General features: G+C 51.0%; 47 protein-coding genes and 1 pseudogene (1 of these 48 running past the window's edge). 30 read left to right on the plus strand and 18 right to left on the minus strand.

Features of this window, described 5'->3' with window-relative positions; genetic code table 11:
* From AC2FNE_RS00005 to AC2FNE_RS00035, 7 genes are all read left to right on the plus strand, one after another.
* Positions 1-208 (plus strand): DUF1330 domain-containing protein (locus AC2FNE_RS00005; protein WP_496804531.1); only part of this gene is annotated, 208 nt, incomplete at its 5' end.
* Positions 205-1,539 (plus strand): trimethylamine monooxygenase, encoded by a 1,335-nt coding sequence (locus AC2FNE_RS00010; protein ID WP_496804532.1) that lies wholly within the window; start codon positions 205-207, stop codon positions 1,537-1,539. The genes AC2FNE_RS00005 and AC2FNE_RS00010, both read left to right, overlap by 4 nt.
* A 67-nt stretch (positions 1,540-1,606) precedes the next feature.
* Positions 1,607-2,560: an ABC transporter substrate-binding protein gene (locus AC2FNE_RS00015; protein WP_170604262.1), complete on the plus strand. Its 954-nt coding sequence runs from the start codon at positions 1,607-1,609 to the stop codon at positions 2,558-2,560.
* 75 nt (positions 2,561-2,635) lie between these two features.
* Entirely contained in the window at positions 2,636-3,655 is a 1,020-nt protein-coding gene (locus AC2FNE_RS00020) for a quaternary amine ABC transporter ATP-binding protein (RefSeq protein WP_170476517.1), read from the plus strand.
* Positions 3,655-5,640 carry an ABC transporter permease gene (locus AC2FNE_RS00025; RefSeq protein ID WP_496804533.1) on the plus strand — a complete coding sequence of 662 codons (1,986 nt, stop codon included), beginning with the start codon at positions 3,655-3,657 and terminating at the stop codon, positions 5,638-5,640. The genes AC2FNE_RS00020 and AC2FNE_RS00025 overlap by 1 nt, the downstream gene beginning before the upstream one ends.
* A 4-nt stretch (positions 5,641-5,644) precedes the next feature.
* A complete protein-coding gene (locus tag AC2FNE_RS00030) occupies positions 5,645-8,017 on the plus strand; it encodes a trimethylamine N-oxide demethylase (protein WP_496804534.1) in 2,373 nt (790 codons plus the stop codon).
* Positions 8,014-9,327: an NAD(P)/FAD-dependent oxidoreductase gene (locus tag AC2FNE_RS00035; RefSeq protein ID WP_496804535.1), complete on the plus strand. Its 1,314-nt coding sequence runs from the start codon at positions 8,014-8,016 to the stop codon at positions 9,325-9,327. Before AC2FNE_RS00030 ends, AC2FNE_RS00035 begins: the two co-directional genes overlap by 4 nt.
* Here AC2FNE_RS00035 and AC2FNE_RS00040 read toward each other — a convergent pair.
* The 5 genes from AC2FNE_RS00040 to AC2FNE_RS00060 all read right to left on the minus strand — a co-directional run bounded on the left by AC2FNE_RS00040 (position 9,324) and on the right by AC2FNE_RS00060 (position 13,742).
* Entirely contained in the window at positions 9,324-10,490 is a 1,167-nt protein-coding gene (locus tag AC2FNE_RS00040) for a cytochrome P450 (RefSeq protein WP_496804536.1), read from the minus strand. The two genes, AC2FNE_RS00035 and AC2FNE_RS00040, sit on opposite strands and share 4 nt — an antisense overlap.
* 60 nt (positions 10,491-10,550) lie before the next feature.
* Positions 10,551-10,718, minus strand: coding sequence for a hypothetical protein (locus tag AC2FNE_RS00045; protein WP_170476507.1), 168 nt, complete (start codon positions 10,716-10,718; stop codon positions 10,551-10,553).
* 24 nt (positions 10,719-10,742) lie between these two features.
* Entirely contained in the window at positions 10,743-12,119 is a 1,377-nt protein-coding gene (locus AC2FNE_RS00050; RefSeq protein ID WP_496804537.1) for an ammonium transporter, read from the minus strand.
* Positions 12,120-12,488: 369 nt separating this feature from the next.
* On the minus strand, positions 12,489-12,956 hold the full coding sequence (locus AC2FNE_RS00055) for a transglycosylase SLT domain-containing protein (RefSeq protein ID WP_496804538.1): 468 nt from the start codon (positions 12,954-12,956) through the stop codon (positions 12,489-12,491).
* A gap of 294 nt (positions 12,957-13,250) precedes the next feature.
* The gene (locus AC2FNE_RS00060; protein ID WP_170604250.1) at positions 13,251-13,742 is read right to left on the minus strand and encodes a hypothetical protein; all 492 of its coding nucleotides are present in this window, start codon (positions 13,740-13,742) and stop codon (positions 13,251-13,253) included.
* A gap of 547 nt (positions 13,743-14,289) precedes the next feature.
* Here AC2FNE_RS00060 and AC2FNE_RS00065 point away from each other — a divergent pair.
* Positions 14,290-16,179, plus strand: a complete 1,890-nt coding sequence (locus AC2FNE_RS00065) for an SLC13 family permease (RefSeq protein WP_170476500.1) — start codon at positions 14,290-14,292, stop codon at positions 16,177-16,179.
* Positions 16,180-16,307: 128 nt separating this feature from the next.
* On the opposite strand, the gene AC2FNE_RS00070 is transcribed toward AC2FNE_RS00065, so the two are convergent.
* Positions 16,308-18,218 carry a DUF3604 domain-containing protein gene (locus AC2FNE_RS00070; protein WP_496804539.1) on the minus strand — a complete coding sequence of 637 codons (1,911 nt, stop codon included), beginning with the start codon at positions 18,216-18,218 and terminating at the stop codon, positions 16,308-16,310.
* Positions 18,219-18,467: 249 nt separating this feature from the next.
* On the opposite strand from AC2FNE_RS00070, the gene AC2FNE_RS00075 reads away from it, so the two are divergent.
* Together AC2FNE_RS00075 and AC2FNE_RS00080 are read left to right on the plus strand one after the other, a co-directional pair.
* Positions 18,468-19,754: an aspartate aminotransferase family protein gene (locus AC2FNE_RS00075; RefSeq protein WP_170604354.1), complete on the plus strand. Its 1,287-nt coding sequence runs from the start codon at positions 18,468-18,470 to the stop codon at positions 19,752-19,754.
* The gene (locus AC2FNE_RS00080) at positions 19,751-20,692 is read left to right on the plus strand and encodes a phosphotransferase enzyme family protein (RefSeq protein ID WP_496804540.1); all 942 of its coding nucleotides are present in this window, start codon (positions 19,751-19,753) and stop codon (positions 20,690-20,692) included. Before AC2FNE_RS00075 ends, AC2FNE_RS00080 begins: the two co-directional genes overlap by 4 nt.
* 722 nt (positions 20,693-21,414) lie before the next feature.
* Here AC2FNE_RS00080 and AC2FNE_RS00085 read toward each other — a convergent pair.
* Entirely contained in the window at positions 21,415-22,041 is a 627-nt protein-coding gene (locus AC2FNE_RS00085; protein ID WP_496804541.1) for a hypothetical protein, read from the minus strand.
* A gap of 635 nt (positions 22,042-22,676) precedes the next feature.
* On the opposite strand from AC2FNE_RS00085, the gene AC2FNE_RS00090 reads away from it, so the two are divergent.
* The 5 genes from AC2FNE_RS00090 (at position 22,677) to AC2FNE_RS00110 (ending at position 27,609) form a co-directional block, all read left to right on the plus strand.
* A complete protein-coding gene (locus AC2FNE_RS00090; RefSeq protein WP_496804542.1) occupies positions 22,677-23,483 on the plus strand; it encodes an amidohydrolase family protein in 807 nt (268 codons plus the stop codon).
* Positions 23,480-23,857: a FixH family protein gene (locus AC2FNE_RS00095; protein WP_170476493.1), complete on the plus strand. Its 378-nt coding sequence runs from the start codon at positions 23,480-23,482 to the stop codon at positions 23,855-23,857. Before AC2FNE_RS00090 ends, AC2FNE_RS00095 begins: the two co-directional genes overlap by 4 nt.
* A complete protein-coding gene (locus AC2FNE_RS00100) occupies positions 23,854-24,978 on the plus strand; it encodes a cytochrome-c peroxidase (protein WP_496804543.1) in 1,125 nt (374 codons plus the stop codon). Before AC2FNE_RS00095 ends, AC2FNE_RS00100 begins: the two co-directional genes overlap by 4 nt.
* A gap of 237 nt (positions 24,979-25,215) precedes the next feature.
* Positions 25,216-27,090, plus strand: a complete 1,875-nt coding sequence (locus AC2FNE_RS00105; protein WP_496804544.1) for a DUF3604 domain-containing protein — start codon at positions 25,216-25,218, stop codon at positions 27,088-27,090.
* Between the two features lie 198 nt (positions 27,091-27,288).
* Positions 27,289-27,609: a hypothetical protein gene (locus tag AC2FNE_RS00110; RefSeq protein WP_170476490.1), complete on the plus strand. Its 321-nt coding sequence runs from the start codon at positions 27,289-27,291 to the stop codon at positions 27,607-27,609.
* Between the two features lie 51 nt (positions 27,610-27,660).
* Here AC2FNE_RS00110 and AC2FNE_RS00115 read toward each other — a convergent pair whose 3' ends face one another.
* On the minus strand, positions 27,661-28,509 hold the full coding sequence (locus AC2FNE_RS00115) for a LysR family transcriptional regulator (RefSeq protein ID WP_170476489.1): 849 nt from the start codon (positions 28,507-28,509) through the stop codon (positions 27,661-27,663).
* An 86-nt stretch (positions 28,510-28,595) separates the two neighbouring features.
* Here AC2FNE_RS00115 and AC2FNE_RS00120 point away from each other — a divergent pair, with 86 nt between their 5' ends.
* On the plus strand, positions 28,596-29,063 hold the full coding sequence (locus tag AC2FNE_RS00120) for a c-type cytochrome (protein WP_254442453.1): 468 nt from the start codon (positions 28,596-28,598) through the stop codon (positions 29,061-29,063).
* Between the two features lie 10 nt (positions 29,064-29,073).
* The gene (locus AC2FNE_RS00125) at positions 29,074-29,961 is read left to right on the plus strand and encodes a c-type cytochrome (protein ID WP_496804545.1); all 888 of its coding nucleotides are present in this window, start codon (positions 29,074-29,076) and stop codon (positions 29,959-29,961) included.
* Positions 29,962-30,236: 275 nt separating this feature from the next.
* On the opposite strand, the gene AC2FNE_RS00130 is transcribed toward AC2FNE_RS00125, so the two are convergent.
* Positions 30,237-31,778: a phospholipase D family protein gene (locus AC2FNE_RS00130; protein WP_496804546.1), complete on the minus strand. Its 1,542-nt coding sequence runs from the start codon at positions 31,776-31,778 to the stop codon at positions 30,237-30,239.
* Between the two features lie 996 nt (positions 31,779-32,774).
* Between AC2FNE_RS00130 and AC2FNE_RS00135 the strand changes: the two genes are divergently transcribed.
* Positions 32,775-33,062, plus strand: coding sequence for a hypothetical protein (locus tag AC2FNE_RS00135; protein WP_170604232.1), 288 nt, complete (start codon positions 32,775-32,777; stop codon positions 33,060-33,062).
* Between the two features lie 6 nt (positions 33,063-33,068).
* A complete protein-coding gene (locus AC2FNE_RS00140; RefSeq protein WP_170610364.1) occupies positions 33,069-33,530 on the plus strand; it encodes a hypothetical protein in 462 nt (153 codons plus the stop codon).
* Positions 33,531-33,736: 206 nt separating this feature from the next.
* On the opposite strand, the gene AC2FNE_RS00145 is transcribed toward AC2FNE_RS00140, so the two are convergent.
* From AC2FNE_RS00145 to AC2FNE_RS00175, 7 genes are all read right to left on the minus strand, one after another.
* On the minus strand, positions 33,737-35,470 hold the full coding sequence (locus tag AC2FNE_RS00145; protein ID WP_437436810.1) for a SulP family inorganic anion transporter: 1,734 nt from the start codon (positions 35,468-35,470) through the stop codon (positions 33,737-33,739).
* 6 nt (positions 35,471-35,476) lie between these two features.
* The gene (locus AC2FNE_RS00150; protein WP_170604228.1) at positions 35,477-35,815 is read right to left on the minus strand and encodes a protein tyrosine phosphatase family protein; all 339 of its coding nucleotides are present in this window, start codon (positions 35,813-35,815) and stop codon (positions 35,477-35,479) included.
* Between the two features lie 21 nt (positions 35,816-35,836).
* Positions 35,837-36,718, minus strand: a complete 882-nt coding sequence (locus AC2FNE_RS00155; protein ID WP_496804547.1) for an MBL fold metallo-hydrolase — start codon at positions 36,716-36,718, stop codon at positions 35,837-35,839.
* Between the two features lie 35 nt (positions 36,719-36,753).
* The gene (locus AC2FNE_RS00160) at positions 36,754-37,182 is read right to left on the minus strand and encodes a DUF6691 family protein (RefSeq protein WP_170604224.1); all 429 of its coding nucleotides are present in this window, start codon (positions 37,180-37,182) and stop codon (positions 36,754-36,756) included.
* A gap of 4 nt (positions 37,183-37,186) precedes the next feature.
* Positions 37,187-37,618, minus strand: a complete 432-nt coding sequence (locus tag AC2FNE_RS00165; RefSeq protein WP_170476475.1) for a YeeE/YedE family protein — start codon at positions 37,616-37,618, stop codon at positions 37,187-37,189.
* Positions 37,619-37,702: 84 nt separating this feature from the next.
* On the minus strand, positions 37,703-38,374 hold the full coding sequence (locus AC2FNE_RS00170) for a Crp/Fnr family transcriptional regulator (protein ID WP_496804548.1): 672 nt from the start codon (positions 38,372-38,374) through the stop codon (positions 37,703-37,705).
* 27 nt (positions 38,375-38,401) lie between these two features.
* A complete protein-coding gene (locus AC2FNE_RS00175; protein WP_496804549.1) occupies positions 38,402-38,626 on the minus strand; it encodes a hypothetical protein in 225 nt (74 codons plus the stop codon).
* 384 nt (positions 38,627-39,010) lie between these two features.
* On the opposite strand from AC2FNE_RS00175, the gene AC2FNE_RS00180 reads away from it, so the two are divergent.
* From AC2FNE_RS00180 to AC2FNE_RS00195, 4 genes are all read left to right on the plus strand, one after another.
* The gene (locus tag AC2FNE_RS00180; protein ID WP_496804550.1) at positions 39,011-39,418 is read left to right on the plus strand and encodes a DUF6629 family protein; all 408 of its coding nucleotides are present in this window, start codon (positions 39,011-39,013) and stop codon (positions 39,416-39,418) included.
* 480 nt (positions 39,419-39,898) lie between these two features.
* Positions 39,899-41,080 (plus strand): adenylate/guanylate cyclase domain-containing protein, encoded by a 1,182-nt coding sequence (locus AC2FNE_RS00185; RefSeq protein WP_170604217.1) that lies wholly within the window; start codon positions 39,899-39,901, stop codon positions 41,078-41,080.
* Positions 41,081-41,185: 105 nt separating this feature from the next.
* A complete protein-coding gene (locus tag AC2FNE_RS00190) occupies positions 41,186-42,100 on the plus strand; it encodes a DMT family transporter (protein WP_170604345.1) in 915 nt (304 codons plus the stop codon).
* Between the two features lie 263 nt (positions 42,101-42,363).
* Positions 42,364-43,092 (plus strand): SDR family NAD(P)-dependent oxidoreductase, encoded by a 729-nt coding sequence (locus AC2FNE_RS00195; RefSeq protein ID WP_170604215.1) that lies wholly within the window; start codon positions 42,364-42,366, stop codon positions 43,090-43,092.
* Positions 43,093-43,129: 37 nt separating this feature from the next.
* Here the strand turns inward: AC2FNE_RS00195 and AC2FNE_RS00200 are convergent, their stop codons facing one another.
* Positions 43,130-43,885 carry an N-acyl homoserine lactonase family protein gene (locus tag AC2FNE_RS00200; RefSeq protein ID WP_170476462.1) on the minus strand — a complete coding sequence of 252 codons (756 nt, stop codon included), beginning with the start codon at positions 43,883-43,885 and terminating at the stop codon, positions 43,130-43,132.
* Between the two features lie 42 nt (positions 43,886-43,927).
* Between AC2FNE_RS00200 and AC2FNE_RS00205 the strand changes: the two genes are divergently transcribed.
* Complete coding sequence (locus AC2FNE_RS00205; protein ID WP_496804551.1) at positions 43,928-45,049, plus strand: pyridoxal phosphate-dependent aminotransferase; 1,122 nt, start codon at positions 43,928-43,930, stop codon at positions 45,047-45,049.
* Between the two features lie 196 nt (positions 45,050-45,245).
* Here AC2FNE_RS00205 and AC2FNE_RS00210 read toward each other — a convergent pair.
* A pseudogene (locus AC2FNE_RS00210) lies at positions 45,246-47,159 on the minus strand (DUF3604 domain-containing protein).
* Positions 47,160-47,690: 531 nt separating this feature from the next.
* On the opposite strand from AC2FNE_RS00210, the gene AC2FNE_RS00215 reads away from it, so the two are divergent.
* The 6 genes from AC2FNE_RS00215 to cpaB all read left to right on the plus strand — a co-directional run.
* A complete protein-coding gene (locus AC2FNE_RS00215; protein WP_496804552.1) occupies positions 47,691-53,012 on the plus strand; it encodes a GAF domain-containing protein in 5,322 nt (1,773 codons plus the stop codon).
* Positions 53,009-53,341, plus strand: a complete 333-nt coding sequence (locus tag AC2FNE_RS00220) for an Hpt domain-containing protein (protein WP_170604209.1) — start codon at positions 53,009-53,011, stop codon at positions 53,339-53,341. Before AC2FNE_RS00215 ends, AC2FNE_RS00220 begins: the two co-directional genes overlap by 4 nt.
* A complete protein-coding gene (locus AC2FNE_RS00225; protein ID WP_170476455.1) occupies positions 53,334-54,365 on the plus strand; it encodes a response regulator in 1,032 nt (343 codons plus the stop codon). The genes AC2FNE_RS00220 and AC2FNE_RS00225 overlap by 8 nt, the downstream gene beginning before the upstream one ends.
* A gap of 438 nt (positions 54,366-54,803) precedes the next feature.
* Positions 54,804-56,060: a guanitoxin biosynthesis MBL fold metallo-hydrolase GntH gene (gene gntH, locus AC2FNE_RS00230; protein WP_496804553.1), complete on the plus strand. Its 1,257-nt coding sequence runs from the start codon at positions 54,804-54,806 to the stop codon at positions 56,058-56,060.
* Positions 56,061-56,573: 513 nt separating this feature from the next.
* Positions 56,574-56,744 carry a Flp family type IVb pilin gene (locus tag AC2FNE_RS00235; RefSeq protein ID WP_170476451.1) on the plus strand — a complete coding sequence of 57 codons (171 nt, stop codon included), beginning with the start codon at positions 56,574-56,576 and terminating at the stop codon, positions 56,742-56,744.
* Positions 56,745-56,887: 143 nt separating this feature from the next.
* A protein-coding gene (cpaB, locus tag AC2FNE_RS00240; protein WP_170476450.1) for a Flp pilus assembly protein CpaB crosses the window boundary here: on the plus strand, positions 56,888-57,671 show its 5' portion. It continues 29 nt past the right edge of the window; only the first 784 of its 813 coding nucleotides appear in the window; it begins with the start codon at positions 56,888-56,890; its stop codon lies beyond the right edge, outside the window.

A 57,671-nucleotide genomic window follows, 5' to 3' on the forward strand; every position in this document is an offset into this window, starting at 1 on the left:
AAAAAAATTCGGTGGTGAATTTTTGGTCCGTGGCGGTCGCAGTGAAAGCTACGAAGGCACGCCGCCCGGCGATAGGCACGTCGTAATCCGTTTTCCCAGCTATCAAGCAGCAAAGGACTGGTACCATTCAGAGGACTACGAGGAAGCAAAGGCTCTTCGGATGTCCGCATCAAGCAGTGTTCAGACAATTGTCGAGGGGATAGAATGACAAAACGCATCTGTATTATCGGAGCAGGTCCGTCAGGGCTTGCACAATTGCGTGCTTTTCAATCGGCGGCCGAAAAAGGCGCGGAAATTCCAGAGATTTTTTGTTATGAAAAGCAGGCAGATTGGGGTGGGCTTTGGCGATATACCTGGCGCACCGGACTGGATGAACACAGCAACCCCTGTCATGGTTCAATGTACCGGTACCTGTGGTCAAATGGACCGAAAGAAGGGCTGGAATTCGCTGACTACACCTTTGAGGAACACTTTGGAAAACCCATTGCATCCTATCCGCCGCGGGCTGTTCTTTTCGATTACATCGAAGGCCGAGTTAACAAAGCAGATGTTCGGAAGTACATAAAATTCAATACCGTAGTACGGGACGTCCGCGCGGTCGACAATGGGTTTGAGGTTACTGTTCGTGATGCAGAGACCGATACCGAAGACCGCAGCGTCTTTGATCATGTGATTGTAGCTTCTGGGCACTTCAGTTTTCCGAATGTCCCCTATTATCCAGGTTTCGAATCCTACAAGGGCCGCATCTTGCACGCGCATGACTTCAGGGATGCGGTGGAGTTTAAAGACAAGGATATATTGATCCTTGGCACGTCGTATTCGGCAGAAGACATCGGATCGCAGTGTTGGAAATACGGGTGCAACTCGGTAACCGTTGCCCACCGGACCGCGCCAATGGGATACAACTGGCCCGACAACTGGAAAGAGGTTCCAAAACTAGAGAAAGTGGAAGGCAAAACGGCCCACTTTATTGATGGGACTTCCCGTGAAGTTGACGCGATCATATTGTGCACCGGATATAAACACCATTTCCCGTTTCTGCCCGATGACCTGCGGTTGAAGACAGCCAATCGGTTGGCTGCAAACGACCTTTATAAAGGTGTTGTATACACGGGGAACCCGGACCTCTTTTATCTGGGGATGCAAGATCAGTGGTACACATTCAATATGTTTGACGCGCAGGCCTGGTGGGTGCGCGATGTGATTTTGGACCGCATTGCATTACCGGATGCCGAAGTAATGGAGGCGGATTGGCAAAAGCGGCAGGCCGACGAAGATGCTCTGGAAGATGACTATGCCTGCATAGCCTATCAGGGCGCTTATACCGGTGAACTGATCGACGAAACTGACTATCCGTCATTTGATATCGAAGCAGCTAATCAAGCCTTCTACGAATGGAAGAAGCACAAGAAGAAAGGGATAATGGAATTCCGGGACCACGGCTATACTAGCCCAATGACCGGCACAAAAGCGCCCCCACATCACACCGCGTGGAAGGATGCGCTGGACGACAGTCTTGAGGATTACCTGAAGACTTGAACTGGGCGAACGAACCCTCGCCTGGAAAGGCGTAGAGGCTTCGCCAAAAGCAACTGGGAGAATGAAGATGAAAAAACTGACTTTATTAGCCTCTGCAAGCGCCGTCGCAGTTATGGGTGTCGCCGCCAATGCGGCTGACAGCGATGATCCGATCGTGATCCCGATCCACAACTGGTCAAGCCAGATTGTGATGTCGAACGTGGTCGGCCAGATGTTTGAGGAAATGGATCTGAATGTCGAATACGTCACCACTGACAGCCAAGCCGTATACGAGTCGGTTCGTCTGGGCGATGTCGCGTTGGAGCTGGAAGTATGGGAAGGCGCATTCGGTGCTTCCTTCCGTGAGGCGTTGTCCAAGGGCGGGCTGCACGATGCTGGCGACCACGACGCGGTAACCCGCGAAGATTGGTGGTATCCAATGTGGACCAAAGATGCTTGTCCTGGTCTGCCGGACTGGAAAGCGTTGAACGACTGCGCTGCTGTATTTGCAACAGCTGAGACGGGCGACAAAGGTCGGTATTTGGACGGTCCGGTGGACTGGCTGAAACACGGGCAGGAGCGCGTCGAGGCGCTGGGCATGGATTTTGTTGTTGTGAACGCGGGTTCTGCCGCGGCTCTCTGGGCTGAAATCGGTGCGGCAGAGGCTGAAAAGAAACCGGTCGTTGTATTCAACTGGACGCCTAACTTTGCCGAAGCAGTGTGGCCGGGCGAGTTTGTCGAGTTTCCTGCATGGGAGGATGGGTGTGACACCGATCCGTCGGTTGGACCTAACCCAGATGCTCTTTACGACTGCGGCAACCCCGCGACCGGCTACCTGAAAAAGGCTGCCTGGGATGGTATGAAAGACAAGTGGCCAACAGCTTATTGCGTTTTGACGAAGATTTCTTTCACTAATCCTCAGATCGCTGAAATGGCTAAACTGGTAGACACAGACGAGTTGGAGCCAGAGGATGCAGCGGTTGAATGGCTGTCTGCAAATCGTGGAATCGTCGATCCCTGGATTAATGAGTGCTCAGGCTGATCCTTGCGTGATTTGACAAACATGCCCGTCCCGCGAGACCATGCGGGGCGGGTGACCTGATGACAGGGGATTGGCATGGCTCCGGTAATTTCGGCCAGAAGTGTTTGGAAGCTTTTCGGTGCGCATCCGGAAAAGTACCTGCGTACGATGCCGGAAAATCACAGCTTCGATGACATTCGTGCTGATGGATATATCGCTGGGGTAAAGGATGTATCTGTAGATGTGAGTCAAGGCGAGATGCTTGTCATCATGGGCCTCTCTGGTTCGGGAAAATCAACGCTTGTTAGGTGTTTTTCCAGGTTACACGACATTACCAGCGGAACCATCGAAGTCGATGGTCAGGATATCATGTCTTTGGCAGAAAAAGATCTGATAGAACTGCGCCGTTCAAAGATGGGGATGGTGTTTCAGTCGTTCGGTCTGCTGCCGCATCGTACAGTTTTGGAAAATGTCGCGTTCCCATTGGAGATGCGTGGACAGGACAAATACACAAGACGCGAGCGGGCGCTGGAAGTTGTGCGTTTAGTCGGACTTGAAGGACGGGAAGACTATTTCCCCCGGGAACTTTCAGGAGGACAGCAGCAACGCGTAGGTATAGCGCGATCACTCGCGATCGAGCCGGACATCTGGTTTCTGGACGAGCCATTCTCGGCGTTAGATCCGCTTATTCGCCGTGAAATGCAGGATGAGTTCCTGAGGCTGCAAGAGATGCTGGGTAAGACGATTGTCTTTATCACACATGACTTTGACGAAGCGCTTCGGCTGGCGGACCGCATTGCAATCATGAAAGATGGCGCTATCGAACAATGCGATACGCCGGATGCGATAGTTATGAGCCCGGCGACCGAGTATGTCAGGAAGTTCACGGAAGATATCGACAAGGCCCGCGTTGTTCATGCGCGCGGCTTATCAAGACCTGTCAACGGCATGACGCTGGAAGGAAATGCCGTGGACGCAAAAGCGACGATTCAGGATCTGGCCCGGCAACTGGTGAATGAAACACGCGAAGCAATTCCTGTCGCTGATAAGTCCGGAAAAGTGATCGGTGTCATGCATAGATCCGAAGCTCTCGATCTGCTGTTAGGGGCTGGCTGATGGCCGTAACCCACGCCTCCGACGTCGGCGGGCGCGCCCACGCCGGTGTTGGCAGGAATCCGGTCTTGCTAACTCTGGTCGGAACAGCGGTCGTTCTTATGGTGGCGCATGCGTTTGGTGTACTCCCACCTTGGTTGCAACGAATACCAGAGACGATGATCCCGCCAACTGCCGAAGCCCTTGATGCGGTATTCGCATTTGTTCAGAATGACTTGGGCCTTATCTATGTCACTAGGTTTATCGCAGAGGGACCACTTGAGTTTTTCTTGGATGCGACCGCAAACTTGCTTTATGGCAAGCGCCGTTGGCCGATGCTGGGACCTATCCCTTGGACAGCGATCGCGGGTGCAGCGGCAGTGCTTGGTTATTACCTTGGCGGTTGGAGGCTCGCCGTTCTCGCAGGCGGCACATTTGTCTGGACCGCCCTGATCGGACAGTGGGACATCGCGATGCAAACGATGTCAGTGCTGGTTGTCGCTGCACCGATTGCGTTTTTGATTGGTCTTCTTTTGGGTATAGCTGCCTGGAAATACGTCCGGGTAGACACAGTGATCAAACCGATCCTGAGCGTGCTGCAAACGCTTCCATTTTTCACTTATCTGCTGCCGGCTGTAATTTTCTTCAAAGTTGGGCCGACGGCAGGTGCGGTAGCAACGATCATTTACGCCATGCCGCCCATGATACTGATGACGACACTTGGTCTTAAGAAAGTAAGCCCAGAAGTTGTCGAGGCGGGTAAGATGTCAGGGTGTACCCGTTGGCAAATGCTGACACGCGTCTATTTGCCAGCTGCACGGACCGAAATTTTGGTCGGTGTTAACCAGGTGATTATGCTTTGCCTTGCTATGGTCGTTCTTACAGCCTTCATTGGGATGCCCGGGCTTGGCGCAAAGCTGCTAGCTATGATGGGCAGCTTCAAGCTAGGCCGTTCTTTCGAGATAGGCGTGACTATAGTTTTGTTCGCAATTATGCTGGACCGACTGTCAAAAGCGTGGGTTGTCAAACAACCAATACACTTTGAGAAAGGCACGCCTTGGTGGAAGCAACACGCATATCTTTTGATCGGCCTGGCAGTTTTTTCGTTTTTTTGTATTGTTGCGCAATTCGTTGATGTCTTTGCGGAAATTGGTCGACGGCAGTCTTTCTCAAAAGGCAAAGAGATTGACGTTGCCATTAAAAGTTTTCTGGCGATTGATGCCGTGAATGCGGTGACAGAATGGTTGCGATGGTTTCTTAACGTCAAAGTTCTGATACCGTTCAGGAATTCACTTCTGTGGATTCCAACACCCGCATTTATCTTGCTGGTCACGGCACTGGCGTATTGGCTGGGCGGCAAGCGGCCCGCAATCTATGCTTTTGTTTTCTTTACATTAGTCGCCTTTTCAGGTTGGTGGGACCGATCAGTTATCACGCTCTATACAGTCATTTCCGCCGTAATAATATCGATGCTTGTGGGCATTCCGCTTGGTATTTTCGCTGCTCGTTCAGCGAAATGGTCGAACCGTATTCTGCTGGCCTGCGATACGGCGCAAACATTTCCGAGCTTCATCTATCTCATTCCGGCCATTATGTTGTTTGGCGTGAATGATGTTGCCGTCGTTTTTGCAATTGTGATTTTCACAACCGTTCCATTGACGCGTTATACGATCGAGGGACTTCGCACTGTACCCCCGGAAATCACCGAGGCAGCCGACATGTCAGGGGCAACGCGCAGACAAAAGTTGTGGTCAGTACAGTTGCCGATGGCGTTGCCGACTATGGCTGTAGGATTTAACCAAGCAATTATGTTCGCCTTCTTTATGGTGATCATCGCGGCGTTTATTGGCACCCAGGATCTCGGCCAGGAATTGCAGAGGACGCTTGCGGGGACAGAGCTTGGCAAGAACATTGTACTGGGTCTAAACGTGGCATTAATGGCCCTGACATTTGATCTTGCGGTTATGGCCTGGGCCGAAAAACGCAAAAAGATGTTGGGGCTCGGATGATGATATGAACAAACCTGAGTTTATCGAGCATCCCTGGGAAAGGCGGGGGATAGTTTCTCCTGGCCTACCGATCTTGCCACACGGTGTCGAACGTCATCCGGTGCCCGGAGGTGGGTCACGAGCTATTCCGGTTTTTCGCGGGGATGAGATCAGTGTTGTCGACAAAGAAGGCTTACAGCAAGGTGAACTCGTGTTTTTCGCACCCGACCGAACTTCGGATGCGACAATGCTTGGGGCAATCGGTAAAGGGCGGCCCACCGCAACAATCGAAACCTTGGCAAACAGTTCACGATCAGGCGCTAAAGTATTGAAAGCACTGTCTGCATCGGGTTTCTCGATTGAAACTGGCGATGCTATCGGCGTTTTTTCCGAAGGATCCAAGCCGGGTGATACGACAAACTTTACAGCGGAATGCGATGGTTTGTTGATTTGCGCCGCTCCGGGCAAACCGATGAGCCCAGAAAAACAGAACGCACCTACTGAGCTTGTTCTATATATCCGGCGGGCCGACCCAAAACAGGCCAAAGGCGTATTGGGTCCACCCGAACCACTCGCCGACCCGCTGCAAGATCTCAATATTCAGCCGGGGAACGCAACGGCCTATGAGGTCAAAAAGGGTCAGTATATTCAAATACTTGATGTAAAAGGAAGGGAGTGCTCGGATTTTCAGGCGTTCTCGCTGCGCGCACTCGACGACGGCCTCGAGCGCGAGATCGATCCGACGACAACCCGCAGCTTGATGGGAAGCCTATATCCGAACCCGGGCATCTTTTCTAAGTATTGGTCAGTTGATCACGAACCGCTTGTTGAGATCGTGCAAGACACCTGCAGCCGGCATGACACCTTCGGTCTGGCGTGTACCGCCCGCTACTATGAAGACCTCGGCTATCCGGGGCATATCAACTGCTCGGACAACATGAATGCGGATTTGGCAAAGTTCAACGTTCGACCCCGCGGCGGCTGGCCGGCAATAAACTTCTTTTTCAATACAATGCTTGATGACACCAACGCCATCGGGATGGACGATCCATGGTCGCGCCCCGGCGACTATGTGTTGCTGCGCGCATTGTCTGATTTGGTTTGTGTAAGCACGGCGTGCCCTTGTGATGTCGATCCAGCAAATGGATGGAACCCGACGGATATCCAGGTCCGCACATATAAGGCAACCGAGGATTTCAAGAGATCCGTTGGTTATAGAAAGTCTGCGGAGGCGGATGTGGAAGAGACAAAGAAAACCGCGTTTCATGATTGCTTTGCGCGCCACACAGAAGACTTCGTCGAGTATAATGGCTATTGGTTAGCGAATACCTTTCCCAAGCTTGGGAGTATAGCGGAGTACTGGGCCGTACGCGAAAAGGCAGCGGTAATGGATTTGTCGCCGCTGCGGAAATACGAAGTAACAGGCCCAGATGCCGAAGAGCTGATGCAGGCCTGTGTTACGCGTAACGTCAAGAAAATCAGCGTCGGACAGGTGAGCTATACCGCCATGTGCTACGAGCATGGTGGAATGATTGACGATGGCACAATTTATCGGTTGGGGGACAACAATTTTCGTTGGATAGGGGGCAATGACACAAGCGGTCTATGGCTCAAAGAGCAAGCCGTTGAGCGAGGTTTAAATGCATGGGTGCGGCCGTCTACAGACCAGCTCCATAACATTGCAGTCCAAGGGCGCCATTCAAAGGATATCCTGAGGAAAATTTTTTGGACGCCGCCAACCCAACCGTCCGTTGAGGAGTTGCCCTGGTTTCGAATGACTATTGCCCGCATCGGCGATTACGCGGGAACGGCGGTTGTGATTTCGCGAACCGGTTATTCGGGCGAGTTGGGGTACGAGATATTCTGCCACCCAAAGGATGCGGTCGAAGTATTCGACGCAGTTTGGGATGCTGGTCAGGAATATGGCATAGCGCCTTTGGGCCTTGCCGCGTTGGACATGATGCGGATCGAAGCCGGATTGATTTTCGCAGGCAGCGAATTTGACGACACAACAGACCCGTTCGAGGCCGGTATTGGCTTTACTGTGCCATTAAAGACAAAAGAAGACGATTTTATTGGCCGAGCCGCATTGGAGGAGCGTAAGGCGCATCCGCATCGAAAACTTGTTGGATTTGAAATCGAAGGAGGCACCGTGCCTTCGCCCGGTGATTGCGTTCGCGTTGGGAAGGCGCAGGTGGGTGAAATCACCTCGGCAGTAAAATCGCCAGTTCTTGGAAAAGTGATCGCGCTTGGCCGGGTTGTAACGACGCACGCAGGCGTTGGAACGGAAATCGAAATTGGCCAACTTGATGGCCAGCAAAAGCGATTAAAAGCTCGCGTTGTGAAGTTTCCACATTTCGATCCCGGGAAAGATCGAGTGAAGGGTAACTACGATTGAAGGTCTTCACAGCGGATGCTGTACCTGGAAGTCCATACTGGTGGGATCATGTGGCATGGCCAACCCTTGGAGAAAGGCCGCCAAATCAAACGGAAATTCTGATAATTGGCGCCGGATATACGGGGCTGTCTGCGGCCATCGCTGCTAATGATTCAGGTGCTCGGGTTTTGGTCATAGACAGTGGACAGCCGGGGCAGGGGGCCTCGACCCGAAACGGAGGCATGTTGGGTGCACACCCGCGGATTGGTTGGGATACACTGGCCAGTCGATACGGGCCATCCGTTGCTGACGCGCTGTTTTCCGAGGCCGCAGATGCACTGAGCTGGATCAAGAAACTTCTTAGGAACGAAAAAATCGCCTGCGACTACGAAGAATGTGGGCGAGTTCAACTTGCTTACACATCTGATCATTTCGCGGCGCAAAAAAGGATGGCTGCGCAGATTTCTGAAAAAGGTGGCGGGCCGTGTGAAATCCTGAGCCGCGATGAATTATCGAATTATATTGCCACACCACTTTATAAAGGAGCCATCCGGTTTCCCAAACACGGCGCGTTGCACCCGGCGAAATACCTGCACGGTTTGTTGAGTGCTGTATTGAGCCGTAAAATCACCGTAGTTTCAAATTGTCCGGCAGTTAGTGTCCAAAACGCAGGAACAAAGTGGAGGGTCTCAACGCCGCATGGAGAAATCACCGCCGACAAGATCGTTTTGGCTACGAATGGCTACACGGGACAACAGTTTCAATGGTTTAATCAACGTGTGTTTCCGGTGCCAAGTTTCATCATTGCCACAGAACCGTTGTCACCTGAATTGATAAAGGAATTGGCGCCAAGCCGTCACATGATGGTGGAAACTCGAACGCACCACAGCTACTTCCGAGTGTCACCCGACGGATCTCGAATATTATTCGGAGGCCGCGCAGCCCTTGTGGATATCGATCTTACCAAAGCCGCGCGTCGCCTACGCAAAAAAATGGTCGAGATATGGCCGGGGCTGCGAGATGTTCAGTTGTCACACGTTTGGACAGGAAACACAGGTTTCACCTTTGATCAATTACCGCATGTAGGGGATCGGAACGGTGTCCACTATGCATTGGGGTATTCCGGGGGTGGAACAGTGTTAGCTCCATGGTTGGGCCGAAAAGCTGCGCTTCGGGCTGTGGGCGCGCCGGAAGGAGAAACGGCTTTTACGCAAACGCGGTTTTCTTCTCGCTGGTTCCACTCCGGCGGACGACCGCATTTTCTGCGCCCACTCGATCTGTGGTATCGTCATTGGGTCGATCGACGTGAAGACAAAACCGCAAACGACTAGTTGGCCCAGACGGGCATCACAGACATAGTCAGGGGGCTAGTGTTGCCGCTGTCAGGCAAAAAGACTGGTTCCTCTGCAAGTTCGATAGCCTCCCACCGACGTAGCCAGACGTTCAACGCGGCCGTCATGTCTGTTCGCGCGACAAGGTGTCCCAAACAATGATGAGCGCCCCCTCCGAAACCAAAATGCGGTTTTCGGCGGACGCGAATATCAAAATTGCCATCATGGCCTGTTTCAGGGTCTGTAGCAGAAGCATGAACCAAAATGTGCACAGTTTCCCCTGCGCGAATAATGACATCACCGATGGTGACATCTTCCAATGCTTCGCGGGTCGCCCAAGTCGTTGTCGGGCGCATTCTGATCACTTCGTCGATGGCGTTTGAAACCGCTTGCGGATTGTTCCGCAGCCAGGTCCACTGTTCTGGATGTTGCGAAAAAAGATGCGCGGCAAAAGCGAGTTGCGCGCGAGTAGTATCCACGCCGCCAAAGATCGAAATTACCGTCAAATCAATTAGCGCCTGACGATCTTCATAGTCTTCCGAAATTAGGCGGGCGACAAAACTGCCGCTTGGCGGTGCATCGAGCAACCGATTTGCCATTTTCGTCAATCTGTCTACAGACGCGTTTACCTCTGCCTGATAATTGATTGCCTCTGGCCCCATAGCGAGACCTAGGCAGGTTGCGTCTGCTGCAAGGCGCTCGGAGATGTGCAATGGCAGGCCTAATAGTGTTGTAATTGCCTGTCCTGCGAACGGTTCGGTGAAACCGTCAATTATGTCAAAAGGCTCATGACTACGAAGGTTGTCACACAAGGTTTCTGCGATTTCGACAAAATCAGGCTCCAGCGCAACGATATGTTCCTGCGCCAATGCATTCTGCGCAATTTTCCTCAATGCTGAATGTTCTTCGCCTTCCAGTGATATAACGCTGCGTTTCCAAAACTCGGCGAAACTGCCCTTTAGCCCCACCATGTTCGGCCAGGAGTGGCTGCCTTGACGAAATCTCCGGTCACGCAAAATCATACCGCCTTGGCGGTGCCGTAGAACTGCATAGCCAAACGGCGTACGGGCACACCAAGCTGTCTGGCGCGCTGTGTGCACTTCCTGAGAACGCGTTGAAAAGGTCGGACTTGCTAGATCTAGAAATGGAAGACGTCGATCCATGGCTGTCCTGTCTGAAAAGGGCCGCACCAATTGGGCGGCCCTTTAGATAGTTGCTTGAAGTTACTTTTTCAGTTTCTTGTAGGCGTCATGCTCGTGCTTGTAGCCACTCCAAAGAGTGTAAATGCACACCAAAACGGCGAGAAGAAACCAGACAGTCGACATTGATGATCCTGCCCCTGTGAAGATCGGGCCAGTCATCTCATCGACGTTTGCTAGATCAAATCCCATTTTTCAGTCTCCTAATTCAGATGTTTATTCTGCAGCAGGCGCGGAAGGAACAATGCCTTCCGGATACGCCTGCAATGGTACTTTGGTTAGATCGAGCCCTGCGAGTTCTGCTTCTTCCGCCACGCGCAGCATTCCTAGTGCGTTGAGGATCCAACTGACAACGTACCCAGGCACAAATCCCAACAGGAAAAATACAACCGCGCCAACGAGCTGACCTACAAGCGACACAGTGGCAACGCCGTCACCCTGGATGGCTGGAAGACCTGACCCCCAGATTCCAAACATGATCAGGCCGAACAGACCAATCGTACCGTGAACAGTTACGGCACCGACAGCGTCGTCTATGCCGCGTTTGTCTAAGAAATTGTAGCAAGGTTTCAGCAGTGCTCCGCCTACGGCGCCCATTACGAACGCGAGCGAGGGATCATAAACGTCAAGTCCCGAAGCCGTGGCGATGATGCCGGCAAGGGCACCTGACATCATGAAGAATGGGTCACGAGCGATTGCCCACGCACCAATTATACCACCCGACATACCCATCAGAATGTTGAAAGCCAACGAAGACAGAGTCATCGGCGTACCGTAGATTGTTGTCGCTTTATCCGCGTACCAGCTCCACCCTTCACCCGGAACAATGACACAGGCCATCAGAAAGCCCCAGAATCCTACGATAATCAGCATCAGGCCGGTTACGGTGAAAGGCATGTTGTGTCCTGCGATGTGATTTGCCGAACCGTCTTCATTGTATTTACCAATTCTCGGGCCAAGATTGATCAAAACGCCAAGGGCAAAGAAACCTGCCACGGCGTGTACCAGTCCCGCTGCGCCAAAGTCGTGTACTCCCCATTGGGTTACTAGCCATCCGTCTGCGTGCCAGCCCCAAGCTGCTGCAACAACCCATGCGAACGAGCCCAGAACAACGGCAAGGATAACAAATCCAACAACTTGAATTCGCTCGATTACCGCGCCTGAGAAGATCGACGCTGTGGTTGCTGCAAAAAGTGCGAAAGCACCCCAGAACACACCTGTCGCCTGATCATCCAGATTGGGTCCTGCACTTTCGGTCCATGGCCACGCGAATGCAGCGTACTCGGCGCCGGAAATGCCCATGGCGCCCTCTGAGAACGTGATGCCGGTTGGGAACCCCCAGTAGACCCACCACCCAAAGAAATAAAATGTGGGCATCATAAACGCGAATGCGAGAATGTTCTTAATGCCCGACGCAAGCACGTTTTTTTGTCGGGATGCACCCATCTCGTATGCCAAAAATCCGGCGTGTATGATAACCATCAAAGGTATTGTTAGGTAGTAGTAGGTTTCTGCAAACATTGTGTTCGTTACAGAAGCCGCTGCTTCCAGTTCCGCGACTTTCGCCGCTAGTTCCGCTAGTTGCTCTTCCATGTTCCCATCCCTGCTTGGTTCCCGAGGTGGAGTTTTTGTTACAGACGAATTTCAACAGTCTGCGACAAAATGCTACACTAAACCAATTCGAAACCAGAACAAAAAATTTTGATCCAAAAATATCCCAATCTGTTTTCGAAGTTGCCGCTCACTTCTGAACTATCAACAGCAGGCCAATTGAGGATCCGAATTATTGTGCTTGCGGCATATCGATCTTGTCAAAAATGCTTAGAACTAATTCCAATATCACTTGATAGAAAGCGCTGGGTGCCTTTCTGATCTGACTGCAAACACAAAAGAGCAATGGATTGGTCATTGCAGAGGAATCGGAAGCCGAAAGTATTTTGATTCCGAAACTTCGGTATTCCCTCAGCCGCAGTATTTTCGCACCTCGGTATCCCTAAGCCCAGTGTCCACAAGCATACAGCGGTTCCGTGCCTCGTAATAATATCCACGCGCGTACCACATCACAGCTTCGGGTTCGCTTCCGTCAGAAACCATCCAAGCCCCACGCAGGTATTTTACCGCATAGGTAAGGTTGGTCTGTGCGTCCAATAGGTCCGAGGCTTCGCCTTGAAACCCCATTTGGCGCGCCGTAGCTGGAAGGATTTGCATCAAACCGTAGTAGGGACCGTTGCGCGCATAGGGGCGGTAATCGCTTTCCCGCTGGATCACGCGGTGAACAAGGCTCCGCGGCACGCCGTGGGCGTCCGCCGTTTCGTTGATCATCACGCGAAGCTCGACCGTTTCATTAGGATATAGTCGAGTCACTGTTTCCTTTGGCGCGCTGCTGCAAGCAGCCAAAGACAACGCTGCGGTTAGGATCAGGTATCGCATCCGACCTCTCAACTTACTGAAACTTGATGCAATCACTGCCTATCAGCGGCTGATATTCAATAGCCTTGAGACTCAATGCGCGGGTTTCGGCCTGCTGCGCAATTTTTCTTCCGTAAAAACGAGTACATCCAGAAACTTGGTATCATTTAACGGGGCAGCATGATGCAGCGGCTGTCAGCGTGGCAGGAAGCGCAAAGCGTCAGAGTAAAGAAGCAAAGCTTCCAAGTTGCGCATTACCCAAAGATTGAAGTCAAATCCTGAATATATCGGAAACTAAGATTTGGCAGGAGCCGATTATGCGCCAGTAGTCTCCGGATTGACCGCTTCAGCATACCCATCAGAGTTGTCGAGCCAGTGCAACAAAGCTCCAATTGGCGCAACGAACGCCACTAACAGTTGCGGTGCGCTTTCTTTCTGGGCAAGACTCCCAATGCGTCTGCCGATGGCCAATAATATAATGGCGCCTAAAACTACTGTGATCGCGCTGGCCAATGGTGCCTTTACCAGTTGATAATTCTGTGTAGCTACAACCGAGATTGCAAGACTTACGCGGGCAAATGCGATGCCATCGACAAGTCTGCGAAGCTTTGGGAAAATAAAGGTTGTTAGCGCCGCTGCGAAGCCGACGACAACCATATACAACAGTCCGGCAAATACGGGGAAGGGCAATCCGAAAACGGTACCGACCAAGTGCGAGTAAAGAACAAAACCCGCCAATGAGGCCATGAAGCTCGCAAACGCAATCCGACGCCTTTCAAGGTAGCAGTGGGTCAGTATTTTTTGCATCAGCGTTTCCCCTGCATCGCAAGCCCCGCGTTGGACTAAATGAAGCTTCTGTGGATCCAGTAGGGTAACACTTCAGCATTATTAGGCGGTCGCTCGTAGGGCGACCCGACGAAACGTCCCCCATAAAGCCAATAGAAAAGGTCGTACTTTCCAAAATTTTTAAGTTCGTCGCCAATATTTTCAGACTGACATTGTGTCAAAAATGTGTCCACCGTGCACTTGGAAACACATTGTTCTTAAAGTGGAAACTGGCGACGCATCCGTTTCTGCTTCAGATCTCAAACGGAAGAAAATCTCTGCGTTGCTCCGATCCGCGTTCGAACGTGCCTGCCGGGTTTGCGGTCTCCATTCGGCTGAAACAGAGCGCGCCTGCGAATACGGCGGTAAACCTGCGTTCGCATGCGCGGCTTAACCTGTCCTGAACTGCAGAAACTGCTAAGCAATTGGTTGGGGCAAACCGGTCAGAAGGCTTTTGGCCTTATCTTCCGCGCACAGTTGGTCCTTCGCATTTACTCACAGTAGGTTAGGGTAAGGTCAGGAGTACGCTATGGAATTACCTACACTGACCTATGAAATGATCGCAGTGCTGAGCTTGCTGTCATTCACGGTCTTACTTTTCGTAACCGAAGTCGTGCGGATTGATGTGGCGGCCGTTCTTGTGATGGTACTGTTGGGCGCGCTGAGTTATCTGCCTGGATTGGGAAATCTGGCCAATGTTACCGAACTTTTTCAAGGCTTCTCCTCTAACGCGGTGATGTCCATTATTGCGGTTATGATTCTTGGTGCGGGGCTCGACAAAACTGGACTGATGTCAAAAGTTGCTGCCGTGATCCTAAAAAATGGAGGGACCACAGAAGCACGTATTATTCCAATTGTCTCAACAACTGTCGGCATTATTAGCTCGTTTATGCAGAACGTCGGGGCGGCAGCGCTTTTTCTACCGGTTGTTAGCCGTATCTCAGCGCGTACAGAAATCCCGATGAGCCGATTGCTGATGCCCATGGGGTTTTGCGCAATACTTGGCGGCACCATCACTCTGGTGGGTTCTTCACCATTAATCCTGTTGAACGACCTTATTGTCTCGGCAAATGCGTCTTTGCCCGCGGATCAGCAGATGGAAACATTCGGTTTATTCTCCGTTACACCTATCGGCGTGATGCTGGTTTTGACCGGAGTACTTTACTTTGTGCTGGTCGGACGTTGGGTTCTGCCTGCGCACCGCGAACGGGGAGAGGATGCCAGCTCAGCTCGATCCATGCAGGCTTATATTGAAAATACGTATGGTCTTCGGGCGGATATGTTCGAAGTTCGAGTTCCGGAAGGCTCAATCATCATCGGACAGACCCTCGCCGATCTGATGGTCGCCCATCATATGTATATCCTCGGCACATCCTATCGAGGCCACAAGGTCATCGCACCAATGGCTGACACCAAGATAGAGGCGCCAGCGCGATTGGCGGTGCTTGGCCTGCGTCGAGTTGTTCAGAGGGAGTTTGCCGAACCGTACGGACTGGAAATTTTGCCGCAACTGGATGTATTTGCAGATGATTTTGCCGCAACTCAATCAGGGGTGGCAGAGGTCGTTATTCCGCCTGGCTCTTCGGTTATTGGTGAGACCCCGATTGATCTTCGTCTGCGTCAAACACATGGGCTGTCATTGTTGGCTATTCAACGTGGCGAGGAAACTTTAAGCCATGTGGAAACTGAGGATCATGCGGCCACACATATCGGGCAGGTACCTTTGCAGGCAGGGGACACTTGTGTCGTCCATGTACAGTGGGATCGGCTGACCCGACTAAAGTCTGACAGAGATTTTGTTGTTGTAACCTCGGACTTTCCGCAGGAGGAATTGCGGCCGCACAAAGTCGGCTGGGCAGTCGCCTTTTTTATCATAGCGCTGAGTTTGATCCTCTTCTCCGATTTGCGTCTGTCTTTGTGTCTGTTGATCGGTGCTATTGGGATGGTGCTGAGCCGAGTACTGTCGATTGATGAAGCCTATGAATCGATCAGCTGGAGCACGGTTTTTCTGCTCGCCTCTCTGATCCCGCTTGGCCAGGCGGTCCAAAACACCGGCACCGCGGATTGGATCGCTGCGCACGTACTAGCTTTCCTGAAAGGTTGGCCAATATGGTCGTTGCAAGCTGGAATAGCAGTTTTGGCTACAGCGTTCACGCTGGTTATGTCAAACGTAGGCGCAACTGTTTTATTGGTTCCGCTAGCTGTTTCTATTGCGGTATCAGCGGGAGGAAACCCAGCTGTGTTTGCCTTGACGGTGGCAATTTCAACGTCCAATTCATTTTTGATCCCGACCCACCAGGTGAATGCTCTAATTATGGGACCTGCAGGTTACCGGGTGGTCGATTTCCTTCGTTCTGGCGGCATCATGACGTTGCTTTTCTTGATTGTCTCCATGACCGGGTTAGCGCTCTTTTTCTAATCCGTTTTTGGTAAGGTCATCGACGTTCAGCAAAAGCTATAACGCAGCTTTTTCCGCTCAACTGGCGTATGCATTGGCTGCAAAGACCGTGCGCTGAACCTAACGCAAATCAGATTTTGCAGTCAGGACTATTGTACTGGCACGTACCATATTGGTGAAGTATAGGCGCGTTCCTGTGTTATCAATTGGACGTCTTCGGGCATTTCTATTCCGAACTTTACAGCATCATAAGCTGTCCATCGTGGGGTAGGGATTTCAATCACTCGAGCGTAGTAGAACGCGCTTTCCAAAGGATCAAAGTCAGGATCTTTCCACACGGTCCCCAACTCAGAGGCCCCAATTGTGTTTGTCCAAGATGGAATTGAGAGGTCCACGGTATTTCCCACGGGTGGTAACTTCCCATTGGCATTTGGTTCACGGTCCCACGACCAGCTGATATCATAAACCTTTTCCTGTTGCTGGCCTTCGGTGTCCAGCCAACCCTTGATGATCTGAATGCGATCCAGATTGGCACCCACCGGATCACGAAGCGCATAAACTAGAAAAGAAGGGGCGCCTTCTCCTGTACCTAGATCACTACCCATCGGCACACCTTTGGTGTAGCCTACTAGTGCCAAATCCCGTCGCAACGCGTCGTCTTCTTTGAAGGAATAACCTCCGAACATTCGGACGCGTATACGGGGTCCTGTGGTTGCATAGGTTTCACGCCGATGCATTGCATCCCAAATTGCCTCGCGGGAGTTTTCCTCCGCCCAGACTGCCGTCAGGCCTCCGGTAATGTATTGCGAGGACCGCAGCGCGACTGCTCCATCAGAATATGTCTTGCTTACATGTTGGCTACGTTCTTCACTGGGTTCGTACCCAGTGAACTTACCAAAGAAATTGTCGTTGTCGGGCGCGGTCAAGCCAGTGTGCGTGTCGCTGGCTCCGCCTAAGCCAAATTTGAAAGGGTTCGTCCCCAATTTGTGTTCCAGTGACAAGCCTCGAAGCAACCCAGATCGAGCATATTCACCGGGCAACATATCTGGCTTTTTCGGAACCGAAGCATCCAGGTTCCCGTAATCCCACGTCTCAAAGTCAGCAAACTCATCATCAGGTGACAGGAACGGGTGCGCCTCACCGTCGCCTTTTATCTGCGTTGGTTCGTACAGTCTTTCCCATCTGTTTCGAGCTTCCGCATAGGTGGGGTCCAGTGGTGCGCCATCTGCAAAGTCATCGACAAGCGGAAACATCCAACCGTTCGACAGATTACCATTGTGAGGGATCACCAGTACGCGTCCGCCGGTCGTTTGCTCATAATTTTCCAACCAATTCCAAAGGTCACGAGGGTTCGGGGAGCCTACGGGCGGCGTCGTGGTGTATGGTAGTATTTGCCGTGTGCGTTGGGGGCCATCTCGGAAAATCACGTTTCGATGCAGATTGTTGCCTGCGACGAGGGACGTCCATTCATAGGCGATGAACGTGCTGAATACGCCGGGTTCATTATACTCTTCGGCCGAATCGATAATGTCGTCCCAAACGCGAGCATAAGCGGGATTTCCCGGTTGATAGTTCAGCGCAGGGGAAACCTGCCCTTGCGCGAACGCCGCAGTCAACTCAAGTGCCGCTGCTAATGCGGCTTCTCCACCTTTATTGAACTCTTCGTGAAAGTATCTGCCTTGCTCATCTGCAAGGATGTTCGGCGCGCCACCGATAATGTCGGTGATGGCACCCATCGCATCCGAATGATCTGTGATCATGAAGAAGTCGAGAGGTCGGGATAGTTTGACAGGTTGGCCGGTGTTTGACATCACCTGCTCGCCCCGCACAAACCGATATGCGTCGCGAGGCATGAGCCGTGTGCCCCCTCCGCCGGCATCCCCTGACAATCCTGTGTGAACATGCGTGTCGCCAAAATAGACTTGGGTCGGAAACGCGCGTTCGGCGTAAGGCGAATAAGGTCGCCCAGAAGGTCCGGTAAGCCCGAAAGGGTTAATAGCGTCCTGAGCAAAGGCTGGGCTCCCAAGAATAAGAGCGGCGGGAAATATCAAACGAAACAACTTTTCCTCCCTAATTGGGGGCATCATATCACATATTCACGACAGAAAATGTCTTCGGTTGGAATTCGGTTGTCCGAAAAGCCGTCGAATCTGCGTTGGTCCCTATGGATCAAACGACTGCACCGCGACCAAATCGACCGGTAAATACCTCTCGCTAAAATAGTTCTGAGCCTTAAGCAACGTCGTGCTTCTGTGCAAACAACGTTTGCCTTGTTAAGTTTGTTCCAAGCAACATGGATCAACTTCGCTTTGGCACGCACGACGCAACAACTCTTGGAAGACCGGGCACGATTGCTTGGGCCCAACGTATCCACTTTTTATGATAACCCTGTCCACTTTGTGAAAGGTGAGGGCGTTTGGCTTTGGGACGCTGATGGTCGAAAGTACTTGGACTGTTACAACAACGTGCCGCATGTCGGACATTGCAATCCAAGGGTTGTTGAAGCGATTTGCCGTCAGGCCGGCAAGCTGAATACGCATACTCGGTATTTGCATGAAGGGATAATCGAATACCTTGAGAAACTAACCGACACGATGGCACCGTCTTTGAATACAGCCATTCTGACCTGCACCGGATCAGAGGCAAATGACATCGCCTTGCGGATGGCGGAAGCCGTTTCCGGTAAACGCGGGATCATCGCGACGGACGCGACCTATCATGGCAACACGTCACTTGTCAGTCAGCTCAGCAGGTCGAACGTACCGGATGTCGGTTTCGGGCTGGACAAATACGTTCGCTTCGTCAACGCGCCGGACAGTTATCGCTACCCCGATACAGATGGACAGCACTTTGCAACGGCAGTGACCGAACAAATCGATGTGCTTGAGAAAGATGGAATTGGTTTTGCTGCACTCATTGTTTGCCCCTATTTTCTGAATGAAGGATTTCCGGACAATCCCGACGGCTGGCTACGACCTGCGGCAGATGCAGTCCGCAAAGCTGGTGGTCTCTTGATCTGCGATGAGGTGCAATCGGGATTTGGCCGCACTGGTACGCACATGTGGGCGCACGAAAAAATGGGCATCGTCCCTGATATCATGACACTGGGAAAGCCAATGGCAAATGGGCACCCTATGGGCGGAGTGGTAGCTGACACCGATATCGTTGCTGCATTCCGCCAAGGGTACAGGTACTTTAACACATTTGGGGGCAACCCTGTATCCTGTGCGGCGGCCATTGCCGTACTGGAAGAACTGGAAGAAGCGGAACTTGTCGCGAATGCCAAGCGGGTCGGTGATTATGCGCGCACGCGAATGGCGGCGTTGAAGGAAAAGTACGACTATATCGGAGATGTCCGTGGATCTGGATTGATTTTCGGCGCAGAAATGGTGCGTGACAGAATAACAAAAGACCCAGCCAGTGATTTCACTGACCGCGTCATTAACGAAATGCGCCAACGCGGGATCATCCATTCAAAACTGGGGCGGTACAAAAACACCCTAAAAATCCGTCCCCCCATGCCTTTCTCTTGTCAAAACGCAGACCTATTGTTCGACAATTTGGACGAGGTTCTGGGCACCCTTGCGCCATCGTGAAACATGTCGTTGATACCGCCTTACGTGTATGGGGTATGGAACGCGCCGACGTCAGCTTGGTCGCTGAGCGAGAAAACACGGTATACGAAGTGCGTTTGGGAACCATGCGCCTGGCGCTTCGCGTACACCGGCAAAGCTATCGCACCGATGGTGAGCTGCGATCGGAACTGGAGTGGATGGCGGCGATGGCCGAAGCGGGACTCTCTGTGCCCGCACCGGTTCCAACTCCTAAAGGTGAGGTTCTGCGCCATATCGAGGGGTTTCAAGTGGATGTTTTGACCTGGCTCAAAGGCGAAACAATGACCTCTGCTTTGCCAAAACTCGGCGTTACGGAGCGAAGGCAGCTTTTTTTTGAACTTGGTCGTGAAATGGCACGCCTTCATCAAGCGTCCGACGCGTGGGACGCCCAATCAGGATTCATCCGGGTCCACTGGGATCGTGACGGGTTAGTCGGCGACGCTCCGCTATGGGGCAGGTTCTGGGGAAACCCCTCTCTCACAAATGCCGACCGGGCCGTCTTTGTGAAATTCAGAAATCACGCATCAGTTAAACTCAACCGGATCGGAAAATCGCTTGACTATGGATTGGTGCATGCAGACCTCGTGCCGGATAATATATTAGTAGATAATGGTTTTCTGAAAATGATCGACTTCGATGATGGTGGCTATGGCTATCGTTTGTTCGACGTTGCAACAGCGCTGTTCAAGCATATTTCTGACGCCGACTATCGAATGCTTCAAAGCCGCCTGTTCGATGGCTATCGGTCAATTCGCCCTCTGGATGTTTCTGAATTGGATCTGTTTCTGTCGATCAGAGCTGCAACCTACGTTGGGTGGATCATTACCAGAGTGGACGAACCCGGTGGTCTGGAAAGAAATACGCGTTTCATCGAAACCTTCAGACGTCTGGTTACAAAATACCTTCAACATCTTGAATAAAATAGTCATTCGGCCTGGGATGTGCTGCAGAGTTTTACAAGCCTTGTTTTCGTTCGCTGTGACCGGCTCCAAGGCTTATCCTGCAGCCAAAACAAGCGTATAGCTTTCTTTTAACTAACAAAGATACCTTTAATTATATACAATACAGTGTTAGTATTCGCACTGATTTAAATTACTATTTTTTTGTTAGATGCTCATATCAAAAAGACGCATTTGCCGGCGGCTGGGCCACTGGTTTTTACCAATTGACCATTTTATTGATGACCAGGACGGTGACCTTTACACGTTTTGGCATTGCCCGTTGTGCGGTATTGAGCGGGTATCGAAAAGCATCCAGATTGAGGCAGCTCGCCGCCGCCAAAGATGGTTGGTCACAGGGATCTTGATACTCGCGATCTGGGGACCGATTTTGGCATTTGACCGGGTATTCGCCTAAAGGATTCCCCCAACTGTTTCGTCGAGGTTGGATGCCCTTAGAATTTGAGAGGCTTAAATGAAAAGCTCGCCAAGTTTCTGCTTTTTCTTGTTTCTTACCGCAACGAAACAGTCAATTGTACAAGGTGTGAGGCTGATCTGTTGTCCAACTGGTAGGTCGAAGGTGATTAGAAAAGGCGTCATGGGAAAAGTCAAAAATTCAGGACTATCGCAGTTTCAGCAGAGTTTTTGCACAAAGGGCCGCTTCGGGTTCATAGAACAGGAAGCGACTTGTTGCTAGGGGCGCGTTATAAGGCGCCTTCGGACAAAATAATGCTTGGCGGCTCCTTGATGGCTGAAAACGGATACTCGCCGGAAAACTGAAAATCCGCGAATTGAATTTCTGCCATTTTGCTATGCATGAGTTTGTTCAGAACGACGCGTTGGGATGCTGCAGATGATAGCCCCCCCAATGCTATTTTATAGCCTTTATTCCTTGCAACCTCGTGAGCGGCGTTGCGCATTTTTTGGTAGATGCCTTGCCCAATTGCCTCTGCCGATACTGCTCCCATATCGACCAGCGCCGCGTCACCAACGGAAACCTTTCGTTTGATTTCATACCGACGGCATAACTCCGCTGTAAGAGCCAGCATTGGCGCAAAACGTTGTGCTAGGGCAGGATTTTTGGTCGGCAGACTCGTGAAATCTGTTACTATGAGACACCCGACAAGTTTGTTAGATCTGAGGTCAGTTGCAGCAACCGATAAGCCTTCTTCCACCATTTTTTCGAACGGGCGGCGGAGGTAATCCTGATACTCATTCAACTCGATCCCCAAGGCCCGATGTAACGTGCTAGATGCTACAAATACGCGGGTCGCCAGATCGAATGCCGACTCTAAGTGCTCCTGTTCAAACGCATGTACGTTAATCTTCATACCGTTCACCTGCTGACGGCGCATACTTGGTGAAATTTCCGTTATCTCGCATAGAGACAATTATCTTATTATCCGATTGTTCAGATCGTTCCAGAAGTTCCACGATCCAACCACCGAGTTTTTCCGTGGCCTCAACTTAGTATCCGACATTTGGTGTATGTAACTGCGCCTATTCAAAACCCACGAGTAATTTCGGAGTCAAAGGTCATAATGCGAGTAGAGATGGGTTGATCAGTCACGCGAGCGATCCAGATAATTCAGGTTGTGACGCTGGTATATTGTTCAATTCCTGATGGTGTCCTGAGCACGGTCGCCGCCCGTTGGCCCGGCCAAAGCGCTATTTTTTAGAATCCACACATGGTTGAAGTCGAGTGAAACCGAACGATTAAAGCTAGCATTCTATCAATGGAACGAATTTGTAACCACATGATAAAATTAGCTTTTCGATCATACCAATGGCTGAAAAGGTAGGCGGCAAAATCTACTTTGCGAATAAATCAGCCAAATTGATCTTGAACACTGAAATCTAGTACGTCGACGCCAGCTATCTTAAATAAAATCTTCGGTCCAATATGGACGCTAGGTTAAGATGCTCCAGTTTCCGAATTGATATCGCCATTCCGAGGACCCATAAGGTGCTAAAAATACTCCTCCCAATAGCCGCAATTGTGCTCAGCAATGGTGCGGAGGCCGACGAGCGGCCAATCTTCGATGCGCATATTCACTACAGTCATGATGCCGTGAAACTGGTGCCACCCGAACAGGTGGCCAAAATCCTCAGGGATGCCGGCGTACGAAAGGCGCTAGTTTCCAGTTCGGACGACAACGGCACTCAACTGCTGGCGGCAGCGGCGCCTGACATCGTTGTTCCGGCGCTTCGGCCTTATCGTCGTCGTGGTGAGATCAACACATGGATGCACGATGACACTGTCATTGACTATCTGGAAGAAAATCTGGCGAAAAATGAATACGAAGCAATAGGCGAGTTTCATGCATACGGGGATGATATCAAGACATCGGTTATCCAGCGTATGATCGAACTTGCAAAAGAGCGGAACCTAATTCTTCACCACCACGGAGATCGTGAGGCGGTCGACTTGATCTTCGAAACCTGGCCGGAGGCTCGGGTGCTATGGGCCCACTCTGGCTTTGACGATCCGGCAAATGTTGTTGAGGCTTTGGACGCGTATCCCAGGCTTTGGGCCGATCTGGCATATCGATCAGATATGGTTTCACGCGGCGTTCTTGACCCTGATTGGAAAACCGCATTCGAGGCGCACCCTGATCGGTTCATGGTCGGCACGGATACTTTCGCGCCGGAGCGTTGGTATTACGTGGGGCCGCATGCCGATTTTTCACGCGACTGGTTGAATTTGCTACCTGACCAGATTGCGGACAACATCGCGTTTGCTAACGCAGAAAGGTTGTTGGCATCAGAATGATCCGCTGGTTTTTCTGGTTTCTAATTTTTTCCGGCACGGCCATGGCCTGTGAATCTAACGGTCAACGCATGGTGGAAGAAACTCAAAATGCGCCCGAAGTGCATTTGGTTGTTGATGAAATTCTGTTGGCCCAACCGTTTTCTGTTCTGGTTTCGATCTGCAATGAAATTACAGTGGGTGACATACGTGTCGATGCAATTATGCCTGCTCACCAACACGGATTGAACTATGTACCCGAGGTTACCGCGCTGGGCGACGGTGTGTTTCGGGTGGACCAGATTCTGTTTCATATGCCGGGATTATGGCAGTTGCAGATCGACGTCGAATTTAGGGGAGAGTCATTGTCTTACACTTCCGAAATTGAGCTGAAATGAAGCGGTGGGTGACAGCCGCATTGTTGGCAATGCCGGGAACGGCGCACGCAGAAGTGCTCTTGTCGCGGAATGAAATTCAACAAACACTATCTTTTGGGCCGTGGCCACCGTCATTCCAAGCTGACCTCAGCAACAGAGTCTCGAATAATCCAAGGGCGATTGCGCTGGGAGCGGCGTTATTCAGTGATCCCATTCTTTCTGTCGACGGTGCATTCGCGTGCGCAAGTTGCCACGACCCAGAGCAGGCATTTACCACCTCCGAGCCCCGTGCGGTCGGACGCGTCTTATTAGATCGGAACACGCCAACACTGAAGAACCTGGCAGGCCTACGTTGGTATGGCTGGGCAGGTAAGAGTGATAGTCTTTGGGCAGCCAGTTTGCATCCGATCATCGAAAAAAGGGAGATGGCGCACAGCAAGGAAAGTCTAAAAGACGCTATTGTTGCGAGTCCTTATATTGATGATTTTGAAGCCATTTTCGGTGATACCCAAAACCAAGGAGCCGATTTAGTATTAGTAAATATTGCCAAAACTCTGTCATCCTACTTGGAAACATTAACTACCGAGAGGACCCAATTTGACGATTTTCGGGATGCGCTAGAGCGCGGCGATATGGCCGCCGCTTCGAATTATCCTGACGCTGCTCAGCGAGGTCTTCAGCTGTTTCTGGGACGCGGAAATTGTTCGTTGTGCCATAACGGTCTCAGGTTTTCCAATAACGAATTCCACGACGCTGGCGTACCGTATTTTCTTAGTGAAACCGAAGTTGACGAAGGTCGGTTTGGTGGATTGAACTTTTTACTCTCCAGCGCTTACACGCTAGATGGGGATTGGAGCGACGATCCTGCTAAGCAAGGTGCATGGGCCGTTCGTAGTATACGCCGAAGCCATTCCAATTTTGGTACTTTCCGTACGCCATCCCTGCGGGGTGTGGCCGAAACCGCTCCTTATATGCATGACGGCAGCTTGAACGACCTGGAAGCTGTTGTACGACATTACAACGAGATTGATGTGGAAAGACTTCATGCCGACGGTGAAGCCATACTATCCGAATTGAATTTGTCTGAGCAGGAAGTCTCTGATTTGGTGGCGTTTTTGGAGACCCTGTCTAGCTCTCCGTAACCTTGGAATTTTATTTCTGATCAGGTCCCAGAGTGTTTTCGAAATTTGCGATTTGGTGTCAGAGCTAGCCATCGCTGCATGGCAACTGTCAGGGCCTAAATTGACAGAGGATCAAGCTCAGTGCCGTCATTTTTCTGCCGCAGACAAAAGCAGCTTTGCCAACAAAGCAGGCGGTTTTAAATATCATCGGAAAATCAAACGTTCAGTGTATAGTTTGTTCCAAGCTTGGAGGGACACATGCTCCGTTTGATATTTTTTTTGTATTTTATGATTGTGAGTGCGGCTGCCGCCGAAGATACGCCAGCGACACAGCCGGGGGATCGAAATTATTCTCCGTACCCGCAGCAGGATTTTCCTAATCAGGTCTTCTTTGGCGATACACATCTTCACACGACTTACTCTGCCGATGCCGGTATGATTGGGAATACTCTTGGTCCTGATGAGGCATATCGTTTTGCAAAGGGCCAAATTGTCGCTTCAAGCACGGGTGTACAGGCAAGATTGCGACGTCCCTTGGATTTTCTCGTTATTGCCGATCACGCTGAGAATCTCGGTCTTGCACCACTTCTGATGGCTAAGGACGAAGTCCTTCTTTCTACAGAATTTGGTCAACAGCTTGACGCTGCTGTCGAAGCGGGTGATCCGGCGGGCGCGTGGTCCATATGGAGCCAAGCAAAGTCGGGCGGCGTGGACCCTTTGGCGGATTACCCGGAAATCTACCAAAGCGCCTGGAGCAATATTACCGAAGCGGCCGAAGCTCACAACAGCCCGGGTTTCTTCACGGCATTAATTGGCTTTGAGTGGACTTCTAATCCCGGTCGAAACAACTTGCATCGCAATGTCATTTTTAGAGGGGGTAAGGAAGGGGCTGACAAGATCATACCGTTTTCGAATTTTGACAGTTTCGACCCGGAAGACCTTTGGCAATGGATGGAGCAAGCCGAAGTTACGACAGGTCAGAAGCTTCTGGCTATTCCCCATAACGGAAACTTGTCTAATGGCTTAATGTTCGACGAGGTTCGGCTTTCAGGAGAGGCATTCGATGTTGAATACTTTAAGCGACGTGCTCGTTGGGAACCCATTTATGAAATCACGCAAATGAAAGGAGATGGGGAAACCCATCCAACGCTTTCTCCGGACGACGCGTTCGCTGATTTTGAAACATGGGATAAGGGTCAGCTAGGGCCAGAGCCTAAGACACCCGAGATGCTACCGCGCGAGTATGCCAGATCAGCGCTGCGTAGAGGGCTGGCATATGAGGGGGAGATGGGGGTTAACCCGTTCAAATTTGGCGTGATCGGATCCACAGATTCCCACACTTCGCTTTCGACGGTCGGTGAGGATAACTTCTTTGGTAAAGTTGCGGCAGTGGAACCAACCGCAGATCCCATTCGATTTGAAGAGGTGGTTGGCGGCATCGGGGGGGACGACTCGGTCGCGCAGTATGCGTGGCAGACATCCGCATCCGGACTCGCGGCCGTTTGGGCCAGGGAAAACACGCGAGAAGCCATTTGGGACGCGCTAGCTCGCAAAGAGGTATTTGCCACTACTGGCCCTCGCATCCGAGTCCGAGTTTTCGCTGGTTACGATTTCTTGGAGGCTGATCTACCGCGTGCTGATTTTGACGCATACGGTTACGACAACGGCGTTCCAATGGGTTCCGATTTGTTTCCAGACGCGGAAGGTCGAGCACCGCGGTTTGTTGTTCGGGCGCTGCGCGATCCGGACGGGGCAAACCTTGATCGTATTCAGATCATAAAAGGCTGGTTGAACGCAGATGGGTCAACGTCAGAGCAGGTATATGACGTGGCTTGCGGAGGGCGCGAATTGATCAACCAAGTTTGTGACGGCCAAGTCGGCAACACCGTTGATAGTGTTGCTTCAACATGGACAAATGATATTGGCCAAGCCGTCCTTGCGGGCTTTTGGGAAGACCCGAATTATGATCCTAAACAAAAAGCATTCTACTACGTTCGGGTTCTTCAAATACCGACACCGCGCTGGACAACTTATGATGCAAAAGTCTTTGGTGTTGCGACACCGGAAGGTGCGCCGCTATCCATTCAGGAACGTGCATATACGTCGCCCATTTGGCATGTCGGTTACGAATGAGCCTGGAAATACAATCCCAATTTTTCGTATGGTACGGGCACCCGACAACTTACGGGGCGATATGTGGTCAAGCACTTTGGACAGTCAAAGAAAAACTAATCACTGTCATCCCGCTTTAACATTGGTCAGGCACCCGCTAACCTGACGTTGTCACTGGCAATTAGGCAGGCACTTACCAAAAGCGCGTGGAGAGGCAGCATGGTTTCGCGTTCACTGGGTTTAATTGGCTTGGTTTTTCTGTGTTCCACGCCGTTGGCCGCAGGTGCAACTGTGGCCTGCACTGTTTCTTCAAATGCCGCTGCAGTTGAAGTTATTGATCTTTTCGCGTTTCCTGTTGCAACATCTGAGGTCCTAAGAAAGATACCAGTCGGCGATTTGGTTCTATTTCCGGATCAGAGTTTGGCGCCTGCTCAAGCCGAAGGCTGGACTTGGGTTCGGCACGACAAAACCCAAGCTAATATTTGGCAAAGCGGCACCTTCGGCTGGATCGCAGCGAACAGTCTGACCGAGTGCGGTTAGACAAGTGTCCAATCTACGTTGCTTTTCCGAGTTGCGGAAGAACGCCTAAAGTCAGGTTTCAAGGTGAAGCAAAGATATGCGTTCCACCAAAGCCCGTTGTACGACGGCAAATCTGGGTGTATGCGCGATTTCTTCTAATGTCGCGACCCAGAGTGGCACCTCGATTTTGGGTTCTACGTTCTTTGTTCTTTGAAGTCGGGGATCCGCGTCGCCAATGAATGCGGGCAGAAACGTTTTGCCCACTCCCTTAGCAGCCATCTGCTGAAGAACCAAAAAACTGTCTGCCCCGGTGGTTATTTCGTCAGCATCGACGTGCTCCGCCAGCCATTTAGCTGGAAGCGAGCGGCTCAACGCCCCATCAAGCTTCATCCATTTTCGATTTGGATAACCGTCATCATAAACTCCAAACGACAATGTTCCCGAGCGCTCTCCAACGAGACCTTCCCCAAGTTGAACCGACGGACGCACTGCGATATCTGCAGTCAATCTTGATAAATCATGGTGGCTATTTCCGCTCAACAGTGTCAATTCCAGACCGGGATAAAGCGCAGAAATATCGCTTATTACCTTGGGCAGCACGAGTTGGCAGAGGCTGTCAGTGGACGCAATACGTACTTGGCCCACTGGTGACTGGTTTGCTCCTACAATTGCACGCTCGACAGAAAGTACCGCATCTTCAACACTTTCCATCGCTGACAGAATTGTTCTAGCCTCAGGCAGCGCGGAATATCCTGACGGGTTCTTCTGAAATATCACGCAACCATTGCGCTCTTCGAATGCAGCAACCCTGCGAAGAACTGTGGCATGCGTGACGCCCAGGGCCGTCGCAGCAGCATTCAAAGAACCGTATTTGTTCACAGCAAGTGCGTATCGAATATCATCCCAGTTTTGGCTGTTCATAAATTGACAACTGACGCCGAATAACAAACAATTACAAGAAAATTCGTTCAAGCTAGAATTCTATGTATTCAACAGGGAGACACATCATGATGAAGAAGTTCTCAATCTTCACGGCAGGTCTTTTGTCAGTAGCCGTGATTGGAACAGCCATTGCCCATGAAAGTGAAAACCCAGCTGTCAAAGCTCGGACTTCGATAATGCAACTTTATGCCTTCAACCTTGGTGCGCTCGGCGGCATGGCCAAGGGAGACGTGGAATATGATGCCGAAGCGGCAACTCGAGCCGCGAATAATTTGGTCGTTCTGACCCAGATCGATCAATCCGCGATGTGGCCTGCCGGTTCCGACAATGCGTCAGACCCTTCCTCGCGCGCTTTGCCTGCTATCTGGGAGAACTTTGCGGATGTTGGTGCCAAGGGGCAGGCGATGGCCGACGCCGCTGTTGCCATGCAAACCGCGGCAGGACAAGATGTCGAAGCGTTAAAGGCAGCGATGGGTGATCTAGGCGGAGCCTGCTCGGCATGTCACAAAGCTTACAGAGCGCCAAAAGAATAATGAGGCGCTGATGGCGCGGCGAATTCTTCTTTTCGCTGCAGGCGTTGTTACTGTGGTTGGGTTGACTGGTTTGATGCTAACCCGACCACAGAGAGTAGACGAGGCGCAACTAGCCGGAATCTCGCCAGACCTTAAAAGAGGTGAGTCGGTTTTCTATGCGGCAGGATGCGCATCTTGCCACTCGGCGCCAGACGCCAGCGGGGATGAAAAGCTTTTACTAACTGGCGGTCGCCGGTTTCAGACGGATTTCGGTACATTTGTAGCGCCTAACATTTCCAGCGATCCTGAGGCTGGGATCGGTTCATGGTCCGCGCTGGATTTGGCAAATGCGCTAATCCATGGCACGGGTCCTAAGATGGAACATTATTATCCGACCTTTCCGTATAACTCATACACCAACATGACCGCCGAAGACATTGTTTCGCTTCATGCTTTTTTGAACACACTTCCAGCTGTCGCCACCGAGAGCGACCCGCACGAGATTGGCTTTCCCTTCAATATTCGGCGCAGCTTGGGAGGATGGAAATTTCTGTATTTGAAACCCGGTTGGGTAGTTCAAGAAGATCTGAACGATCAAGAACAGCGAGGCAGATACTTGGTTGAGGCGCTGGGCCACTGCGCTGAATGTCATACACCACGTAACAGTTTAGGTGGTTTGAAGCGTGATCTTTGGCTGGCAGGTGCGCCAAATCCCAATGGAAAAGGTCGAATTCCCGGCTTGACCACTAACCAGCTTGATTGGTCCGAAGCCGACATCGCAGAATATCTGAAATCGGGCTTCACCCCGGACTACGATAGCGCCGGTGGAGAAATGGTGGAAGTCATCGAGAACACATCGCGGCTCACCGATAGTGATCGATTGGCAATTGCCGCTTACCTAAAGGCCGTTCCCAAATAGGCGATTAATCTGGGTTCAGGGCAGTCGGTTGATTGAGTAAAGCCAGCGGGCTATTTTGAACAGTCGCGGACGCACAGTGAGACAATTTAATGTTTAAAAACAAAGACTAAGGGATCGGTTTAACTTCGCTTGGCTTTGCGAATGGTTTTCTTTTGTAAAGTGCAATACAGAAACTTTAGTGGTGCAGTAGATTTAGCAACCATTGCATACATCGATGGGCTCACATGTCGATAAGGTGGGCGAATGAGATGTTAAATATTGGATTCGGCGACCCGTTACAGCATCCATTCGACTGGCAACCAACGAACGACAGCTGTGAGCGCACGCTGGACGCCATTAGTTTCTGGGTCTGTGGCGTGAACGATAACTGTCCCGTCTTTTTCTTCTTGCATCCAGATCATCTGACCATCGTTGTCGAGTTCAACGCGATACGCAAAGTCGGGTTTGTTCAATTGCGAAGCAAGCGACGCAGCAATCGCAGGGCTTTCGACCAACAGTCCCATTTCAGTATTGAGACGTGCCGATCTGGGATCGAGATTATACGAGCCAATAAAGACCCTTTGGCCATCCGATCCAAAGACTTTCGCGTGCAAACCCGACGCTGACCCCGCTAATATCTCTGGCAGGCTCCGGTCACGATGTTCCTGCCTTAAAGCTCGAAGCTCCAACAATTCCACACCGCTTTTCAGCAGATCGCCCCTATACCGCATGTAAGCGGCGTGGACTGGCATTACGTCTGTAGCGTCCAGTGAGTTGGTCAAAACTCGAACTTTCACACCTGATCGGGCTAATTCTTCCAGAACGTTGGCGCCTCTTTCACCGGGAATAAAATATGCTGACACCAGGTCAAGTGAGGTTTGAGAACCATTGGCGAAATCAATCAATTGCTCAACGATTAAGTTTTCGCTTTTGACTTCGCCCAAGCCTTTTGCCGGATCATCGACAAAAAGAGTGACTTCGCTCCACTCGAATTTAAGGTCGTGTGCCGCTATTCGATCAGCCAGTTCGTTCTCGGTGATCGCTTTCTGATAACCTGCCCCAGCGGCAGTCTGGCGCGCAGATTCTGCCCTGGCTTGAAGGTTTTGCCCTTTTGGAACATTCAAAAAAAGGTCTGCATCATAAGATGAAGCACTGTTCCAGTAGGAATCGAAGGATTGTGAAACTTCGTCCACAATCGGGCCAATGGCTATCGCATCTACATCAAGGTAATGAGTTCCTGCTCCGTAGTCGAAGTAAATATCCCCTATGTTACGACCTCCGACAATCGTGGCAACGCCGTCCACTGTCATTGACTTGTTGTGCATGCGCCTATTAAGGCGGCTGAAATCAAATGCGTAAGACAGGAGCTTGGGCCGCCTGAGTGTAAACGGATTGAATATGCGTACATTGGCAGTCGGCAGTGCATCTAACTCAGCAAGCAAATCATCCAACCCAGATATGCCGTTGTCATCGACCAGCAATCTAATCTGCACACCGCGTTCTGCGGCTGATCTCAGCTCGTCTAGTAGCATCAGGCCTGTTACATCGTCTTGCCAAATGTAGTATTGCGCATCGATTGACGAGACTGCCTCTCTCGCAAGGATTGCTCTTGCCGCAAAGGCTGCGCGCCCGTTGCCTAACGGTCGTACCCCGTCAAGCCCGGGGTTCCGTTCAAGCGCATTTTGAATAGTCGCCCCCAAGGGACCGGTCCAATCGGGATCTTGTTTCAATGTTCGTTCGGAAAAGTTTTCTTTGGGAAGGGGGAATGCCAACCTTAACCCGAATATGGCAACTGCGATCACCGCCACCAAAATCAAAAAAATCTTGATCAGCCGCATTCCTAGCCTCGTGGTTTGGTATGTTAGTTTGCTTTGTTCCTGAATTTGACCCATCGCCGATTAGTTTTTCAAGAACTTACGCTTGGGCGAGAAAATTAGCGCTGCGTTGTGTCCCGTTTCGGGCAAAGCGGCTATTCAAAAGAAAGCATCGTTCGTCTGTTACGAGTCCAAACTTGCATTTGATTGTAATCCCTCGGTGCACTTTTCCGCTTAAATGGCAGGCGATTTTTGAATCACTGTCTCGTTGTATGGAAACTTTGCAAGGCTTGTTAACAAGGTGAACAATGTTTTTAGCTTCCGCGCCTGGGTCAAATTTACAAAAGGAATAAAGTTGTCGATGCGTGGTGCAATATTCCGTTTGTATCAGACATTTTCCTTATTTCAGCTTTGCACGCGGTTGGGAGAGGATAGAGCAGGATTGTACCTGTCAATGTTTTGGTCGGTTACTCTACCTAAAGCGTAATATGGGCGCACGACGGAGAGGGCCGAATTTGTACCTGTGCTAAGGCGGGGTTGGAACATTTCGAAGAGCCAGGTCTCGAAGTGGGAATGCTAATCCGGAAATAGCGCGGCATTGCCGGCGGGGCTTACTGGAAGCTACCTGCAGCCGTTCGTTCATGGATCGCTGTCGGTCGATACCTATAATTCATCAGCGATGGTGAGGTACATAACAATAACAACCCCTCTACTGAATTAGACGTCGAGCGTCGACGGAATTGCGATGGGTTTTCTTGTCAAGATTGATTAGCACTTCTTTTTGGGTCGCGGTTATTTTAGGATTTAAAATCAGAAACCTAAACGTTATGAACCACTGTTTCGCGTGCAAAGTGGGTGTCCAAATTTAGGCTACGTTCATTGTCGCAACAATTGTGTTACAGCGGCAAAAAAAACAGCCCTAATTATTCTTTGTGAAATATCACAAATGTCTTCTGTCCTGTTGGCCATGTGAGTTAATGTTCACGAATTCCCAACCTGAAACCAAGGGACCGCCAAGTCATGACTTCGAAGGCTGAACTTGAAACTGAATTGAAGAGACTCCGGGCACGAAATGCAGAACTGGAATCCAAGACAGTACAAGCTACCGAGACTAATGCAAAAAAACAAGACGGGTCAGCGGATGACATTCATAAGCTTCTGGCCGAAAGAGGAATAGACCTGAGCAAAGTCGAGAATGTGGGAGAGGCGTTGGTCGAGGAAATTGGCCGTTTGCAAAAGGACTACCCAATCACCGTTATTCTTGCAGCGTTCGCATTGGGATACGCTGTCGGCAGGGCACAAAGATAGGGAAAAATGATGAACCGGATTAGTAGGAACCTTACCACGATTTATCGGACCGAGCGCTTGATTACCCGCCGTCGTTTGGCTGTGGTACAACAGCAAACCGTGATGCTTGCCTTAGCAGGTATTGCCGCGATGGCCGGATTGGTGCTGTTGAACATCTCCATGTATTTCGTCTTGAAAACATGGTTGCCGTCTGCCGGATCTGCAGCCGTGCTTGCCGTAGCCAATTTGTTGTTGGCGTTTTTTTTGGCGTTGACCGCCAAGCGCACCAGTGTGGAAGAGGAAATCGCTCCGGCTGTTGAAGTGCGGGACATGGCGATTGCAGATATCGAGGCGGACCTTGAAGGTATGGCTGACGAAGCGCGCGACATTGTCATGGCGCTGAAGAACTTAGGATCAAATCCATTAGGGTCACTGTCGACGCTTCTGTTGCCCATTCTGACTGCCGTGCTGAAAGACAAAAAGAACTGACCGCACAGGGAAGAGAAGAACTTGGGTTAAGTGTGCCGTTCGCCCCATACTTGCACTGCCTCCTTACAGGTAAAATGCACCTGGTTAACAGTTGCCAGTTCCTCAAGCCCTCACTCTGCCATCCCTGCAGTTTGATTGAACCTGCATTCGTCCAAAGAGCACGGCAATTGGCTTGGTGGGCTTAGGAGAGGTCTTTTTTTCTACGTCTACGCATCCCTAGACGTTGTTACCCCAGACAACGCGTTCCATGCATTCTGCTGTGACAGAAACACTTGGCCGTTTAAATCGTCGATGAAATGAGACCTCTTCAACCGGTCCATTACAGGCCCTTTAACTTCAGACAAATGCAGGCCAATCTCAAGATCTTTAAGTCGGTGATTGATCGCTTCCAAACTTTCCAGCGCGGAATAATCCACCTCATTAACGGCGGAGAACATCAAAACGATGTGCTTCAGTTCTGAGCCGTCGGCAATGCGACTGTATACAAGATCCTCAAGAAAACGGGCATTTACGAAATAGAGGCTCTCGTCCACCCGCAGACTTAGCACCGTCGGGTTAGTCTCGACCTCATGACGTAGAATGTTGCGAAAGTGTTCTGTTCCGGGGACGCGACCAACCTCAGCAACGTGTGGGGTCGAGGTTTTATAAAGGTGCAACAACACTGAAATTGCCACACCTGAGGCCACGCCAATTTCAACGCCAAGACCCAGTGTAAGCAGAATGGTGGCTGAAACTGCGATAAAGTCCGCGCGCGAGTACTCCCACGTTTTGCGCAGGATAGAAAAGTCCACAAGGCTCAAAACAGCGACGATGATCGTTGCTGCCAGAGTAGCGTTGGGCAGGAAATAGACCAGCGGCGTCAAGACCAGCGAAGCAACTGCCAGACCAAATGCGGTAAAGGCTCCCGCGGCTGGAGTTTCTGCGCCGGCATCAAAATTGACGACCGAGCGAGCGAACCCACCCGTGACTGGATACCCACCTGTGAATGCCGCACCGATGTTGGCTGCTCCAAGCCCAATAAGTTCCTGATCCGGGTCGATACGTTGACGTTTCTTAGCTGCAAGTGTTTGGGCAACCGATACGGATTCGACAAAGCCGATCACTGAAATCAGAATTGCTGGAACCAAGAGCGCTCCTAGCAAATCGGGCGCAAAACCTGGCATAGCAAGCGGTGGCAAACTTTGGGGGACCTCACCAACGATTTTCACACCTTGACTGCTTAGATTCAAAGCCCAGACAGCGACTGTCGTGGCGACGACAGCGGCAACGGGTCCCGCCTTGGTTAGAACGTCGGCCAAACGCCCTGAGGCACCCAGGCGCAGCAATCCAGGCTTTAGCCCCTTACGGGCCCAAAATAGGAAAGCCGCCGCACTGACGCCGATTAATAACGTGATCCAATTTAACTCATGCAGATGGGAAGCAAGGGATAATAGGATCTCGAGCAGTGTATGGCCGTGGGCATTCACACCAAAAATATGCTTCAGTTGGCTGGCGGCGATCAAAATGCCGGATGCTGTGATAAAGCCAGCAATAACTGGATGACTCAGAAAGTTAGCCAGAAAGCCCAAGCGAAATAGACCTAAGAGTAACAAGAACCCGCCTGAGAGGAACGCGAGGGTCAAGGCCGCGACGGCATAGCCTGCCGAACCCTGTTCGGCGACTTGACCAACCGCCGACGCTGTCAGAAGTGAGACAACGGCAACTGGCCCAATGGCTAAGGCGCGACTGGTACCGAATATCGCGTAAAGGATGATGGGAGCGATCGAGGCGTAAAGACCGGCTTCTGGTGGGAGCCCAGCCAACAGCGCGTAGGCCAATGACTGCGGAATCAGCATTATCGTGACGATAACCGCCGCCATCAGATCGTTGGAAAGCTGTTCCCGACCATAGCTGTGCGCCCAGCCAAGGATGGGCAAAAATTGCGCCGCCCGCATCAACATCTATTGCTATCCCAGCGCATTTTGATGAGCTTGCCAGAGCTTCGTCGCCCGCTGTCCGCTGCGGCAATACCCTAAGACGGGCCCAGGCAACTCTGCTAATGCGGCGGCAAAAGCAACATGGTTGTAGTCGGTCGGGCCAGACGGGCTTACAGGAATATATTGCATCGAAAGACCCTGTGCGCGTGCACTCTTATCGATTTCGGCAAATGGTGGCTGGCCCTCTGCTTCACCATCCGGGCGGGCGCAAACCAGGGACTTAAATCCGAGCTTCTTGATCTCGTCCATGTCGCCGGGCACAACCTGACCGCAGGTCGCAAATTGACCCGAGAGTTTCTTGATGTCCATAAATCGATCTCTTTCAAAAGTTTAGAGCTGGTTCACAGGCACTTTGAGCATGGGGTTGCCATCGTTATCGGTTGGAACTTCCCCGGCGCGCATATTCACTTGCAGCGATGGAATGATCAGTTTTGGCATCGCAAGTTGGGCGTCACGTTCTGTGCGGAATTTGACGAAATCTTCTTTTGTTTTGCCGACACCGACATGGATATTATTCGCCTTTTCTTCAGCAACAGTTGTCTCCCACTGGATGTCACGACCGCCTGGGCCGTAATCGTGGCACATGAACAACCGCGTCGCATCAGGTAGTGCCAGAACCTTTTGAATGCTGTCGTACAGAGAAGCCGCGTTGCCTCCGGGAAAGTCCGCACGAGCCGAACCTCCGTCGGGCATAAACAGCGTATCCCCAACAAAGGCTGCGTCACCCATGACATGGACCATGCAAGCTGGAGTGTGGCCTGGTGTGTACATGGCGAAGGCCGGCATATTGCCGATCATATAGGTGTCGCCGTCCTCAAACAGCTGGTCGAATTGACTTCCATCGCGCTGGAATTCGGTTCCTTCGTTAAAGACCTTTCCGAAAGTGTCCTGCACTATCGAAATTTTCGAGCCTATGCCGATTTTCCCGCCGAGCTTTTCCTGAATATATGGAGCTGCACTCAGGTGATCCGCATGGACATGGGTTTCGATGACCCATTCCAACTTCAGCCCCTGCGTCTGGATCTGGTGGATCAGCTCGTCCGCGTGATCGTATGTTATACGCCCAGCCGCGTAGTCGATGTCCATCACGCTATCGACGATGGCGCACGAGTTTGAGGTCGGGTCTTTAACGATATAGCTGATGGTGTTTGTAGCCTCATCAAAGAAGGCTTGTACTTGTGGCTTGATCCGCATGTTCACGGGGTAGTTCATCGTTCTTACTCCTAAAAAACTATCAAGTAAGGGCCTTAGGCGGTCGCCTTGGCGACTTGACCGAACAGCAATCGACGCAATCCGAAACCGGCAATAACGGCAACAAGGAATAGGGCGACTTCCCATCGTCCGGTACCAAGCGCCGGAATCGCGGCGCCGGGACAGAAGCCAGCGACCCCCCAGCCGATGCCGAACAGCGCTGAACCGCCGATCAAACGCGCATCAATTGTTTTCGAAGTAGGCAACTGAAAGCCGTCGCTGAACATAGGGGCAGAACGACGCCAAACCACACGGTAGCCTATGAACGTCACCAACAAGGCGCCTCCCATTACGAAGGCAAGACTTGGGTCCCAAGTTCCGGCGATATCAAAAAAATTCAGTACTTTGGCCGGGTCCATCATACCCGAGATAGCAATGCCAATGCCAAACACGAGACCCGTGAAAAGGGCGAATATCATCTTCATGGGATTAACCTCCAAAGACGTGACGGATGAGAAAAACAGTGATTGCTCCGGTGGCCATGAATGTCGGAACAGCCACCAGGGAACGAACCGAAAGGCGCGACAATCCGCAAACACCGTGACCTGATGTACAGCCGGACCCAAGGCTACCGCCAAGGCCAACGATAACGCCGCCGATGACGATCATTGCCGGGCTGACTGGAACCGAAAGCGAAGGCATGGCCCCGGTCACCACAAAAATTACCCCAGGGGCTAAGATCATGCCGATTGTCAAGGCAATTCGCCAAGCGAATTCTTCGCGGCTTTCGGGGAATGCCAAGCCAGACAAGATGCCCGTGGCGCCCATGATACGCCCCAGTCCAAGCATAAGAAGAACAGCGCCAAGGCCGATCGCGAGCCCACCTCCAAACGAAGCGAAGGGTGTAAATGCGGTTTCCATAAAAAGTCTCCGGTCGTTCAAGTTGAAACCTGATTACCGGTCGAGCGGCGCTATTTCAGTGACAATGTCACCTAACTGACGAATTCATTCGCTTTGTGCCAAATGCTCTAGTGCAGCTTTGTCTTGCAGAGTTATCCGCCCCCTTGTTTGCTGGATCATTCCTCGTTTTTGAAAGTCGTTAAGGATGCGGGAAACAACCTCTCGCGCAGTTCCAAGCTCATTCGCAAGAGCCTGGTGCGTTGTTTGGATTTCGTCTTGCCCACCCTCTAATACAAGAAGGCGTTCAGCCAATCTGACATCCATCCTGCCAAAGGCGACATCATCAACAACGCGCAGCAGATCAATCAAGCGACGCGAATATGCCGAGAAAACAAAGCGACGAAAGCTATCTTCTTCGGCAGCAAGTCGGTCAAACGAATTCTTGGGTAACGTGATAGCCGTAACATCTGTCTCGGCAATTCCCTCGGCGTTGTAAGCCTCTTCTGACAACATACAGGCCGTCGTTAGTACGCAGCTCTCACCAGCCTCGACACGATAAAGAACGATCTCACGTCCGACATCAGAACTTTGCGACACCCGAATCCGACCGGTATGCAAAAACATCAGACTGTCAGGGATATTCTCAGGACCAAATACCTGTTGTCCTTGCCTGTACGTGACCACGCGCGCTTCGCGCAGAAGTTTGTCACGCACCCGGCGGGGCAGGTTTCGGGTGCCAAGAAAGCTTTCTGTCCAATCTCCAACGGAATTCGCCAATAGTCGTCCACTTCTACTAGATTTCAGTCAGTTTGCATGAGTCTTATACAAAGCACCCAAAGAGTAAGTGTTGTAAACGGCCAGTCTTTGAACCGAAGAGAAAACCAAATCTGCCGTACGCAACCATCCGTCCCGAAAATTAGAAGCAGGAGGAAAAAGAATTGAAGGATCAAATTCATCTGCATAGGCAGACGAGAAAGCCATTACAGCAATCGAGATAGCAAGATCAGTTGGCAGCTTACATCTCGGCATAGACTATCCTCCTTGGGCAACAATTCAAATTTTCGGATAATGGTGCCTCAAAGTATTATACCAACGGCCAACGAATGGAAAAATAAGGGAATTGACCAATAAACCTTTCGGTTCGGTGGGAAGTTGGTCACAAAAAAATAGATCCAAATAAAAGTGTTTGTATCCTGGGAACAACTTCTGGCATCTGGGTATTTCGACCAGCGCCCAATTGCGAATGCATCATATTTATCTGGCGATATGCGTCCGACGAGATCGCGTTTCCGATGGCAATCACAATTTAGCAAAGAAATTTTTCCTATAACGAGGTCAAATGTTGCTTGGAACCAAACGTAAATTTTGCTTCGATCGGGACGGCTATGTAAAAAAGGGAAGAGGAGGTTCTTTATGTGCTTTTCGTCCCAAGCCAGCTTTATAGCCGGTGCCGCGCTCGTGGCTTTCAGTGGCTTTACTATTCGACAGGCATTTCAAAAAAGTGTCCGATTTCTTCCGTTGGCCAGCTTTCCGTTTTTCTTCGGGGTTCAGCAAATGTCCGAAGGTTTCCTGTGGGTGTCTATTAACAGCTCGTATTCCAGTCCTTCGGCAGCGGCGGCGTTGGTGTTCTTGTTTTTCGCCTACTTGTTTTGGCCGACCTGGGTACCCCTGTCAGCTTCATTGATCGAAGTGGATCGGAGGCGTCAGCAAATCTTTCAAGCGATCTGTGGCATAGGGGTCGGCTTGGGTATGTTCCTGTACTTGCCGGTACTTTTTTCACCGGAAAGCCTCAACATTGGTATCGCAAAACACTCAATTTAATACGAAAATTCGCAGCTGTATCCGAAAGAGGCGACTAAAAATATCGCGCGCCTGTTTTATGCGTTGGTGATATGCATACCACTGGTAGGATCAAGCGACAAAGGTCTGCGAGGGTTTGGTTTTCTTATCGTAGTATCTGTTGTCGTGGGGTTCTTTTTTGCTTCTCATGCTTTCACATCGATCTGGTGTTTTGTTGCGGCGGTTTTGTCCGTGTACATTTATTGCGTTTTGCATTTCCGTTATCCGGATACGCATCAACTGGTTGGTAGTGCCGAAGGTTGAAGAGTTTGAACCAAGTTGTATCAACTAAGTTTGGGCGCCAAATTAACAGGCTTGCCGCCAAACTTATTTATTTCTGGTATACAAGCATTACTCGGTTTTTAGTGCAGCTTTGCCACCGCAAGGACGCCGGGCGCCCCTGTTTTTGACGTATTCAAAGAACAAACGTACTCTGATGTGGATCGATAGCTGACAGGAACAATGTCTGATCCAGAAAACGCAAAAAACTCCACATCAGATTCCGTAACCCGTGCTGTTTCAGATGGGTTCGGGGTGGCGACCGAGGAGTTCAGAATTTCAATGCCGATTGGGTTCGGAGCTGTGGTGGCTGCGCTGGCCTCATTGGCGACATGCTATTCAGGGATATTGGCGACATATATTTTTGGCTTTCAGTCATTTTCAATAAACCCTCATGCGCAAGCGGTGCTGATGTGGGTTCTCGCACTGTTGGCGGTTGCTTTCCTGTGGAGAGACAGAAAGCGGCATTCCAAAGAACTCCCGCTTGTAATTGGCGGGATTGCTGCCCTGACACTCATCGTAACGCTTTACTTTGGTTATGATGAACGCGTCGAAGCGTTGGCTTATGTTCTATTGGTCATAGCAGCCCTACTGAACCAGAATTTCATCCTTGATGCTTTGAACTACACGGTTCGCAATCAAACCCAAGAGATAAGAGCACTGAACGAAAGATTAACCGAGAGGGTGCGGCGTCAGGAAACCGAAATAGACAGGCTTGGCCGATTGAAACAGTTTCTTGCCCCGCAGGTAGCAGAACTTGTTGTTGAAAATGACAGTGACGAACTTCTCAAGACGCATAGGAGATACATTGCCTGTCTTTTTTGCGACATTCGAAATTTCACAGCTGTTTCAGAAGCCATTGAACCAGAAGAAGTAATCGCGGTTCTGCAGCGATTCCACGACGAAGTGGGAAATCTGGTTGCCCAGCACAAAGGGACGATTGGTTATCGTGCAGGGGATGGCTTAATGGTTTTTTTCAACGACCCTGTGCCATGTGATCAACCTGTACTAGAGGCAGTGAGGCTGGGGATGTCCATCAGAGCTGCCTTTGAAAATATCCGCGCACCTTGGCAGAAACTTGGCCATAAAATGGGTCTGGGTATTGGAGTCAGTAGCGGATACGCAACGCTCGGGCTAATTGGGTTTCATGGTCGGGCCGATTACACCGCGATAGGTGGCGTGGTTAACACTGCGTCCAGGCTCTGTGATGTTGCGAGTGATGGGCAAATACTCATAAACCAAAGGGCGTTGATGGACATTGAAGACACTGCGCAAACCGAAGAGCTCGGTGAAGTGGAATTAAAGGGGATTGCCACCCCGGTACAAGTCCACCGCGTATTAAGCATTTCGGGTTTTTCTGACTGATTTACTTTTGTCGGCAAAAGGTTTGGGCGTCGCAATTGAGCGATAATACCTGTTGGTTTTGTCTTAACTTCGACTTCGAGTGGAATGGGCGCGGCGGGTTATCCAATGTTGTCGAGCGAAGCATCAACGTTACCAGACAAGCGAGAACGAGGTTTGCTCCTTGTTTTTTCGGCAGGTGTTCTTTGGTCCACCATTGGATTGGGCGTACGTTTGATCGAAGACGCGACCGTATGGCAAATTCTCCTGTACCGATCCATCAGTCTGAGCTTGTTTTTGTATGTCGTCATTCGCATCAGATCAGGTGAAAGTCCGTTTGTTCAAATACGCCAAGTCGGATTGCCAGTTGTCTTAGCTGGAATGGCGCTTGTTTTAGCTTTTTCCGGCGGAATATACGCCATTCAAACGACGTCAGTGGCAAACGCGATGTTATTGTTTGCAACTGCGCCTTTTATAGCCGCTATTCTAGGACGGATCATTCTTGGAGAAGCCGTCAGGAAGGCGACCTGGATTGCCTGCATTGTCGCAATCGCGGGGGTAGCCATCATGGTCGCCGACAAATCGTCTGGCGGAGTGATCAAAGGCAGTCTTGCAGCTTTGGGCTCTGCGTTTGGTTTCGCGGTTTTCACGATTTCCTTGAGGTGGGGAAAGTCTGGCGAAATGCTGCCAGCCGTTTTTCTTTCCGGACTTTTCGCAATCGCGCTGACGCTCGTGATATGTATCGCGACTGACATTCCGCTGATTCTGTCACCACGTGACGGCGGAATTTCCGTGGGAATGGGCATATTCCAAGTGGGCGCGGGCCTGATCCTTTATACCATTGGGTCCCGCAGCTTGCCTGCTGCAGAGTTAACCTTACTGTCCTTAGCCGAGGTCGTCCTGGCCCCGGTTTGGGTTTGGATATTTCTCGGTGAGACTGCGACAACAAATACTCTTTTGGGCGGTGTTGTCCTTTTGGCAGCCATCATAGGAAATGCGATTACAGGGGTAGTGCGAAGACCGCCTCCACTCTCAAGCCCCTGAACAGCTTTGGCGCGTCAGCTATTATGAGGGTAAAATACGAACATGAATCCAGGAAAATTGTTTGGCTCAACAACAGTGGCAAGCTCAATCTTTATGTTCAGGAGATCTGGTTTTTGGATGTGCCTTCAGTCTGACATTTTGAAAATTTGCCAAGATTCAGCTCTACAAGTGCCGACCGAAGTTTTCGCGGATGAACTTTGAACACTCTAGCTTCGCATCAGAAACTCAAACCAATTATTTTGATGCGGAAAAAAGGATTTACAATGAAAACAGCGATTGTAACCGGAGCTGCTGGCGGGATGGGGCAGGCCATCTGTAGTAAACTAATAATTGATGGCATGCATGTGGTCGGTATCGACATAAATGCCGGCACACTGAATAAGTTGGAGACAGAAATCGGCGCGTATTTCGAACCAGTTTGTCTTGACCTGACACAACCAGACGAAATTGCAGCCGCGTTTTCCGACATCAAGGAAAAGCATGGTGGTTTGGATGTGCTCGTCAACAATGCAGGCACGTGTTTTATGTCGGATTTTCCAGAAATCTCAAGCAGCGAATTCGACCAGCAAATGGCAATAAACTTCTCCTCTGCATTTCATTGCTGCCAAGAGGCGGTTCCGTTGATGCTGGCACGGGAAGGAGTCAAAAAGATCGTCAATATCTCTTCCAACGGAGCCTATAATTTCGATGTTTTTGACCCACCGCATTATCGGGCGTCCAAAGCGGCGATGGATACGTTGACCAAAGACCTCGCGCGCCGCTACGCCCGCGAAAAAATTTGTGTGAACTCCATCGCGCCTGCCATGACCGAAACACCGCTATTTGGAGTCTTGTCAGAACAAGTACTGCAAAGTGCGATTGAAGCGATGCCACACGGACAAGCGATGCAACCTGCACAAGTCGCAGATTGGGTCAGCTTTCTTATCTCGCCTGCAGGCGATATTTGCAGCGGTAATGTTATCATACTCAACCAAGGAAGAGATGTTCGTTAGATAACAAACAGCTGCATCACCCATGTTTTGATTATACTCAGGTATAAACTTCGGGGGCTTTTCGTAATTTGGGCCACTGCTCCGGGCAATGCCCATAAATCACAAAAGCGCCCTGTTCTGCAGCCAGTGCCATCAGCCGATTAGCACTTGCAATTGCAACAGTTTCGTCCCACGAGCCCACGAATTTTTCATCGATCTCCGCGGGCCGTGAAATCGCGTCGCTTGTTAATAAAACCGGGCCGGAAGGTAATTCGACCATCAACGCGATTTGTCCCGGCGCATGACCAGAGGCTTCAAGCACCGTCAGTCCTGGTCCAATCGCGACATCACCTTCAACCTGAAGATAGTTTCGGTCTGGCCATTCCAAAGGCTGAACACCGCCCCAATACAGTGGCCGAGGCAGCGTTCGTTCTTTGGCCGATATCAGGATGGGTACGTTGGGAAACGCATCCAGGCCTCCTACGTGATCAATATGAGTATGAGTGCAAACATGCAGTGTTATGTCGTCTGAACTCAATCCAAGTTTAGCCAATTGTGCATTCGGTAGATTGCCTGGCCCACATTCAAGCACTTCGCCGAACTCGTACAACCGGTCTTCTTTCGAAGCCGCATCTGTATCGATTGCGTATTTTTCAGGGAAACCGGTATCGATAAGTATAGTCTCGTCCGCATCCGTTCGGATCGCGAACCCGCAGATACCTATAACACGACCATTGGCATGGACCTTAAAAAGCCCGTAATCCAAAACGGCCAGTTCCGCGGGTCGCCCTTTGACAAAACCTTCAGCTTTCACGCAAGCTCTCCTTTGGTACACAGCAAGCATTGAAGGTGGGGCATGAAAGTCAAGATACATACACTTTTTCAATATCTGCTGGATACTACCGAAGCTGAGCCAGAAGCGTTTATTGGCTTCTCGCTTTCTGAACCGCCCCGCTTGGGTGAGTTTTTGGATGCGCTTGACCCCGAATTGCCGTTGGATTGGAACCAGAAAAGTTTTCGCGGCCTTCCTAGGTTGCGCGAGCGGGTGCTGGAAAACACTGACTTGGCAGATGCTTGCCACCCCGATGACGTTTTGATTACGGCAGGGACGGCCGAAGCGAACTACCTTGCCTTTATGCAATTGGTACAACCAGGCGACGAGGTCGTGACCGAGCGTCCTGGCTGGCCACAAGCCGGTGTGCTGGCTGACGCTGTGGGGGCCAAATTAAAGGTGATTGATCGAGATGAAGCTTTGGGATGGTCTCTTCCACTCGACGCTGTAGAGGCAGCGGTCACCGATCGTACACGTATGATTTTTCTCACAAACCCCAATAACCCGACCGGCAAACTCATGCCGCGTGACGAATTAGAGCGTTTGGTCAAAATAGCGGAGCGGGTCGGTGCATGGCTGCTTGTGGATGAGGTTTATGCTGGCCTAGAATGGGAAGGTGAACGCGCACCATCGATCGCCGGCATGTATGAGCGGGGGATAACCACAGGTAGTGTTTCGAAGGCTCTTGGAATGCAGGGTTTACGCACAGGTTGGATGATCTGCCGCGACCCTGATCTTATTTGGGACGCCATTGTACTGCGGGAAAACTCAAGTGAAATCATGAATATTTTGGGAGAGACAATTGCGGAAATCGCGCTGCGTCCTGAACGATACAAGGCAAAAATTCAGTCGGCTCGAGCTGCTGGCAGCCAGACGCTTAATCACTTAGATCAATTTGTTGCCCATCAACCTCGGCTTAACTGGGTTAAACCTGAGGCAGGTCTGATCGGTTTGGCAAGGTTGACTGGAATTGATGGCGACACATTCGCAAAACGACTTTTGGCTGAACCCTACCGAACTTTTCTGTTACCCGGATCATCCTATGAAATGCCAAACCATATTCGTTTAGGAGTAGGGGGCGGCACCGCAACAAATCTGGACAAAGGGTTGGATCGGATGTCAAAGTTGTTGATGGAACTCAGTTAGTCAGGGTTTTCAAAAACTTGCAGCATGGTTCCCGTCTGAGTTTACGAACCCTGATCCAAGAAGTGGAATTTAGAAAGTTCATCACCATGAGAGCGTGCCAGGTTTACTCAAAAGGCCGGCACTAATGAACACTCGGCAAATGGTTGCATCCAGCCATTTGCTAACAAGCTAAGCTGCGTTGAATTCCCTGAGACTGTTAGTTCGAGGTGTACCAAATCGGTGAAGTGTAAGCGCGGTCCTGAACTTCAGCTGGAACAGATTCAGGCAAGGGAATGTCGTAAAATGCCGCGTCGATCGTCGTCCAACGGGGTTTTGGGATTTCGATTACTCGGACATAGTAAAACGCATTATGAGCCGGATCGAATTCCGGATCTTGCCAATATGCATCGAGCGAGGCAGATCCAATAGAATTACTATAAGTCGCAGTGTCGATGTCTACTGTTGATCCAACCGGTTCACGAGCCCGCCCGTCGGCACCGATCTCTCGATCGTCTGACACGGCGACGTCATAAACGCGCTCATGAGTTTCGCCCGCCTCGTCAATCCAACCTTTGATGATTTGGACGCGGTCCAGATTTGCACCGTCAGGATCGCGTAGGGAGCGGATAAGGAAACCGGGTGAAGCTCCGTCCGGTGCGTTCGCAAGGTCACCACCCATTGGCACGCCATTTTGATAGCCATTTGAGACAAAATCTGATGCACTAAGGTCATCCGCATCAAAGTTCCAACCACCAAAAACCCGGACTCGCATTCTCGGCCCGGTTGTGGCGTAAGCTTCTTTGCGTTTGATCGCACCGTGAACTTCCTCTCGTGTATTTTCACGCGCCCAAACTGCCGTAAGGCCGGCAGCGGATTCCTGTGCTGTGATGATCCGAAGTGCCGGATCTTCTGCAGGAATAACATCAAAGTTATGGCGGTTCGCAGAGGGTTCGGTGTGTTGATACTTGCCAAAATAATTGTCTTCCCGCGTGGTCGGCAGTGCGGTGTGTGTGTCGGTCGTCCCGTAAAATCCGAATTTGAACGGGTTGACGCCAACCTGTCGTTGAACCTCTAATCCGACCTTCAAAGCAGATCGGCCATATTCATAGCGCAGCATCTCAGTCGTCTTTGCGACAGTTCCAGAAATATTCGCAACGTCCCAGGTTTCAAAATCCGCAAATTCATCGTCAGGCGACAAAATTGGATGCGTTTCTTCATCACCCTTAATTTGTGTCACTTCGTGCATTGGCTCCTAGCGGATACGTTTGGCGGCGTATTCTGCATCCATAGGAGAACCGTCAAATTTTGTCGGCGCAAACATTATCCCGTTTGATATGTTACCATTGTGCGGAACGGAAATTGCGCTTCCGCCCGTCCCGGCTTCGTAGGCTGCCAGATAATCCCACAAAGGTTCAGGATCTTCGCTTTCAAAGTATGTGTATGGTCGGGTCCGGCTTGTTTTATCCGCGCCATCCCCAAAGATTATGACGCGATGCAGATTGTTGCCAAGCGGTGTGGAAGTCCATTCATATCCGGCAAGAGAGGTGAACACGCCGGGTTCCTTGTAATCGTCAACAGTCTCTACAATCTGCTGCCAAAGGTCACCATCCAGATCCAGCCCAGCCGTCGGGTCGCGCCCCTCAACTGAAGCAATTTCGATAATGTCTGCAAAAGCTGCCATGCGACCTTCCTGACCGGAATTGAACCGCTCGTAGGTCAGGCGACCCCATTCGTCTGCTAACAGTCGCGGATCCGCTGCACGCACGGCTGTTGCCAAACCTAACATTTCCGCGTGTTCGGTAATTGCGAGGAAGTCGAGTGGTCGAATGAGCTGAACAGGTTGCCCGGTGTTCGATGTAATTCGTTCGCCTCGTGCCACGCGAAATGCGTCATGAATATTCAGCGAAGTTCCAACTAGTCCAGCGTCAAATGAGATTTCAGTGTGAAAGTGCAGATCACCGAACAAAACACGATCAGGATAAGATCTGTCTACGAACGGCGAGTAGTTCTGCATTGGAACCACATTGTCTGGCGGAACTTCGCCTTCAAAAGCAAGCGCAGTGTTGGCCGCTAGCAAAACCGAGACAATTGAAGCACTAACCATATTCGGGAAAGTTTTCACGCTATTCATGTTCGCCCCCCAATTTTAAACAACGGATCAGACAGAAAAAATAAAAAAAGTTAGGCAACACAATGCACTAATTTACGCAAAAAATCAATTAACCACGCTGTTTGTTGAACTAGTAAGAGAGAGCAGCGCCGTCTGACTTGTAAACAAGCCAAAGCTAAAAATACGCAATATCGCAACGATGTCCTGAATGTTTTGCGATGCCGTTCTTGGTATCATGAGTTGGAAACCGACGTGTTGCGATTTGATACGAAAGAACGCTTAGGCGCGGCGATAGGAGCGATGTAGATGCAAGCATTCAACAACGCGATAAGTTCCAAACCACGTTCCGCAAAGAATCCAGTAATATTGGCGGCGAGTAATTAGTGTTCTCACTTTCGATAAAGGGTTAACGTTGGATAAGACTCAACTTTAGGCCCTGATACTAAATTAATTGATGTGAAACGGACGACAGATTCTTTCTCCGACTCGGATGTCGCCAAACCTGATGTTTCCTCAGAGGTCGCATCTGAACTGAAGGTGCGGCTCGATGCTATGTCAGACATTCTGAGCCGGATGTCAGTTTCGCGCCACGATGAAGGGCCGGTTTTCGACGCGATCCTGAAACACAGCCGGGACATATGCGATGCACCAATGGTTGGGCTTTTTCTGGCGGCGGTAGAAGGCGACGCAATGCAGCTTGCCGCCCAGATCGGGCTTCCACCTAATGCAATCAAATTATTCGATGTTGAGCGAATGAACTTGAACGCAGACGGGTCTTACCTTGCCCAGTGCATAGTGAGATGCGAACTGGTTACATGGGCGAACATTGCTGACAGCCCACTCTACAATGGTGGCAACCCGATCGTACGATCAATGACTGATGAGATCGGTTTACGTAGCGTTTTGTTTGTCCCAATTGTACTTGATGGCTCCGCAGTAGGGTCATTGGCGCTGTATCGCGACGAAGTAAATCCGTTTTCCGGCAGCGATATCGCAACGGCACAAACCTTCGCCGCACAAGCCGCGATCGCAATTGATAACGTCAGACAATATCAGGCGCTTCAAGATCGACGCGCTCGCGAACGTGCAACAGGCGAGGTGCTATCGGTCATCAGCACATCGCGCGATAACGAGCGCCCAGTGTTCGACACCATTCTCGAAAACACGGCACAGTTTTGCGAAACAGACGTTGCCACCCTTTCATTGATGAACACAGAGGGAACGCATCTGGAATATGCGGCCCATATCGGGGATACGCTGTCGACCTATGAGGTGGGCGTCGACCGTTGGTCTGTGGGCTCCAACCTTCAGATCGCTCAATCAGTTCGCGAGAAGCGTATTGTACACTCGGTCGACCTACGCGAGACCGATCTTTATCTTCAAGGAGACAAGTGGCGAAGGCAGCTTGCCGATGACGAAGGCGTTCGCACATTTCTGACAGTACCACTCTTAAAGCCGGACGGGACGCCCGTTGGCTGCATCGGAATTTACAGAAAAGAGGTGCGGGCCTTTTCCGAAGATGAGATTTCTCTTGTCGAGACCTTCGCAGCTCAGGCTGTAATCGCTATCGAAAACGTACGCCAGTTTCGGGAAATCCAAACTCGTCTTGAGCGGGAAACGGCTTCGCGCGACATTCTGGAGGTAATCAGTCAAACGCGCGACGATGACCAACCGGTTTTTAAAACGATCCTCGAAAATGCTTGTCGGCTGTGCAACGCACAACTGGCTTTTCTTTCTGTCGCGGATCACGCGACGGGCCGCGTTACAATCCCGGCCAATGTAGGCGCCCGCGCAGAGTTCAATGAAAACTTAAAGGGTTTCGACGAACCCCTAAGCCGCAAAGAGCTGGTGGCCATCCGGCCGATCCATGATGGGCAGATAATCCGGCAGGATGATATAGCAGATGACCCGTTGTATTATCGCGACCGTGATCCCAAACGTGTTCAAATGGTTGAAGTAGAAGGCGCTCGGTCGGTTCTGGCGGTTCCCTTAATGAAAGACAGAAAAGGGCTGGGGGTTATCGTTCTGTACCGTCGCGAGGTTGCACCATTTTCCAACGATGACGTCGATCTGGTGCGAACTTTTGCTGCCCAAGCCGTTATCGCGATTGAAAATGTGCGCCAATTCCGCGAGTTGCAGGCGCGCACCGCCGAAGTGGAAGAGGCGTTAGAGTATCAGACCGCGACCTCAGACGTGCTGGAGGTGATCTCTCGCTCGCCCAACGAAGTTCAGCCAGTTCTGGATGCGATACTAGAAGTTGTTGAGCGCATAATTCGGCACAGAGGTGGATACATCGCATTGCTGAACGAAAATACCGGGCTTTATGAGGCACGGGCCATTCGGCATGCGTCGCCAGAAATGGTCAAAATCGTTCGAAGCACTCCTTTTGCCGCGGACGAGACGACCACCACGGGCCGTGTTGCGATGTCAGGTCAGACGGTCCACATACCTGATCTGGAAAACGACCCCGACTATGGCTGGGCGCATAAAGCGCGGGTCGGCAACTATGCCTCGACGGTTGGCGTTCCAATGAACAACAATGGTCGCACAGTAGGTGTCATCACAGTCGCCCACACAGAAACCAATGCTTTTTCGAAGAAACAAATTGCCTTGTTCGAAACTTTCGCCGCGCAAGCTGTAATCGCTTTGAACAATGCAAGCCTGTTCGACGAAGTACAGCGTCGTACTGCCGAAGTCGAAGAGGCGCTTGAATACCAGACCGCAACCTCCGAGGTGCTGGACGTCATTTCGCGATCACCTAATGACCTGCCGCCAGTCCTTAATTCAATCTTGGATGTTGCCTCGCGCATCTGCCAGCCTGAATACGCCTTTTTCGCCATGATCAACCCAGAAGATGGACTGTATCGTGTAGCCATGTCCAAAAACGTCAGCGACGATTTCCTGACCTTTCTTGCGGAGAATCCGATTAAGCCGGAAGAGGGATCATGCATCGGACGAACGGCCTTGCATGGTGAAACCGTGTATATTCGCGATACACGTAACGATCCTACCTATACTTGGAAAAAAGCGGCAGAAATTGGCGACTACCTTACGACGTTGGGTGTGCCTCTGATCAGCAACAATGTGACGGTAGGTGTTATTGTTATGGCCCACCGCAAGGCCGACGCCTTTTCCGAAAAACAAATAGGCTTGCTTGAGACATTTGCTTCGCAGGCGGTTATTGCGATTAACAACACACAGCTATTCCAAGAAGTTCAGGATCGGACTGCCGAGGTCGAAGAAGCGCTGGAACGACAAACAGCGACGTCCGAAGTTCTGGAAGTTATTTCTAACTCTGTGGAGGACGCAAAACCGGTTTTTGACAAGATCTTGGACAGCTGCCAAAAGCTGATAAAGTGCAACGATCTGTCAATTTTGACACTGGGCGAAGAAGACCGGATTTTATTGGGCGCGGTACGTGGTCCAATTGGCGAGTTAAGCGCAAGGGGATATGAGCCGCTGCCAGTGGCGAAAACGATCGTAGCGACTGCGATCAGTGAACGAAGAGTCGTGCATTGCCCGGATGCGCTGCGTGGTCCCGACACATCTCCGGTAATTCAGAAGGTTGCAGAAAAGGTCGGGAATTTCTCCTGCCTTATCGCTCCGATTGTGTGGAAGGGAACGGCAGTCGGAGCGCTGTTTCTTGCACGCAAAATTGCAGAAGATGGCAGCGGCCTTCCGTTACTTGGGCGTGAAATTGAGATACTAAAGAATTTCGCTGATCAAGCAGTTATCGCCATCCAGAACGCGCGTATGTTCAAAGATAACCAAACGTCACTTGCGCGACAGACCGCGAGCGCCGATGTGCTCAGGGTAATAAGCCAATCACCGACCGATACAACGCCTGTTTTTGAAGTCATCGTTAATTCCGCGACAAGGCTTGTTTCTTGTGACTTGGCTGTCGCAACACTGGCGGATGATAACAAATGGTGGCAAGTAGCTTTGGCTTCTCCTGAAGGTTTAATTCGCAATTTTGGACAAACGCGCCATCCGCTTGACCCAGAAGACAATTTCCTTTCGTCTGTGCTTTTGTCCGGAAAAACGATGCATATGCACGATTTGTCGTCGCATGAACTGCCGCGTTTGGCGAAAAAGTTGCAGGAGGAAAACGGTTACGAAGCTTTTCTCGGTGTGCCGCTGATGCGCAGTGGCAAATGTTTGGGTGGACTTGTGTTCATTAGAAAAACAAAGACGCCGTTTTCGGACGACGATATTGCTATGGCGGAATCCTTTGCTGATCAGTCCGTAATTGCCATCGAGAATGTTCGTTTGTTTCGCGAAGCCCAAGCGGCGCGCGAGGCGGCCGAGGCCGCCAACGAAGCAAAGAGCGCATTTCTCGCCACGATGTCGCATGAAATTCGCACGCCTATGAATGCGGTAATTGGGATGAGCGGCTTGCTGATGGACACTAAGTTGGACGATGAGCAAAATGACTACGCCCGAACCATTCGCGACAGCGGCGATGCGTTGTTGGGAATAATCAACGAGATTCTAGATTTTTCGAAAATCGAAGCAGGCCAGATGGATATCGAATATCATCCATTGGACTTGCGAGATTGTATTGAGTCAGCACAAGATTTGATCGGCAACAAGGCGGCAGAAAAGCATCTTGAGATCGCATATCTGATGGAGGATGATGTTCCGCCCGGCATCAGTGCCGACCTCACTCGGCTGCGGCAAATCCTGCTCAACCTATTGTCGAATGCAGTGAAATTTACGGAAAAGGGCGAGATCTTTTTGAAAGTGAGCGCAACGCCGACGGAAGACGAGCACGTTCTGATCAACTTCGCGGTTCGCGACACAGGTATTGGTATGAGCAAGAAGGGGATGGGTCGTTTGTTCCAATCCTTCAGCCAGGCTGACAGCTCGACAACTCGAAAATATGGTGGCACAGGATTGGGACTTGCTATCTCAAAACGACTTGCCGAACTGATGGGCGGCACCATGTGGGCAACGAGCGCAGGCGTCGGTAAAGGTTCGACCTTTCATTTCTCTATCCGGGCTAAACCCGCCCAATTACCAAAATCCAAATCTCGTGACTTGATCGGTGTGCAATCTGAACTGGTAGGCAAGCGAATTCTGGTTGTCGATGACAACGCGACAAACTTGAAGGTGCTTTCCCTGCAGACCTTGAAATGGGGAACCGAAACGACCGCATACAAAAATCCGGAAGACGCCATAGGGGCGCTAGAGAAGGGCGCACAATTCGACCTCGCAATATTGGATATGCACATGCCTCAGATGGACGGGCTTGCACTGGCCCGTGCCATTCGCAAACTGAACGAAAATATCCCAATGATCCTATTCAGTTCACTCGGCATTCGCGATGTCGAAGCCGAAGCAGGTTTGTTTTCGGCTTATATTAGTAAACCATTACGCCAATCTCAGCTATTCGATACGTTGGTCACTCTCTTTGCGCCGTCAGAGGCCCCAAAGGAAGACAGGAGGATCCAAAAACCCAAAATTGATCCCGATATGGCGAAGTGGCATCCACTTCGCATTCTTTTGGCGGAAGATAATCTGGTAAACCAGAAGCTCGCGATACGCCTGCTCGAACAAATGGGCTATCGTACCGATCTGGCCAGCAACGGTATTGAGGCCATCGAAAGTGTCGCTCGTCAGACCTATGACGTCATTTTAATGGATGTGCAAATGCCGGAAATGGACGGGCTTGAAGCATCTCGAAAAATTAACGCATCCTATCCCGATGACCGTCCTAGGATCATTGCGATGACCGCAAACGCTATGCAAGGAGACCGCGAAATGTGTTTGGCCGCCGGAATGGACGACTACATCGCAAAGCCAATCCGCGTGGATCGCCTGATCGATGCACTTTCCCGCACTCCTGCTCGGTCTCCAAGGAAACGCAAATGACCAAAGACATCATTGACCCAACTGTTTTTGAAGAGCTTTGCGCAGCGATGGGTGAAGATTTCGTCAGAGAATTGGCGGCCACTTTCTTAGATGACGCAGAAAACATGTTTGCCGAGCTGAAAGGCTCGGTCAAAAACCAAGACGCCGACACCTATCGCCGTGCGGCTCACTCCATCAAGTCGAACGCGCAAACCTTTGGTGCAATAACTCTGTCCGAACAGGCTCGTGATATCGAATTGTCAGGCGAAATCGACGGTGCGGCGGTGGATGTCCTCAGGGCTACATTTGACCAAACTGCGACGGCGCTCACAGGGCTTTTGAATGGTTGAGAAAACCGGGCATCTTCTGATTGTCGATGACAACAAGGTCAATCGAATTTTGATGACTCGAAGTGTCGAGATGTTGGGACATCGAGCATCGGTTGCACACAATGGCAAAGTCGCAATGCAAATGCTTGCCGAGGATGATTATGATGTCCTGCTACTGGATATAGAGATGCCGGAAATGGACGGGTTTCAAGTGCTTGAAGCACTCAAAGGCGATCCGACACTTCGCGATTTGCCAGTCATCGTTACATCTTCGGTTGAGGGGCTCGAAAACGTCGTTCGTTGCATCGAACTGGGGGCTGAAGATTATATCGCCAAGCCTGTGAACAAAGTGCTGCTCCAGGCACGCCTGAATTCCAGCCTCGAAAGAAAGCAGCTATACGACGAACAAAAGCGGCTTCTAGGGCGATTTGCGACCGAAGAGGTCGCTCAGGATCTTCAAGCGTCGGGTTTTGCTATCGGCGGTAGTCGGATAACTGCGACAGTCCTGTTCTGTGATATTCGAGATTTCACCGCGTTGTCTGAACCCATGCCACCCGAAGCGACGATTGAACTGTTGAACACCTATTATACCCTGATGTTCGAGGCAGTTACGAGTCATGGTGGTATAGTGAACTTGATGGTTGGTGATGGCTTGATGGCCTTATTTGGCGCGCCTCAACCTGTTGATAACTCAGCGCAAAGCGCGATTTCTGCGGCGCAAGAAATGAGTAGAATGATCGATATGCTAAACGAAGAGCGAACAGCCTTGGGCGAGAAGAGGCTGAAAGTGGGCTTTGGTGTGGCTACCGGCGAGGTAGTAGCAGGTTATGCAGGTACGCAGACGCGCGCCACGTATACGTGCATCGGTAAGACAGTTAATCTTGCCGCCCGACTAGAAGCACACACCAAGATCGTGGATCGTGCCATTCTATTTGATGCGGAAACACGACAGAACCTTTCAGCCTCCGCCGATTGCGAGCAATTAGAGGAAGCACTTTTCAAAGGATTTTCGGAGCTGACCGAAGTGTTCTCAATCCGGAATTAGATATAGTCTAAAAGTTGATATCGAAGTCAGCGGTGGTTTTCCATTGGGCGGCAGTTTGATTAATTTGTTCGGCCGAAGCCGCTTCATAAACTGCCAATAAATAAAGCCCCGGCGCAATTTCGCAAAGGCATCGGATCACTTCATCGGCAAAAACGCGAAGGCAATCAAAATGCAGTTAGTGTTCAGTATTTAGGCCAGCGAGAAAAAAGGGTTTTAGAGGCAAAGTTGAATCAATTCGATAAAATCGAATTTGGTTAGCTTGGTCCAATCTCTGTCGACGCCTAAATATTATCCTGTCCAGCTTTTGTCGATACAAACTGCGCTGTTCCCGATCTGCACACAAAGACTTGCAATACGCATTCAAAAACTGCGATCCTTGAGTGACACGACATTGAGTAACTTTGGGTTTAATCGGAATCCCAGTGGGGGAGAATAGCAATGATATTTGTTGGCAAGACTGCTCGGGCAATTGCGCTTGGCGCCGTAATATTAGCAAGTTCAGCAGCTGCTGCGATCGCGCAAGATAAAGAACCTGCTGAGTGGTCGAGAACCGACCCATATCCCCATCAAACAGTTTATTACCCAGGAACAGAAGCCCTTGGGGCGGACGAAATGCGGGTAATTGCTTGTGGAACCGGGATGCCCCAGCCGCGTTTGAAACAAGCTGCAGCGTGTTTCCTTGTTGAATTGGGAAATGGTGAGAAATTTATTTTCGATATGGGCGAGGGCTCTTATGAACGGATCATGGCGCTAGGGATACCTTTGGATCAGCTAGACAAAGTGTTCCTGGGACATTTGCATCTTGATCACGCCGGTGATTTTCCAGCGTTCTATTTTACAGGCCCAGTAAACAACCGTTTGACTCCAGTCCGCTTGTGGGGACCAGAAGGGATTAAGCCAGAATGGGGTACCAAATCCTGGGCCGATCACATGATGAAGATGTGGGCCTGGGAGGAAGCGACCCGTGGCGCGGCAGTTGATCCGCGTGGACTGCAACTGGAAGTGAACGAATTTGATTGGAAAGCCGTCAACAATGTCATTTTTGACGAAAACGGTGTTCAAGTCAGAACGCTCCCTGCTATCCATGGCGAACAAGCAGTCAGTTTTCTGCTGGAATGGAACGGTCTCAAGTTTGCGTTTTCCTCTGACACTCTTCCGACCCGATGGTGGAGAGAGCACGCAGCTGGTGCTGATCTCGCCATCCACGAATGCTTTACCCCCCCTGAGTTCATGATCGAAAAATACGGTTTTGAACCGTCAGAGGCGATTTTCGTCGGTTCACAGGGTCACACAGCGGCGCAGGCTTTTGGCAAGATCATGTCCGAGACTGAGCCGAGGCTGGCGGTCTGCTATCACTTCCAAAATGACCATGACATCGCATTGGCAGTGTATTCTGCAATACGGGAAACTTACGACGGCCCGTTGGATTTGGCGGCAGATTTTATGACTTGGAACGTAACAAAGGACAGCATTCGCACCCGTAAGGGAGTGCCCAATGAAGAGTCATTTCCGGCCCCGGTGCAGATGGCCAAACAGCCGCCAGACTCTGCTGCAGAGTTCCCATTCTCCGAGTTCGATCTTGAAAGCATGGATTTAGGAGCTGCCGAGGCTACTAACGACATGATCGAAGCCTTCAATGAGCGTTCGGGTAACAACGAGGTTGGCGCTTACACTAGTCTGCCGTTCAAAGAGTAAAAACAGCTCTGCGGGCGCGCAAAAATCCGCGGCGCCCCCAGAAAAGACAGATCCAAGAGCACACTTTTGCCACAATTCGCACGCCGTTCATTGAAAGGCGTCGGCGAAGTTCTGTGTAAGGTTTCCCTGTCAACAGCTTTCACAAATTGAATGTAAGTTGACGAAGGCAATCGGCTTTTCCAACCGGCAGAAACGCCTGTTCCGGCCAGCGTTAGCCGGGCAGGGCGGCTTCGGTAATTTCTTCGAAGGCCGTATTTCATCGGGTTCAACCAGTGCACGAATCGCGATCTGGGTCGGCTGGCCCAATAGCCAAAAAAGGCGAATCTGGGCCAAGCAACAGTCAAAGCGCCAATTCTTTCACCTTATACGTGTGTTTTTCCACAGTTTGGATGATGCGCGCCCTGATCCATGAAGCGTAGTTTTGATGCAGGCTCCGTCTTTAAGGGGGGGTTGTTAGCGCCGTCAGTTTGTACGGCATCAGTGTGTATCTAGTGAGTTAACTAGGAGAGTAAAATGTTGAAGCTTTATGTAATGATGAAAACCCTGGCACGTGACGAGCGCGGTGCGACCATCGTCGAGTACGGTGTTGCCCTGACCATTGTCACGGCAATTGCAGTTGCGACCCTCACAGCCTTGGGCGGCGACGTTAACGGCCAGTTCACCGCGGCAGAAGGCCTGATGTAATCACCTGCTTGCACTCAAAGTACGCGGTGCAATTCGCGCCGCGTACTTTCCAACCAAGACAAGACTTCTTGATCTATCGGCATAGTGCAACCGTTCAAAGCATTTCATTCGTTGAAAGCTAAGAAGTAGCGAAGGAGAACCAGATGAGATTTTCTGCCATTTTCACTGCATTAACGGGGTTGGCTGTAGCTGGCGGATCGGTTTACGTCGCACGCGACTACATTCAGTTCGACACCGGAACTGCAAGTGCTGCTGTCGAGAGCGAGACTGTCAGCGTAGTTGTTGCTTCACGAGACATTTCATTTGGAGAAGAGATTGAGCCGGGATCATTGACGACGATCGAATGGCCTCGTGGGTCTGTTCCAGTCGGCGTGTTTACGGAATATGACGACCTGATTGCCGCCGCCAGCATGCCCTCGCGACGTGCGCGCAGAGCGATTGCCCAGGGTGAACTGATCCTGAACAACAAAGTTTCCGACTTTGGTGAGAAGGTCACCATCGTCCAGACAATTGGCGATGATCACCGCGCAATGGCGATTGAAGTGGATGCCGAAACCGCAGTTGGCGGATTTGTCACGCCGGGTGATCGCGTCGATATCGTCATGACGACTGGCGAGAAAAGGGACATGCACGCCGTTACGATATTGCAAAATATCAGGGTTATTGGTGTTGACCAGGAATCCGATGAGCAAACCGACCAGCCCGTAGTGGCGCGGACGGTCACAGTTGCAGTTACTCCGGATCAGGTTCAGCGCCTCGCGTTGGCCCAACGTGCGGGTCGGCTAAGCCTGACGCTTCGGTCAGTCAATGACACCGAGGACAAGGCGCTGACCATGACCCGCTTGAACGATCTTTTGGTGGATGAACCTCAGGAAACTGGGTCGGACGAAGAGCCTGTCCGCACGATCGTCCGCGTTCGTCGCGGAA

It is taken from the genome of Ruegeria sp. YKSD179 (genome assembly GCF_059612885.1).

Bases quoted from the DNA above. Each gene is read 5' to 3' on its own strand.
- AC2FNE_RS00215 (WP_496804552.1), top strand. From the start codon at position 47,691: ATGTCAGACATTCTGAGCCGGATGTCAGTTTCGCGCCACGATGAAGGG.
- AC2FNE_RS00185 (WP_170604217.1), top strand. From the start codon at position 39,899: ATGTCTGATCCAGAAAACGCAAAAAACTCCACATCAGATTCCGTAACC.
- AC2FNE_RS00055 (WP_496804538.1), bottom strand. From the start codon at position 12,956: ATGCGATACCTGATCCTAACCGCAGCGTTGTCTTTGGCTGCTTGCAGC.
- AC2FNE_RS00110 (WP_170476490.1), top strand. From the start codon at position 27,289: ATGGTTTCGCGTTCACTGGGTTTAATTGGCTTGGTTTTTCTGTGTTCC.
- AC2FNE_RS00165 (WP_170476475.1), bottom strand. From the start codon at position 37,618: ATGGAAACCGCATTTACACCCTTCGCTTCGTTTGGAGGTGGGCTCGCG.
- AC2FNE_RS00180 (WP_496804550.1), top strand. From the start codon at position 39,011: ATGTGCTTTTCGTCCCAAGCCAGCTTTATAGCCGGTGCCGCGCTCGTG.
- AC2FNE_RS00020 (WP_170476517.1), top strand. From the start codon at position 2,636: ATGGCTCCGGTAATTTCGGCCAGAAGTGTTTGGAAGCTTTTCGGTGCG.
- AC2FNE_RS00130 (WP_496804546.1), bottom strand. From the start codon at position 31,778: ATGCGGCTGATCAAGATTTTTTTGATTTTGGTGGCGGTGATCGCAGTT.
- AC2FNE_RS00120 (WP_254442453.1), top strand. From the start codon at position 28,596: ATGATGAAGAAGTTCTCAATCTTCACGGCAGGTCTTTTGTCAGTAGCC.
- AC2FNE_RS00025 (WP_496804533.1), top strand. From the start codon at position 3,655: ATGGCCGTAACCCACGCCTCCGACGTCGGCGGGCGCGCCCACGCCGGT.
- AC2FNE_RS00195 (WP_170604215.1), top strand. From the start codon at position 42,364: ATGAAAACAGCGATTGTAACCGGAGCTGCTGGCGGGATGGGGCAGGCC.
- AC2FNE_RS00190 (WP_170604345.1), top strand. From the start codon at position 41,186: ATGTTGTCGAGCGAAGCATCAACGTTACCAGACAAGCGAGAACGAGGT.
- AC2FNE_RS00010 (WP_496804532.1), top strand. From the start codon at position 205: ATGACAAAACGCATCTGTATTATCGGAGCAGGTCCGTCAGGGCTTGCA.
- AC2FNE_RS00085 (WP_496804541.1), bottom strand. From the start codon at position 22,041: ATGAAGATTAACGTACATGCGTTTGAACAGGAGCACTTAGAGTCGGCA.
- AC2FNE_RS00040 (WP_496804536.1), bottom strand. From the start codon at position 10,490: ATGGATCGACGTCTTCCATTTCTAGATCTAGCAAGTCCGACCTTTTCA.
- gntH (WP_496804553.1), top strand. From the start codon at position 54,804: ATGATATTTGTTGGCAAGACTGCTCGGGCAATTGCGCTTGGCGCCGTA.
- AC2FNE_RS00115 (WP_170476489.1), bottom strand. From the start codon at position 28,509: ATGAACAGCCAAAACTGGGATGATATTCGATACGCACTTGCTGTGAAC.
- AC2FNE_RS00065 (WP_170476500.1), top strand. From the start codon at position 14,290: ATGGAATTACCTACACTGACCTATGAAATGATCGCAGTGCTGAGCTTG.
- AC2FNE_RS00030 (WP_496804534.1), top strand. From the start codon at position 5,645: ATGAACAAACCTGAGTTTATCGAGCATCCCTGGGAAAGGCGGGGGATA.
- AC2FNE_RS00045 (WP_170476507.1), bottom strand. From the start codon at position 10,718: ATGGGATTTGATCTAGCAAACGTCGATGAGATGACTGGCCCGATCTTC.
- AC2FNE_RS00220 (WP_170604209.1), top strand. From the start codon at position 53,009: ATGACCAAAGACATCATTGACCCAACTGTTTTTGAAGAGCTTTGCGCA.
- AC2FNE_RS00140 (WP_170610364.1), top strand. From the start codon at position 33,069: ATGATGAACCGGATTAGTAGGAACCTTACCACGATTTATCGGACCGAG.
- AC2FNE_RS00100 (WP_496804543.1), top strand. From the start codon at position 23,854: ATGAAGCGGTGGGTGACAGCCGCATTGTTGGCAATGCCGGGAACGGCG.
- AC2FNE_RS00050 (WP_496804537.1), bottom strand. From the start codon at position 12,119: ATGGAAGAGCAACTAGCGGAACTAGCGGCGAAAGTCGCGGAACTGGAA.
- AC2FNE_RS00160 (WP_170604224.1), bottom strand. From the start codon at position 37,182: ATGAAGATGATATTCGCCCTTTTCACGGGTCTCGTGTTTGGCATTGGC.
- AC2FNE_RS00135 (WP_170604232.1), top strand. From the start codon at position 32,775: ATGACTTCGAAGGCTGAACTTGAAACTGAATTGAAGAGACTCCGGGCA.
- AC2FNE_RS00125 (WP_496804545.1), top strand. From the start codon at position 29,074: ATGGCGCGGCGAATTCTTCTTTTCGCTGCAGGCGTTGTTACTGTGGTT.
- AC2FNE_RS00095 (WP_170476493.1), top strand. From the start codon at position 23,480: ATGATCCGCTGGTTTTTCTGGTTTCTAATTTTTTCCGGCACGGCCATG.
- AC2FNE_RS00015 (WP_170604262.1), top strand. From the start codon at position 1,607: ATGAAAAAACTGACTTTATTAGCCTCTGCAAGCGCCGTCGCAGTTATG.
- AC2FNE_RS00225 (WP_170476455.1), top strand. From the start codon at position 53,334: ATGGTTGAGAAAACCGGGCATCTTCTGATTGTCGATGACAACAAGGTC.
- AC2FNE_RS00105 (WP_496804544.1), top strand. From the start codon at position 25,216: ATGCTCCGTTTGATATTTTTTTTGTATTTTATGATTGTGAGTGCGGCT.
- AC2FNE_RS00175 (WP_496804549.1), bottom strand. From the start codon at position 38,626: ATGCCGAGATGTAAGCTGCCAACTGATCTTGCTATCTCGATTGCTGTA.
- AC2FNE_RS00205 (WP_496804551.1), top strand. From the start codon at position 43,928: ATGAAAGTCAAGATACATACACTTTTTCAATATCTGCTGGATACTACC.
- AC2FNE_RS00235 (WP_170476451.1), top strand. From the start codon at position 56,574: ATGTTGAAGCTTTATGTAATGATGAAAACCCTGGCACGTGACGAGCGC.
- AC2FNE_RS00145 (WP_437436810.1), bottom strand. From the start codon at position 35,470: ATGTTGATGCGGGCGGCGCAATTTTTGCCCATCCTTGGCTGGGCGCAC.
- AC2FNE_RS00155 (WP_496804547.1), bottom strand. From the start codon at position 36,718: ATGAACTACCCCGTGAACATGCGGATCAAGCCACAAGTACAAGCCTTC.
- AC2FNE_RS00060 (WP_170604250.1), bottom strand. From the start codon at position 13,742: ATGCAAAAAATACTGACCCACTGCTACCTTGAAAGGCGTCGGATTGCG.
- AC2FNE_RS00150 (WP_170604228.1), bottom strand. From the start codon at position 35,815: ATGGACATCAAGAAACTCTCGGGTCAATTTGCGACCTGCGGTCAGGTT.